48 protein-coding genes and 1 pseudogene (1 of these 49 running past the window's edge) are annotated in these 57,377 nt (G+C 70.2%); 30 read left to right on the top strand and 19 right to left on the bottom strand.

What is annotated here, in order from left to right; all coding sequences use genetic code 11:
* The 4 genes in view from PSH25_RS07095 to PSH25_RS07080 are tightly spaced (each overlapping or abutting the next) and all read left to right on the top strand, a layout consistent with a single transcriptional unit that may run on beyond the window.
* On the top strand, positions 1-522 hold the 3' portion of the coding sequence (locus PSH25_RS07095) for a zinc-dependent alcohol dehydrogenase (protein ID WP_238658228.1). 504 nt of this gene lie to the left of the window's left edge; only the last 522 of its 1,026 coding nucleotides appear in the window; its start codon lies beyond the left edge, outside the window; it ends in the stop codon at positions 520-522.
* Positions 519-1,280 carry a 2-dehydro-3-deoxy-D-gluconate 5-dehydrogenase KduD gene (kduD, locus tag PSH25_RS07090; RefSeq protein WP_238658227.1) on the top strand — a complete coding sequence of 254 codons (762 nt, stop codon included), beginning with the start codon at positions 519-521 and terminating at the stop codon, positions 1,278-1,280. Before PSH25_RS07095 ends, kduD begins: the two co-directional genes overlap by 4 nt.
* Complete coding sequence (locus tag PSH25_RS07085) at positions 1,277-2,155, top strand: amidohydrolase family protein (protein WP_238658226.1); 879 nt, start codon at positions 1,277-1,279, stop codon at positions 2,153-2,155. The genes kduD and PSH25_RS07085 overlap by 4 nt, the downstream gene beginning before the upstream one ends.
* Positions 2,152-3,144: an aldo/keto reductase gene (locus tag PSH25_RS07080; RefSeq protein ID WP_238658225.1), complete on the top strand. Its 993-nt coding sequence runs from the start codon at positions 2,152-2,154 to the stop codon at positions 3,142-3,144. The genes PSH25_RS07085 and PSH25_RS07080 overlap by 4 nt, the downstream gene beginning before the upstream one ends.
* An 89-nt stretch (positions 3,145-3,233) precedes the next feature.
* Here the strand turns inward: PSH25_RS07080 and PSH25_RS07075 are convergent, their stop codons facing one another.
* Positions 3,234-6,776 carry a ThuA domain-containing protein gene (locus PSH25_RS07075; RefSeq protein ID WP_238658224.1) on the bottom strand — a complete coding sequence of 1,181 codons (3,543 nt, stop codon included), beginning with the start codon at positions 6,774-6,776 and terminating at the stop codon, positions 3,234-3,236.
* Between the two features lie 520 nt (positions 6,777-7,296).
* Between PSH25_RS07075 and PSH25_RS07070 the strand changes: the two genes are divergently transcribed.
* The 6 genes from PSH25_RS07070 (at position 7,297) to PSH25_RS07045 (ending at position 15,349) form a co-directional block, all read left to right on the top strand.
* Positions 7,297-8,808, top strand: coding sequence for a sugar ABC transporter ATP-binding protein (locus PSH25_RS07070; protein ID WP_238658223.1), 1,512 nt, complete (start codon positions 7,297-7,299; stop codon positions 8,806-8,808).
* A 55-nt stretch (positions 8,809-8,863) separates the two neighbouring features.
* A complete protein-coding gene (locus tag PSH25_RS07065; protein ID WP_238658222.1) occupies positions 8,864-9,835 on the top strand; it encodes an ABC transporter permease in 972 nt (323 codons plus the stop codon).
* A 2-nt stretch (positions 9,836-9,837) separates the two neighbouring features.
* The gene (locus PSH25_RS07060; protein WP_238658221.1) at positions 9,838-10,821 is read left to right on the top strand and encodes an ABC transporter permease; all 984 of its coding nucleotides are present in this window, start codon (positions 9,838-9,840) and stop codon (positions 10,819-10,821) included.
* 13 nt (positions 10,822-10,834) lie between these two features.
* Positions 10,835-12,016: a substrate-binding domain-containing protein gene (locus PSH25_RS07055; protein WP_238658220.1), complete on the top strand. Its 1,182-nt coding sequence runs from the start codon at positions 10,835-10,837 to the stop codon at positions 12,014-12,016.
* A 6-nt stretch (positions 12,017-12,022) separates the two neighbouring features.
* Complete coding sequence (locus PSH25_RS07050; protein WP_238658219.1) at positions 12,023-12,874, top strand: sugar phosphate isomerase/epimerase family protein; 852 nt, start codon at positions 12,023-12,025, stop codon at positions 12,872-12,874.
* An 81-nt stretch (positions 12,875-12,955) separates the two neighbouring features.
* Positions 12,956-15,349 (top strand): RICIN domain-containing protein, encoded by a 2,394-nt coding sequence (locus PSH25_RS07045; RefSeq protein ID WP_238658218.1) that lies wholly within the window; start codon positions 12,956-12,958, stop codon positions 15,347-15,349.
* Positions 15,350-15,412: 63 nt separating this feature from the next.
* On the opposite strand, the pseudogene PSH25_RS07040 reads toward PSH25_RS07045, so the two are convergent.
* Positions 15,413-16,372: pseudogene (locus PSH25_RS07040) on the bottom strand (family 43 glycosylhydrolase); the annotation flags it as partial.
* 54 nt (positions 16,373-16,426) lie between these two features.
* Positions 16,427-17,452, bottom strand: a complete 1,026-nt coding sequence (locus PSH25_RS07035; RefSeq protein WP_238658216.1) for a LacI family DNA-binding transcriptional regulator — start codon at positions 17,450-17,452, stop codon at positions 16,427-16,429.
* A gap of 373 nt (positions 17,453-17,825) precedes the next feature.
* Between PSH25_RS07035 and PSH25_RS07030 the strand changes: the two genes are divergently transcribed.
* From PSH25_RS07030 to PSH25_RS06995, 8 genes are all read left to right on the top strand, one after another.
* The gene (locus PSH25_RS07030) at positions 17,826-19,181 is read left to right on the top strand and encodes an ABC transporter substrate-binding protein (protein WP_238658215.1); all 1,356 of its coding nucleotides are present in this window, start codon (positions 17,826-17,828) and stop codon (positions 19,179-19,181) included.
* Positions 19,178-20,131, top strand: a complete 954-nt coding sequence (locus tag PSH25_RS07025) for a carbohydrate ABC transporter permease (RefSeq protein WP_238658214.1) — start codon at positions 19,178-19,180, stop codon at positions 20,129-20,131. Before PSH25_RS07030 ends, PSH25_RS07025 begins: the two co-directional genes overlap by 4 nt.
* Positions 20,128-20,952, top strand: coding sequence for a carbohydrate ABC transporter permease (locus PSH25_RS07020; RefSeq protein WP_124860646.1), 825 nt, complete (start codon positions 20,128-20,130; stop codon positions 20,950-20,952). Before PSH25_RS07025 ends, PSH25_RS07020 begins: the two co-directional genes overlap by 4 nt.
* Before the next feature lie 3 nt (positions 20,953-20,955).
* Positions 20,956-22,110 (top strand): serine hydrolase domain-containing protein, encoded by a 1,155-nt coding sequence (locus tag PSH25_RS07015; protein WP_238658213.1) that lies wholly within the window; start codon positions 20,956-20,958, stop codon positions 22,108-22,110.
* Between the two features lie 236 nt (positions 22,111-22,346).
* Complete coding sequence (locus PSH25_RS07010) at positions 22,347-24,857, top strand: glycoside hydrolase family 43 protein (RefSeq protein ID WP_238658277.1); 2,511 nt, start codon at positions 22,347-22,349, stop codon at positions 24,855-24,857.
* Between the two features lie 200 nt (positions 24,858-25,057).
* Positions 25,058-27,478: a family 43 glycosylhydrolase gene (locus PSH25_RS07005; protein WP_238658212.1), complete on the top strand. Its 2,421-nt coding sequence runs from the start codon at positions 25,058-25,060 to the stop codon at positions 27,476-27,478.
* A 27-nt stretch (positions 27,479-27,505) separates the two neighbouring features.
* Positions 27,506-28,138: a hypothetical protein gene (locus PSH25_RS07000; RefSeq protein WP_238658211.1), complete on the top strand. Its 633-nt coding sequence runs from the start codon at positions 27,506-27,508 to the stop codon at positions 28,136-28,138.
* 59 nt (positions 28,139-28,197) lie between these two features.
* Complete coding sequence (locus PSH25_RS06995) at positions 28,198-29,277, top strand: hypothetical protein (RefSeq protein WP_238658210.1); 1,080 nt, start codon at positions 28,198-28,200, stop codon at positions 29,275-29,277.
* Between the two features lie 61 nt (positions 29,278-29,338).
* Here PSH25_RS06995 and PSH25_RS06990 read toward each other — a convergent pair whose 3' ends face one another.
* Positions 29,339-30,652 (bottom strand): hypothetical protein, encoded by a 1,314-nt coding sequence (locus tag PSH25_RS06990; protein ID WP_238658209.1) that lies wholly within the window; start codon positions 30,650-30,652, stop codon positions 29,339-29,341.
* A 488-nt stretch (positions 30,653-31,140) separates the two neighbouring features.
* On the opposite strand from PSH25_RS06990, the gene PSH25_RS06985 reads away from it, so the two are divergent.
* Positions 31,141-32,706 carry a pectate lyase family protein gene (locus PSH25_RS06985; RefSeq protein WP_238658208.1) on the top strand — a complete coding sequence of 522 codons (1,566 nt, stop codon included), beginning with the start codon at positions 31,141-31,143 and terminating at the stop codon, positions 32,704-32,706.
* A gap of 168 nt (positions 32,707-32,874) precedes the next feature.
* On the opposite strand, the gene PSH25_RS06980 is transcribed toward PSH25_RS06985, so the two are convergent.
* The 4 genes from PSH25_RS06980 to PSH25_RS06965 form a co-directional block, all read right to left on the bottom strand.
* Positions 32,875-34,185: a radical SAM protein gene (locus PSH25_RS06980; protein ID WP_238658207.1), complete on the bottom strand. Its 1,311-nt coding sequence runs from the start codon at positions 34,183-34,185 to the stop codon at positions 32,875-32,877.
* A 61-nt stretch (positions 34,186-34,246) separates the two neighbouring features.
* A complete protein-coding gene (sodN, locus tag PSH25_RS06975; protein ID WP_238658276.1) occupies positions 34,247-34,651 on the bottom strand; it encodes a superoxide dismutase, Ni in 405 nt (134 codons plus the stop codon).
* Positions 34,652-34,764: 113 nt separating this feature from the next.
* Positions 34,765-35,562 carry an inositol monophosphatase family protein gene (locus tag PSH25_RS06970; RefSeq protein WP_238658206.1) on the bottom strand — a complete coding sequence of 266 codons (798 nt, stop codon included), beginning with the start codon at positions 35,560-35,562 and terminating at the stop codon, positions 34,765-34,767.
* Positions 35,563-35,633: 71 nt separating this feature from the next.
* Positions 35,634-36,080, bottom strand: coding sequence for an iron chaperone (locus PSH25_RS06965; protein ID WP_238658205.1), 447 nt, complete (start codon positions 36,078-36,080; stop codon positions 35,634-35,636).
* 206 nt (positions 36,081-36,286) lie between these two features.
* On the opposite strand from PSH25_RS06965, the gene PSH25_RS06960 reads away from it, so the two are divergent.
* Positions 36,287-37,048, top strand: a complete 762-nt coding sequence (locus tag PSH25_RS06960; protein ID WP_238658204.1) for a GNAT family N-acetyltransferase — start codon at positions 36,287-36,289, stop codon at positions 37,046-37,048.
* A gap of 53 nt (positions 37,049-37,101) precedes the next feature.
* Positions 37,102-37,824, top strand: a complete 723-nt coding sequence (locus PSH25_RS06955; protein ID WP_238658203.1) for a tetratricopeptide repeat protein — start codon at positions 37,102-37,104, stop codon at positions 37,822-37,824.
* Positions 37,825-37,953: 129 nt separating this feature from the next.
* On the opposite strand, the gene PSH25_RS06950 is transcribed toward PSH25_RS06955, so the two are convergent.
* From PSH25_RS06950 to PSH25_RS06940, 3 genes are read right to left on the bottom strand one after another with little or no spacing between them, the layout of a single operon-like run.
* Positions 37,954-38,655, bottom strand: a complete 702-nt coding sequence (locus tag PSH25_RS06950) for an NADPH-dependent F420 reductase (protein ID WP_238658202.1) — start codon at positions 38,653-38,655, stop codon at positions 37,954-37,956.
* A 27-nt stretch (positions 38,656-38,682) separates the two neighbouring features.
* A complete protein-coding gene (locus PSH25_RS06945) occupies positions 38,683-39,711 on the bottom strand; it encodes an LLM class flavin-dependent oxidoreductase (protein ID WP_238658201.1) in 1,029 nt (342 codons plus the stop codon).
* Positions 39,704-40,753 (bottom strand): LLM class flavin-dependent oxidoreductase, encoded by a 1,050-nt coding sequence (locus tag PSH25_RS06940; RefSeq protein WP_238658200.1) that lies wholly within the window; start codon positions 40,751-40,753, stop codon positions 39,704-39,706. The genes PSH25_RS06945 and PSH25_RS06940 overlap by 8 nt, the downstream gene beginning before the upstream one ends.
* Before the next feature lie 108 nt (positions 40,754-40,861).
* Here PSH25_RS06940 and PSH25_RS06935 point away from each other — a divergent pair, with 108 nt between their 5' ends.
* The 4 genes from PSH25_RS06935 to PSH25_RS06920 all read left to right on the top strand — a co-directional run bounded on the left by PSH25_RS06935 (position 40,862) and on the right by PSH25_RS06920 (position 45,341).
* Positions 40,862-41,353 (top strand): MarR family winged helix-turn-helix transcriptional regulator, encoded by a 492-nt coding sequence (locus PSH25_RS06935; RefSeq protein WP_238658199.1) that lies wholly within the window; start codon positions 40,862-40,864, stop codon positions 41,351-41,353.
* 249 nt (positions 41,354-41,602) lie between these two features.
* Positions 41,603-43,483, top strand: a complete 1,881-nt coding sequence (locus PSH25_RS06930) for an ABC transporter ATP-binding protein (protein ID WP_238658275.1) — start codon at positions 41,603-41,605, stop codon at positions 43,481-43,483.
* Between the two features lie 65 nt (positions 43,484-43,548).
* Positions 43,549-44,682, top strand: a complete 1,134-nt coding sequence (locus PSH25_RS06925) for a sensor histidine kinase (RefSeq protein WP_238658198.1) — start codon at positions 43,549-43,551, stop codon at positions 44,680-44,682.
* Positions 44,679-45,341 carry a response regulator gene (locus tag PSH25_RS06920; protein ID WP_238658197.1) on the top strand — a complete coding sequence of 221 codons (663 nt, stop codon included), beginning with the start codon at positions 44,679-44,681 and terminating at the stop codon, positions 45,339-45,341. Before PSH25_RS06925 ends, PSH25_RS06920 begins: the two co-directional genes overlap by 4 nt.
* A gap of 71 nt (positions 45,342-45,412) precedes the next feature.
* Here the strand turns inward: PSH25_RS06920 and PSH25_RS06915 are convergent, their stop codons facing one another.
* A complete protein-coding gene (locus PSH25_RS06915) occupies positions 45,413-45,847 on the bottom strand; it encodes a DUF6223 family protein (protein WP_238658196.1) in 435 nt (144 codons plus the stop codon).
* 328 nt (positions 45,848-46,175) lie between these two features.
* On the opposite strand from PSH25_RS06915, the gene PSH25_RS06910 reads away from it, so the two are divergent.
* A complete protein-coding gene (locus PSH25_RS06910) occupies positions 46,176-46,601 on the top strand; it encodes a hypothetical protein (protein ID WP_238658195.1) in 426 nt (141 codons plus the stop codon).
* A gap of 57 nt (positions 46,602-46,658) precedes the next feature.
* On the opposite strand, the gene PSH25_RS06905 is transcribed toward PSH25_RS06910, so the two are convergent.
* Both PSH25_RS06905 and PSH25_RS06900 read right to left on the bottom strand, forming a co-directional pair.
* A complete protein-coding gene (locus PSH25_RS06905; protein WP_238658194.1) occupies positions 46,659-47,147 on the bottom strand; it encodes a nitroreductase/quinone reductase family protein in 489 nt (162 codons plus the stop codon).
* A gap of 182 nt (positions 47,148-47,329) precedes the next feature.
* On the bottom strand, positions 47,330-48,085 hold the full coding sequence (locus tag PSH25_RS06900) for a hypothetical protein (protein WP_238658193.1): 756 nt from the start codon (positions 48,083-48,085) through the stop codon (positions 47,330-47,332).
* Between the two features lie 341 nt (positions 48,086-48,426).
* On the opposite strand from PSH25_RS06900, the gene argS reads away from it, so the two are divergent.
* Positions 48,427-50,145, top strand: a complete 1,719-nt coding sequence (argS, locus tag PSH25_RS06895; protein WP_238658192.1) for an arginine--tRNA ligase — start codon at positions 48,427-48,429, stop codon at positions 50,143-50,145.
* Positions 50,146-50,166: 21 nt separating this feature from the next.
* On the opposite strand, the gene PSH25_RS06890 is transcribed toward argS, so the two are convergent.
* The 3 genes from PSH25_RS06890 to PSH25_RS06880 form a co-directional block, all read right to left on the bottom strand.
* Positions 50,167-50,508: an ArsR/SmtB family transcription factor gene (locus PSH25_RS06890; RefSeq protein WP_030333934.1), complete on the bottom strand. Its 342-nt coding sequence runs from the start codon at positions 50,506-50,508 to the stop codon at positions 50,167-50,169.
* A gap of 199 nt (positions 50,509-50,707) precedes the next feature.
* The gene (locus PSH25_RS06885) at positions 50,708-51,901 is read right to left on the bottom strand and encodes an endo-1,4-beta-xylanase (protein ID WP_238658191.1); all 1,194 of its coding nucleotides are present in this window, start codon (positions 51,899-51,901) and stop codon (positions 50,708-50,710) included.
* Positions 51,902-52,457: 556 nt separating this feature from the next.
* Complete coding sequence (locus PSH25_RS06880; protein ID WP_238658190.1) at positions 52,458-53,288, bottom strand: PIG-L family deacetylase; 831 nt, start codon at positions 53,286-53,288, stop codon at positions 52,458-52,460.
* Between the two features lie 189 nt (positions 53,289-53,477).
* On the opposite strand from PSH25_RS06880, the gene PSH25_RS06875 reads away from it, so the two are divergent.
* Positions 53,478-54,383 carry an alpha/beta fold hydrolase gene (locus PSH25_RS06875; protein WP_238658189.1) on the top strand — a complete coding sequence of 302 codons (906 nt, stop codon included), beginning with the start codon at positions 53,478-53,480 and terminating at the stop codon, positions 54,381-54,383.
* A gap of 4 nt (positions 54,384-54,387) precedes the next feature.
* On the opposite strand, the gene prfH is transcribed toward PSH25_RS06875, so the two are convergent.
* Positions 54,388-55,002 carry a peptide chain release factor H gene (prfH, locus tag PSH25_RS06870; protein WP_238658188.1) on the bottom strand — a complete coding sequence of 205 codons (615 nt, stop codon included), beginning with the start codon at positions 55,000-55,002 and terminating at the stop codon, positions 54,388-54,390.
* Complete coding sequence (locus tag PSH25_RS06865) at positions 54,999-56,186, bottom strand: RNA ligase RtcB family protein (RefSeq protein ID WP_238658187.1); 1,188 nt, start codon at positions 56,184-56,186, stop codon at positions 54,999-55,001. The genes prfH and PSH25_RS06865 overlap by 4 nt, the downstream gene beginning before the upstream one ends.
* Positions 56,187-56,357: 171 nt before the next feature.
* Between PSH25_RS06865 and PSH25_RS06860 the strand changes: the two genes are divergently transcribed.
* Both PSH25_RS06860 and PSH25_RS06855 read left to right on the top strand, forming a co-directional pair.
* On the top strand, positions 56,358-56,888 hold the full coding sequence (locus PSH25_RS06860) for a P-loop NTPase family protein (RefSeq protein ID WP_238658186.1): 531 nt from the start codon (positions 56,358-56,360) through the stop codon (positions 56,886-56,888).
* A gap of 289 nt (positions 56,889-57,177) precedes the next feature.
* The coding region (locus tag PSH25_RS06855) for a hypothetical protein (RefSeq protein ID WP_238658185.1) at positions 57,178-57,377 on the top strand (200 nt) is incomplete at its 3' end.

Genomic DNA, 57,377 nt, shown 5'->3' with positions numbered 1-57,377 from the left:
GGTGGTGGGCCGGTCGGCGTCCTCATCGCCACCGTCGCGCGAGGCCGCGGCGCGCGGGTGCTCCTCGTCGAGCCCGACCCGTTCCGACGCGAGGTGGCGGAGGGGATCGGGATCGAGGCCGTCGACCCGCGAGCGACAGATGTCGTGGCGTTGGTCAACGACCGTACCGACGGCGCGGGCGCCGACATCGCCTTCGAGGTGTCCGGCTCCCCGGCCGGCGTCACCACGGCTGTCGACGTGCTCACCACCCGCGGGCGGCTGGTGATGGTGGCGATCCATCCCCAGCCCCGCGAGGTCAACCTGCACCGGTTCTTCTGGCGTGAGCTGGAACTCCTCGGCGCCCGGCTGTACCAGCGTGACGACATGGTGGAGGCGATCCGGTTGGTCGCCTCGGGTGCGATCCCGGCACGGCAGCTCATCTCCCGGATCGAGCCGGTCGAGGCGGCCAGCGCGGCCTTCGCGGCCCTGGAGGGTGGCGGCGTGATGAAGGTGCTGCTCGATGTGCGGGAGGGTAACCAGTGACTGCCTTGTTCGACCTGTCCGGACGGACCGCCGTCGTGACCGGGGCGCGGCGCGGTATCGGCCTCGCCATGGCCGAGGCACTGGCCCTGGCCGGTGCCGACATCGTGGGCGTCTCCGCCCAGCTCGAAGCGGAGGGCAGCGAGGTCGAGCGCCGGGTGCGCGCCACCGGCCGCCGGTTCACCGCGCTGCGGGCGGACCTCGGCGACCGGGCGGCCGTGCACCGGTTGGCCCGCGACATCATCGCTCTCGGGCCGGTCGACATCCTGGTGAACAACGGCGGCACGATCGCCCGCACCCCGGCCGCGGAGCACCCGGACGAGATGTGGGACCACGTGATCGAGGTGAACCTCAGCAGCCAGTTCATCCTGAGCCGGGAGATCGGCCGGACGATGGTCGAGCGTGGCCGAGGGAAGATCATCTTCACCGCGTCGCTGTTGAGTTTCCAGGGCGGCATCACCGTCCCCGGTTACGCCGCGTCGAAGTCGGGCGTTGCCGGTCTCACCAAGGCGCTGGCGAACGAGTGGGCGGCACACGGGGTCAACGTGAACGCCATCGCGCCCGGCTACATCGCCACCGACAACACCCAGGCGCTACGCGACGACCCCGACCGCAACCAGGCGATCCTCGGCCGGATCCCGGCTGGGCGGTGGGGCCGGGCCGACGATCTCGGCGGCGCCACGGTGTTCCTGGCGTCGACCGCGTCGGACTACGTCAACGGCGTCGTCCTGCCCGTCGACGGCGGCTGGTTGGGCCGATGACGGGCGCACCGGAGCCCGGACGCGCCGGGATCGTCGACGCACACCACCACCTCTGGGTCCGCGCCCGGCACCCGCAGCAGTGGATCGACCCGGTGACCATGGCGGCCATCGACGCCGACTTCGAACCCGCCGACCTCGCGCCGCTGGCCCGGGCGGCCGGGGTCACCGCGACCGTGGTGGTGCAGTCCATCGCCTCCGACACCGAGACGGTGGACCTGCTGGGTGTCGCCGCCGAGGACACAGTGGTCCGTGGGGTCGTCGGCTGGGTGGACCTGACCGCCGACGACGTTCCGGAGCGCCTCGACCGCCTGCGGGCCGCACGGGGCGGGGAGCGCCTCGTCGGCATCCGCCACCTCGTGCAGTCCGAGACCGACCCGGCGTACCTGGACCGCCCGGACGTCCGTCGGGGGATCGCGGCGGTGGGCGCCGCGGGCCTCGTCTTCGACCTGTTGGTACGCCAACACCAGCTCCCGATGGCCGCGCGTCTCACGCGCGACCTGCCCGAGGTGAGCTTCGTCCTCGACCACCTGGGCAAGCCCGCACTGGGCAGTCCGGAGCTGGCGCAGTGGAGCCGGGACCTGCGGTCGTTGGCGGCCTCGCCCAACACGACCGCGAAGCTCTCCGGGCTGGTGACCGAGGTGCCGCTGCCGCACTGGGCGCCGGGGGACCTGCGACCCGCCGTCGAGGACGCCCTCGACGCGTTCGGACCGGACCGACTGATGTTCGGCTCGGACTGGCCGGTCTGCCTGCTCGCCAGTTCGTACCAGCGGTGGGTCGACACCCTCGCGGAGTTGCTGGCGGGCCAGGACGGGGCCGACCAGGCGTCGGTCTGGGGCGGGACGGCACGCCGCGTCTACGGGTTGGAGGCGTCATGATGGCGCGTGCGCTGCCGCGCCGCCCGGAGATACGCCTCACCGAGCTGGGTCTCGGCGCGGCCCAGGGCGGCAACCTCTACCGGACGACGACGGACGAGGAGTTCGCCTCGGCGGTCGACGCGGCGTGGGAGGCGGGCGTCCGGTACTTCGACACCGCGCCGCACTACGGCCTCGGGCTCTCCGAACGCCGCCTCGGCGCCGCGCTGCGCCACCGGCCGCGCGACGAGTACGTGGTGTCGACGAAGGTCGGGCGCCTCCTGGTGCCGTCGCCCGGGGACGCGCACCTGCGGGACTCCGACGGGTTCGATGTGCCCGCGACCCACCGGCGGGTGTGGGACTTCAGCCGCGACGGCGTGCTCCGCTCCATCGAGGCCAGCCTGGACCGGACCGGGCTGGACCGGGTCGACATCGCCTACCTGCACGACCCGGACGACCACTGGGAGCAGGCCGCGCACGAGGCCGTACCCGCCCTGATCGACCTGCGGGACCAGGGCGTCGTGGGTGCCATCGGTGCCGGCATGAACCAGTCGGCGATGCTGGCGCGGTTCGTCCGGGAGACCGACGTCGACGTGATGATGTGCGCCGGGCGGTACACCCTGCTCGAACAGGGCGCCGCCGCCGACCTGCTGCCGGCCGCCGAGAACCGGGGGGTGGGCGTGGTCATCGCGGGCGTCTACAACTCGGGGCTGCTGTCACGGGACCGGCCGCCGGCCGACGCCGTCTACAACTACCAGCAGGCACCGGCGGAGCTGATCGAGCGGGCGCGGCGGATCGCCACGGTCTGCGAGACGTACGGGGTGACCCTGCCGCAGGCGGCCCTCGCCTTCGTCCGCCGGCACCCGGCCGTGGTGTCGACGGTGGTCGGCATCCGCAATGAGGCGCAGGCAGTCGAGACGGTGCGACGGTCCGGGGTCGTCGTACCGGAGGAGTTGTGGGACGACCTGGCGGCGGTCGGGCTGCTCGCCGCGCCGCCTGGCCGGCCGGTCTGATCGACGACGACGTCCCGGCCGGGACCGGCTCCGTTCCTCGGATACCGGTCCCGACCGGGACGTCAACTGTTACCGCGACAGCCGCGGGGTCACACGGCGGTGAACCGCCACTGCTGGTTGGTGGCGCTGTGGCAGGTCCACTGCAACAGCCGGGCGCCGTCGGTGGTGGCGGCACCGTTGACGTCCACGCAGAGCCCGCTCAGCACGTTGCGCACCGTGTACACGCCGGAGGTTCCCGTCGCGGTGGCGGTGAACTTCTGCTGGTTGCCGTTGTTGCAGGTGGCCTGCTGGAGGAAGGCCCCCGCCGCGGTGGAGCTGCCGACCACCTCGACGCACTTGCCGCTGTGCACCGCCTTCAGGTAGACCGCACCGCTGCCGGCGTCGACCGCCTGCCACTTCTGGTTGTTGCCCCCGGTGGACGCCCACTGGGTGATCTGGGCGCCGTCGGCGGTGGAGACACCGCTGACGTCCATCAGCTTGTTGCTGTGCTGTGCCGTGACCGTGTAGGTCTTCCCCGCCAGGCCACCGCCGGTGCCGGGTGTCCCGACGCCGTTTCCGCCGAAGGTGTGCGAGTCGAGGTCGAACGAGTTGCTGCTGTTCTTGAACACCATGTATAGCGTCTGTGTCCCGCTGAGCGCGGCGACGCTCACCGGAGTCGTGGACTGGTAGTTGTCCCAGCCGCCCGTACTGGGCACCGTGGTGGTGGCCAGCAGGGTGCCGGTCGGCGAGCCGGCGCGCAGCTCGATCGAACCCCCACCGGAGGGCGACGACACCCGGTAGCTGACCGTCGAGATGCCCGACAGGCTCATCGGGCTGAACGCGATCCAGTCGTTGGTGGAGATGTCACCGACACGCTTGGTGCTCTCCGCCGCTGCCTGGTCGACGACCCGGATGCCGGACTGGCTGCTGAAGTACTCGGCCTGCTTGTGCTTCGGTTGCAGGATCACCTGCGCGGTGCCGGTGAGCGGGGCCGCGCCCCCGGCGCCACCGCTGTCGGTGTAGCGGGCGTTGAGCACGTAGAACAGGTTCGCGCCATCGGGGTGCCCACCGAGCAGGTCGGTGGAGATGGTGCCGGAGCAGCCCGGGTACTCGGTGGTCTCGTGCGCGTGGTCGTCGTGACCCAGCGCCGGGTTGAGGATCACCTTCGAACAGTCGACCGTGCCGCCGTCGGGGTCGGTGACGGTGATCTGGTAGGGCACCTTGTCGCCGAAGGTGAGCATGCCTCCGTTGGGCGGGGTGGTGATGGTGACCACCGGTGCGCTGTTGCCGACGGTGATCTGGACGTTGGCGAAGCCCGTCTTACCGGTGTTGTCGGTGACCTTCAACTGGGCCGTGTAGTTGCCGTTGGCGGTGTAGACCTTCGACGGGTTGGCCGCCGTGGAGGTGGTGCCGTCGCCGAACGTCCACTGGTAGGTCAGCGTGTTGCCGTCCGGGTCGGACGTGCCCGCGCTGCTGAACTGGACGGTCAGTGGTGCGGTGCCGCTGGTGGGCGTGCCGGTGGCCTTGACGATCGGTGACCGGCCGCCCTGGATGTAGTCGATGCGGTAGAGCCCGGAGTCGCTGTTGCCGCCACCAAAGTTGGTGCCCCACTCCAGCAGGTAGAGCGAGCCGTCCTTACCGAACTCCATGTCCATCGGCTTGTTGAAGCCACCACCGGGCAGGAACGGGTTGGTGCGGGTCACCGCCGAGGAGGAGTCGAAGTGCACCTCCTTGACGTAGTTGCGCGACCACTCGTAGAAGAAGTGCACGCCGTCGTAGTAGGGCGGGAACTTCGTCGCGGACGGGTTCGACGCGTCGTAGCGGTAGACCGGGCCGCCCATCGGCGCGGAGCCGCCGGAGCCGAGCTCCGGGAAGGTCGGCGAGGTGCCGTAGCCGTACCAGATGTTGGGTGCGACGACCGGCTTCAAGCTGGTCAGGCCGGTGTTGTTGGGCGAGTTGTTGACCGGTGCCGAGCAGTTGAACTTGGCGCCGACCACGCCGGTGTCGGGGTTGAACGGCGCGTAGGGCTGGTTGTCACCGTGGCAGAACGGCCAGCCGTAGTTGCCGGGCGTCTTGATCACGTTGAGCTCGACCAGGCCCTCGGGGCCCCGGTTGGTGGTCGGCGGGTTGCGGTCCGGCCCGTAGTCGGCCAGGTAGACCCAGCCGGTGGCCGCGTCGATGGAGAAACGGAACGGGTTGCGGAAGCCCATCGCGTAGATTTCCGGCTTGGTCTGCGCCGTGCCCTGCGGGTAGAGGTTGCCGCTCGGGATGGTGTAGCTGCCGCTGGCCCCGGGACGGATACGCAGGAGTTTGCCGCGCAGGTCGTTGGTGTTGCCCGCGGTCCGGGCCGCGTCCAGGTTGGACTTGCCCGAGCGCCAGTCCAACGGGGCGTAGCCCTGCCAGTTGGGGTCGAGGTTCGGGGGCGTGTCGTCACCGGTGCCGATGAAGAGGTTCCCGTCCGGACCGAACTCGATGTAACCGCCGGTGTGCCCGGGCTCCGGGAACGTCCGGTCCCGGTACGCCGGGATGTCGATGATCGTCACACCGCTGGACATGTTCAACGTGTCACCGCTGAGGGTGTAGCGGGAGACGCGGTTGACGTCTGTCGAGCTGCTCGCCGGTGAGTGGTACAGGTACACGTACCCGTTTGTGGCGAAGTTGGGGTCCAGCGCCATGCCGGTGAGACCGTCCTCGCCGCCGGTGTAGACGCTCAGCGTCCCGGCGGTCACGGTGCTGTTGGTGGAGGGCTTGAAGATCTTCAGCTGCCCGCCACGCTGCGCGTAGAACACCCGCCCGTCCGGGGCCACCGCCATCGCCATCGGGTCGACGGTGTTGTCATCCAGGGTGCGCTTCTCGAAGTTGCCCCAGACGGTGCCGCCGCAGTCGCCGGGAGCGTTGCCGGCGGCCCACTTGATGCCACCGAGGACGTGGTTCTGGAAGTTCGTCTCGCTGTAGGAGGCGATTGCGTGGCCCATCGCGGTGGCCCACACGCGCCCGCCGCCGGTGTCCCGACACCAGGAGATCGGGTGGTCCGGGCCCATCGCCCGGGATCCTGGATTGTAGGTGCGCTCGTCGGCGGTCACCAGGACGTGCACCTTGCCACGCGGGTTGGAGTCGAAGTTGTACCACTCCTCGCTGCGGTTCCACCGATCCGGCAGAGAGGCCGTCGACGGGTGCTTCTTGTCGGCGACGATGGCGGTGCCGGGCAGCACGCCGGGGGAGTGCTCCGGCATGTGGGCGCCGCCGTTGATGGTGTTGTCCCACCACGGGTACTCGGACTCGATGCCCATGTCGGTGGCGTTGTGGATGGCCACGATGCCCTTGCCGCTGGCGAGGTAGCCCTCGACCGCCTGGCGTTGGGCTGCCGAGGTCCAGACCATGCCGGAGGTCTGGAGCATCACGATGACGTCGAAGGTCGCCAGGTTGGACGCGGTGAAGACGCTCGAGTCCTCGGTCGCCACCACCTCGAAGTTGTTCGCGGTGGCCTGCTGCTGGAGCATGCTGATCCCGGCGGGGATCGAGTCGTGTCGGTAGCCGGTGGTCTTGCTGAACACGAGGGCGCGGAAGGCCGGGGCCGCCGACGCGGGTGGAGCGAGTCCGAGCGCCAGTAACAGGCCGGCGATCACCGAGATGAGCAATGTGTTACGACGCATGCCGTCTCCTAGGTTGGGCGGGCGTAGGGATTGCGACCACGGGTCCCACGACGCGCCAGGTTGACCTGGACACGCGAGGGACACGGGCGCGGGGGTCTGTCCTCATGCCGTTCGCCGCAACGGCAGTCAGACCTGCGGGACGTCACACAGCGTGATGCTGGCCGTGGTTCTCGTCCCGTGGTCCACGAGGTCAGGATGAGCTAGAGATAGAAGACTGTCAATTCACGGAGTAACGTCCGACGTCCTGCCCGGTGGACGGCGGCCGCGCTCGGCTCCCTCGCTGCGGTGCCACCTGTCGATCGCGGCCCGGGCTGGCAGTCGGGCTTGATCGAGGATTGCGGACCCGCATCCAAACATCTATCTTCATACGTGTGATGTTTCCTCGATGTCAAGGAAATGTTTTCGACGCGCGAACGTAAGCCATGGCTGTTCCTACGAAAGTTTGATGTCCAGCGCTTCAAAGTCGCCGTAGTGTGGCATTGAATCCTGTCGATAACTACTGTCTGTGAGGGCACTCGGGATGTCAGACTCGCGGCCGGTGCCGCTGCTCACCCTCCGGGGCATCGGCAAGTCCTTCCTCGGAGTCCGCGTTCTCGACGGTGTCGACCTCGACGTCGCGCCGGGCGAGGTGCACGCCGTGGTCGGTGAGAACGGCGCCGGGAAGTCGACCCTCATGAAGATCGTCTCGGGCGGGTACGCCCCGGACGGGGGCACTGTCGAGTTCGCCGGTGCGACGCGGACGTTCCGTGGCCCGCGCGACGCGCAGCGGGCCGGCATCGGCATCATCCACCAGGAGTTCAACCTGCTCCCGGAGCGCACCGTCGCGGAGAACGTCTACCTGGGGCACGAGCCGGTCCGCCGCGGGCTCGTCGACCGTCGGGAGATGCTCGACCGCACCACGCGGCTGCTCGCCTCGATCGGTGAGACCACGTTGCCGGCCGACGCCCGGGTGGGGCAGTTGGGCGTCGCGCAGCAGCAGGTCGTCGAGATCGCCAAGGCGCTCGCCCTGGACGCGCGGCTGCTCATCATGGACGAACCGACCGCCGCGCTGGCCGACCACGAGGTCGAGCTGCTCTACGGACTGGTGCGCCGACTCCAGGAGCGGGGCATCGGGCTGCTGTACGTCTCGCACCGGCTCGCCGAGGTCTTCGACCTGTCCGGTCGGATCACCGTGCTCAAGGACGGCCGCCGGGTCACCACCGTGGACACCGCGGACACCACCGCCGACGAGTTGGTGCGGCACATGGTCGGCCGGGAACTGTCCAGCTACTACCCGGACCGGGCCGCCCCGGAGGACCGGGGCCCGGTGCGGCTCAACCTTCGCGACGCGGGTAACCGGAAGCTGCGGGACGTCAACCTCCAGTTGCGCGCCGGTGAGGTGCTCGGCATCGGCGGGTTGCAGGGCTCCGGGCGCTCGGCGCTGGCCCGTGCGATCTTCGGGGTGTCGCCGTTCACGACCGGGGACGTCACGCTCGACGACCGGCCGGTCCGACTGCGCTCACCCCGCACCGCGATGCGGGCCGGCATCGCCTACGTCACCGAGGACCGCAAGGGCGAGGGAATCGTCCCCCGGCAGTCGGTGCTCGACAACGCGCTGCTCGCCAGCCGGGCCGTCTTCGCTGCCCGGTCCGGCCGCGCGGCGAGGACCGTCCGGGTGCGCGAGTTGCTGGCCGCCGTGGAGGTCCGCGGCGCCGGCGACGACCAGGAGATCCGCTTCCTGTCCGGGGGCAACCAGCAGAAGGTCGTGCTGGCCCGCTGGCTCGCGCTCAACCCGCGGATCCTGCTCTTCGACGAGCCGACCCGGGGCATCGACGTGGGCGCGAAGTCAGCCATCCACGACCTCGTCCGCCGCCTCGCCCGTGATGGCGCGGCCGTGCTGATGATCTCGTCCGACCTACCGGAGCTGCTGGGGATGAGTGACCGGATCGTCGTCATGCGGGACGGTCACGTCGCGGGCGAGCTGCCCGCCGGCGCGACCGAGGAGGAGGTCGTCGCGTTGGCGGTCGGCACCGTGCGGGAGCCGGTCCAGTGAGCGCGAGGAGTGAGCCGGGTTTGCGAGCCCCGCAGTCGCGAGCAGAGGTGATCCAGTGAGCGCTCTGTCGCTGCTGCCGGCCCGGCGTCCCGTACCGGGCGTCTTCGTGGCCCTGACCCTCACCCTCACGATCGGCTGGCTGGTCGTCCTGTTCGACGGCGGTCAGCTCTTCAACCAGTCCACGACGGTGAGTCTGCTGCATGTCGCCGCCGGCCTCGGGTTGGTCGCGGTCGGCCAGACCCTGGTGATCCTGGGCGGCTCGCTCGACCTCTCGGTGGCCTACGTGATCAGCCTCAGCACCCTCGTCGCGGCCGAGACGATGAACGGCAGCGACGGCGCGGTGCTGCCGGCGATCGGCCTGGTGCTGGTCGTCAGCGCCGGCGTCGGGCTGCTCAACGGGCTGCTCGTCACCCGGTTCCGGGTCAACGCGTTCATCGCGACCCTCGGCGTCGGGCTGCTGCTCAAGGGTTACCTCGACAACGGCTACGACGGCCCGGCCGGCGCCACCGCGCCCTCGCTCGTGCAGTCGCTCGGCTACCAGCGCGTCGGGCCGGTGCCGGTGTCGTTCCTGCTGCTGATAGTCGTGACCGCGGCGGCCTGGTTCGCGCTGTCGCGGACCCGCTTCGGCCACCATCTGGTCGCCGTCGGTGGGGATCCGGAGGTGGCCCGGCTCTCCGGTGTCCGCAACGACCGGGTCCTCGTCACCGCCCACGTCCTGTGTTCGATGTGCGCGGGGCTCGCCGGCATCTATCTCGCCAGTCGGCTCGGCTCGGGCGCCCCGCGGGTCGGCACCGAGGGGCTCTACGACCTGGAGTCGATCGCCGCGGTGGTGATCGGCGGCACCGCCCTCGCCGGTGGGCGCGGCGGCGTCATCGGCACGGTCGGCGGGGTGCTGCTGCTCGCCAGCATCGACGCCATCTTCAACCAGCTCGAGGTCGACGCCTTCTTCAAGCAGGTGATCCGGGGCGTCATCATCATCGCCGCGGTCGCCGTCTACGCCCGCCGGGCCATGCGAAAGGCGGCCTAGCCATGCAGACCGTCCAGCCCCGTTCCCTGCCGCTGCGTCTGCCGCGGGTGCGTCCCGGTGGTGTCCTGCCGATCCTCGTGATCCTCGCGGTGCTGTTGGTGCTCGTCGGCATCCGGCAGCCCGACTTCCTGGCCCCGCCGTCGCTGATGTCCTTCCTCGGTCGTTCGGCGCCGATCATCCTGCTCGCCGCCGGCCAGTACTTCGTGATCGTGTCCGGCGAGTTCGACCTCTCGGTCGGGTCCCTGGTGACCGCGCAGGTGGTGGTCGCCGCCCGGCTGATCGACAGCGACCCGGCGCGTACCTGGCCGGTGGTGCTGCTCCTGCTCGCCTTCGGAGCGCTGGTCGGGCTGGTCAACGGCCTGATCACGACGCGGCTGCGGGTGCCGTCGTTCATCACCACCCTCGGCATGTTCCTGATCCTCGTGGGCGCGGTCTACCTCTGGTCCGACGGCGCCCCGAAGGGTGGGCTCTCCGAGGAGTTCCGGCGGTTCGGCCGGCGGGCCTTCGAGGACGTGCCTCTGCTGGGCCGCGTGCCGTACGCGCTGCTGGTCCTGGTGGTCCTGGCGGTGGCGGCCGTGCTGCTGATGCGCTCCGACTTCGGTCGGACGCTTGTCGCCGTCGGCGACAACCCGCGCACCGCCGAGTTGAGCGGCGTACGCGTGTGGCGTACCCGGACCTTCGCCTTCATCCTCAGCGGGCTCGCGGCGGCGGTGGCGGCGATCCTCCTGGGCGGCTACAGCGGCGTGTCGTTCCAGGCCGGTGCGGGCCTGGAGTTCGGCGCGATCACCGCGGTCGTCCTCGGTGGGGTGGCGCTCGGCGGGGGTCGCGGCGCGGTCGTCGGGGCGATGCTCGGCGCGCTGACCCTCGAGCTGCTGTTCGCCCTCATGAATTTCTACGGCGTCTCCGGCGCCCTCAGGTCGACCGTCCAGGGCGGGATCATCCTGCTCGCCGTGGCGGTCTCGGCAACGCGTTCTTCGTCGAGATAAAGGGGAAACCATAGTGCGACGTTCCATGGCGGCGCTTGCCGCTGTCACCCTGCTGTCCCTCGCCGCCTGCTCCACCGACGAGCCGGCCGCGGGCCCGTCGGGGAGCGCCTCCGCCGCCGGGTCCGGCACCGGAGAGCAGTCGAAGTTCTTCGTACAGGCCGACTACGACGCCGAGCTGGCGCTGCTCGACGCGGCGCCGACGGGCCCGGCCGACAAGCCGTGGGAGCAGGCGCTCAACCCGACGATGGTCGACACCGCCAAGTTCAAGAAGAGCGGTCCCCACAAGATCTGCTTCTCGAACGCGGCCCTGAACAACCCCTGGCGGCAGGTCGGCTTCAAGACCATGCAGGCCGAGGTCGAGGCGCAGAAGAGCCGCATCAAGGAGTTCGTGCACGTCGACGCCGAGGGCAAGGACCAGAAGCAGATCGCGGACATCAACGATCTGCTCGGCAAGGGCTGCGACGCGCTCATCGTCTCGCCGAACACCACCGCCACGCTCACCCCGGCCGTCGAGGCGGCCTGCCAGGCCGGGCTGCCGGTCGTCGTCTTCGACCGTGGTGTCAACACGAAGTGCCCGGTGACGTTCATCAACCCCATCGGCGGTTACGGCTTCGGCCACGTCGGGGCCGAGTTCGTCAGCCAGAAGATGAAGCCCGGCGGCAAGGTCCTCGCGCTGCGGATCCTGCCCGGCGTCGACGTCCTGGAGACCCGCTGGTCGGCGGCGAAGGTGGCGTTCGACAAGGCGAAGGTCGACGTCGTCGGCGTCGAGTTCACCGACGGTGACCCGGCCAAGACCAAGAAGATCGTCGACGACTACATCCAGCGGTACGGCACGATCGACGGGGTCTGGATGGACGCCGGAGCGGTGGCCGTCGCGGCGGTCGAGGCGTTCCAGGACGCGGGCAAGCCCGTTCCGCCGATGAACGGCGAGGACCAGCTCGACTTCCTGAAGATCTGGAAGGACAAGAAGCTCACGGCGATCGCGCCGACCTACCCGACCTACCAGTGGCGTACGCCGATCATCGCGGCGCTGCGGATCCTCGACGGCCAGCAGGTGTCCAGCCCGTGGAAGCTGCCGCAGCCGACCGTCACCCAGGACAACCTGGACCAGTACCTCGACGCGGGCATGCCGCCGCTGCACTACGCGATGTGCGGCTGCACCGACCTGCCCGGTTACCCGCAGCGCTGGAAGTAGGGTCCGATGTACGCCATCGGCGTCAACCCCTGGGTCTGGGCCTCGCCGGTCGACGACAAGGCCCTGGCCGAGCTGATCCCGCGGATCGCCGCGTTCGGCTTCGACGCGGTCGAGTTGCCGATCGAGCAGCCCGGCGACTGGGACCCGATCCGTACCCGGGACCTGTTGGCGGCGCACGGCCTCGTCGCCGCCGGCGTCTGCGCGGTCACCCCGCCGGGGCGGGAGCTTGTCGACGCCGCGCCGGCGGTCGTCGAGTCGACGGTGGCGTACCTCAAGGGCTGCGTGGCGAGCGCGGCGGCCGTCGGCGCACCGTGCGTCGGCGGTCCCGCGTACGCCTCGGTGGGCCGCACCTGGCGGATGTCACCGGCGGCCCGCGCGGCCTGCTACGCGGATTTCCGGCGGGCCCTGGCGCCGGTGGCCGAGCAGGCCGGCGAGTTGGGCGTGAGCATCGGTGTCGAGGCGTTGAACCGCTACGAGACGAGCGTCGTCAACACGATCCAGCAGACGATCGAGTTGATCGACGGGCTACCGCCGAACGTCGGCATCATGATCGACACCTATCACATGAACATCGAGGAGGCCGACCCCTACGCGGCCCTCGCCGCCGCCGGCCGGCACATCAAGCACGTCCAGGTCAGCGGCACCAACCGGGGCGCTCCCGGTGCCGACCACTTCGACTGGCCCCGCTTCTTCGCCGTCCTGCGGGACACCGGCTACCAGGGCGCGATCTGCATCGAGTCGTTCACGGCGGAGAACGAGGCCATCGCCACCGCCGCGGCGATCTGGCGTCCGTTGGCCCCCTCGCAGGACCGTCTCGCCACGGACGGCCTGCGCTATCTCCGGGAGATCCTCGGATGACCGCCCCGGCCCGCCACCCCCGCGCTGGTTGAGGCCGTTCCGCCACCCCCATCCCCGTTCTCATGTCAGGAGCACCGTCCCGTGTCCTCGTCCCTCTCGTCGCTGCGCCGACTGCTGGCCGGCGCCGCCGCGACAGCGGTGACCGCCCTGGTCGCGGTAACCGCCTCGGCGTCCCCGGCCCTCGCGGCCACCACCACCCTCTACGCGTCGCCCTCCGGCACCGGCACCGCGTGTTCCGCCAGCCAACCGTGTTCGCTGACCGCCGCCCAGACCGCGGTGCGGGGGATCAACAGCGCGATGTCCGGTGACATCGTCGTGGAGCTGGCCAACGGCGCGTACCGGCTCTCGTCGCCGCTGCGGTTCACCGCCGCCGACTCGGGCAACAACGGCTATCAGGTGATCTGGCGGGCGGCCGCCGGCGCCCGTCCGACGATCACCGGCGCCCGGGCCGTCACCGGTTGGTCGCTCGTCGACTCCGGGAAGAACATCTGGCGGGCCAACGTGCCCGCCGGGCTCGACTCCCGTCAGCTCTACGTCAACGGGGCCGTCGCCACCCGGGCGCGTACCGCCGTGAACCGCGCCGACTTCACCTTCACCACGTCCGGCATGCGGTTCACCAAGAGCGCGCTCAACTACCTCAACAACCTCGGCAACCAGAACCGGGTCGAGGTGGAGAGCGTCGGCTCGTTCACCGACCGGTACTCGCCGGTGCAGAGCATCAGCGGCAACTTCCTGACGATGCAGCAGCCCGCGTGGAACAACAACACCTTCGGGTTCGACACCCTCTCCAGCCCGCACCGCGCCGGGCCCTTCTACCTGACCAACGCGTACGAGTTCCTGGACTCGGCGGGGGAGTGGTATCTCAACCCGAGCAACGGTCAGCTCAACTACATCCCGCTCGCCGGGCAGAACATGAGCTCCGTCAGCGTCGAGTTGCCACAGTTGCAGTCCCTGGTCAACGTCGGCGGCACCCTCGACGCGCCCGCGCACCACATCTCGTTCAGCGGCATCACCTTCACTGGCACGAGCTGGCTCGGCCCGAGCAGCAGCAACGGCTTCGCCGACCAGCAGACCGGCGCCCACATCACCGGCACCTGGTCCCGTCCGTCCGACGCGCTGACCTCCTGCCAGGCCGGCTGCCCCCAGTTCGAGGCCACCCGGCCCAACTGGAACCAGATGCCCGCCGCCGTGCAGGTCTCCGCGGCCAACACCGTCACCTTCAGCGACTCCCAGTTCGTCAACCTCGGGCAGACGGCGATCGGCATCGGCAACGACGCCAACGCCCACGCCAGCGGTGTCGGCCTGGCCGCCAACAACATCACCGTCACCCGCTCCGAGATCGCCCGCAACTCGGCCGGTGGCATCGTGGTCGGTGGCGTACGCGCCGACGCCCACCACCCCGGTGACCAGCGGATGGTCAACCGCAACATCACCATCAGCAACAACCGGGTGCACGATCTCGGCCTGGAGTACCGGGGTGTCGTCTCGATCCTGACGACCTACGTGAACACGGCGACGGTCTCGTACAACGAGGTTTACAACATGCCGTACACCGGTCTGTCGGTCGGCTACGGCTGGGGCGCCAACGACGCCGGCGGCAGCCAGCACTACGCGAACCGGGGCCTGTACAACTACCAGCCGCGGTACACCACGGCGACCACCGCGGCCAACAACCAGGTCATCGGCAACTACGTGCACGACGTGATGCAGCAGATGACCGACGGCGGGTGCATCTACACGCTGTCGGCGAACCCGGGCGGAACCATCAACCAGAACTACTGCCTGCGGACCAACGGCTGGTTCGGGCTCTACTTCGACGAGGGCTCCCGCTACTACACCGCCCGTAACAACGTGTTCTCCTCCACCGGCACCTGGGCCACCGCCAACTACTGGTACGCGGAGAACATGGGCAACTTCACCGTCACCAACAACTGGTCGACCAACGGCAGCACGAACGTGACGAACGGCGACCGGGGCAACGTCGTCAACGGCAACGTCACGGTCAGCAACGGTAGTTGGCCGTCGGGCGCGCAGACGGTGATCAACACGGCTGGCGTGCAGAGCGGCGGCAGCACCAACCCGACGAACGTGCAGATCGTGGGCGTCCAGTCGGGTCGGTGCGCCGAGATCGGCAGCTCCAGCACCACCAACGGCACGCAGGCCCAGATCTGGGACTGCATCAGCGCGGCCACCAACCAGCGGTGGACCCACACCGCCAGCCGGCAGCTCATGGTCTACGGCACCAAGTGCCTGGACGCCTCTGGCCAGGGCACCAGCAACGGCACCACGGTGGTGATCTGGGACTGCAACGGTCAGCCCAACCAGCAGTGGAACGTCAACGCCAACGGCACGATCACCGGAGTGCAGTCGGGTCTCTGCCTGGACGCCAACGGCGCCGCGACGGCGAACGGCACGAAGTTGATCCTCTGGTCCTGCACCGGCGGCACCAACCAGCAGTGGCAGCTGCGTAGCTGATCTAGGAGCTGGGCACTGACAGGTCCGGGCCGAGGCGACGCGCCTCGGCCCGGACCTGTCCGGTTACGGCTCTTCGACCACGGTCAGCCCGGTCGCGGCTGCGTAGCGGACCGGGATGGGATCGGTGAGTTCCCCGACGAACGTCTCGTCGACGTGGTCGAGGAAGCCGACGAGGGACCAGTCGTCGGCGGGTCCGGGAACCAGCCGGGGCGCGTACAGGTGCGGGTGGGCGAACGGTTGGGCGGCCGCGATGTCCCACGGCCCGAGGGTGGTCTCGCCGGTCGCCACCCAGATCCGGTGGTCGTCGCGCCGGGCGCTGCCGGTGGCGTCGGTGGAGAACAGCAGCAGCGGCTGCCCGTCGAGGACGGCGACCTGGGGCACCTCGAGGTGACCGAAGCCGGCCGGTGTCGACAGCGGCGGCGCGACGGTCCAGGTGACGAGGTCGGTGGAGGTGGCGTGGCCGACGACGCCACGGGTGTTCGCCGGCCCGGTGTTGGCGCGGGCGGTGATGAGCATGTGCCAACCCTTGCCGTCGGGGTCGGGGAACACCCACGGGTCGCGCCACGCCTGCTCGTACCACAGCTCCTTGTCCAGCAGCTCGTACCAGGTGGGGTCGGCCTGGACGACCGGCTCGGTGCCGTGCCGGTGCCAGGTCATGAGGTCGTCGGAGACGGCCAGTCCGATGCGTTGGACCAGCCCGTCCTCGGCCCGACCGACCCCGGTGTAGAACAGGTACCACCGTCCGTCCGGCCCGCGGACCGTGCAGCCCGTCCAGGTCGCCAGGTCGTCCCAGCTCGGCGCGTCGGCGGGGACCACGGCGTCGGCGACCAGGCGCCAGGAGCGCAGGTCCGCCGAGACGGCGTGGCCGATCGTGGCACGGCGGTGGCGGCGGTGCGGGTCGTGCAGGGCGCGGGACGCGCGCAGGAAGAACACGTGCCAGAGGCCGTTGTCGTCCCGCGCGTACCAGCTGTCCCACACCCAGTGGTCGGGTAGACGAAGCATGGTCGAAAACCTAGCACTAAACCGTTTTAGCGTCGGCCAAGGCCAATCCGACGGTACGGGCCGGAGGGCCGTTGGTCAGCCGGCCGGAGGCGCGAGGGACCGGCGTCGGCGCAGGGGCATCGGAACCAGGGAGGGCTCGGTGGCGCCCCCGTCCAGGAGCAGTTCGACCGCGCGCCGCCCCATCTGCTCGTGCGGCAGTGCCGTGGTGGCCAGGCTGGGACGCAACCAGGCGGCGATCGGGTCGTCGTCGAAGGAGATGACCGAGATATCCTCCGGGACGGTCAGCCCCGCCTCCCCGAGCGCCTGGTAGGCACCGAAGGCGAGCCGGTCGTTCATGCAGATGATCGCGCTGGGTCGCTTCGGCTTGCTCAGCAGGCCGCGCATGGCGGCGTACCCGTGCTCGGGCAACCACTCGGTGCAGAAACACTCGGCCAGGAGGCTGACCTCCGCCTCGTCCAGCGTCTGCCGGATGCCCTGCAGACGGGCGCGGGCGGCGAGCGAGACCTCCGGGTCGTCCTCCTTGAGCCGGTTGCGACCGATGAGCGCGATCGCGTCGCGGTGGCCGAGCTCCAGCAGGGCGGTGGCCACCGAGCGGCCGGCCCCCTCGTCGTCGGGGACCACGCTGGGCAGGCCGTCGGGGCTGGTGGCGTTGAGAAGCACCACCGGGCCGCCGAGGATGGCCGCGGGCACCGTCAGCCGTCGGGTCGCCATCGCCGCGTAGATCACGCCGTCGACCTGCCGGTCCAGGACGGCCTCGATGGCGTACTGCTCGAAGGTGGCGTCGCCCTGCGTCTCGGTGATGAGCAGGACGTGGTCGCGTTCACGGGCCGCGTCGAGGGCGCCGCGGATGAGGTCACCGGCGAACCGCGTGGTGGCCACGATGTCGGAGACGAACGCGATGGTGGCCGTCTTGCGGGTGCGGAGACTGCGCGCGGCGAGGTTGGGCCGGTAGCCGAGTTCCTCGGCGGCGGCGAACACCCGCTGGTGCGCCTCGGCCGAAAGCCGGGTGCCCTCTCTGCCGTTGAGCACCATCGACGCGGCGGTCTTGGACAGCCCGGCTCGCTGCGCGACGTCGGCGAGTGTTGCTCTGTTGCGGCCCATCAGTCCTCCGAATCAGGGCGCGGCGCCACAGGCGCCGCTCCTGCCCATCATGATGCGTCGCCGTCCCGGATCGAGCGGCGGTCACGTCGGCGCGGTGTGAACCCGACGTTTCCGCACCGTTGCCAAGTTGTCCTTGACAGCTTCCCGTGCCGCGCGCATGCTCTGCTAAATCAGTTTAGCGACCACTTCTGGTGCATCCAGAGGTGCCTTCGGTGGCCGTGCCGGGTTCTTTTCTGCTGACGGTACGGGTGCTGCGCCCGGGCGGCAGGTCACGGCGTACGTGTCGTGGCCGCCACCCGGTCGCGGTGGTCCCGGTGGAGCCGTCGCGCGGCCGTGGGTCGCGGGACGCGTGGAGATGTCAAGGAGTCATGAAATGGCAGAATTGCTGACAAAGTTTCCGCGACGGAGAACGGTGCTCCTCGCGTCGCTGCTGGCGGTCGGGATGACCGCGACAGCCTGTAGCGCCCCGGGGGAGGACCGGTCGTCGACCCAGAAGTCGGATGCCGCCGTCAAGACGGAGCTGGGGACCGACCCGATCACCCTGGAGATGTACGCGGAGACCGGCTTCCCGCTGGCCAAGGCGCTGGCCGACGAGTTCTCCAAGCAGCACTCGAACGTCAAGTTCAACATCCGCGAGGACCAGTTCACGGTCATCGTGGAGAACGCGCCCCGGGTGATGGCCTCGGACAACTCGCCCGACATCATCCGGCTCCCGACCATGGTCGACCTGGTCAAGGACGACCTGCTCAAGAACCTCGACCCGTACTTCACCGCGTACGGCTGGGACAAGTTCCCCGCCTCGCAGCTCATGCAGCTGCGCGTCGGCGACAACACGCGGGGCACCGGTTCGCTGTACGGGATGGGGCTCGGCTACAGCGTCACCGGCGTCTTCTACAACAAGAAGCTGGCCACTCAGATCGGCATGACCCAGCCGCCGGCCACGGTCGCCGAGTTCGAGGAGCTGCTGGCCAAGGCGAAGACCGGCGGCGTCCAGCCGATCATGCAGTTCAACAAGAACACCGCGGGCATCAACTTCCCGCACCAGGCCCTGCAGAACCAGTTCGGCGACCCGACCCAGGTCGCTGACTGGATCTTCCAGAAGCCGGGGGCCACGTTCGACACCCCGGCCGCCCTGAAGGCCACCCAGACCATCCAGAAGTGGGCGCAGGCCGGCTACTTCACGAAGGACGCCAACGCCCTGGACTACGCGGGCATGGTGGGGGAGTTCCAGAAGGGCAACGGCCTGTTCATGTTCAACGGTGACTGGGAGTCGGCCAACCTCGACAAGTCGATGCCCGGCAACGTGGGCTTCTTCCTCTTCCCCACCGAGTCTCCCGGTGGCAAGCACGTGGCGATGTCCGCCCCCAACACCTTCGGCGTCTCCGCCAAAGCCAAGAACCCGGACGCCGCCGCGTACTTCCTGAACTGGGTGCACACCAACGCCAAGGCCCGCGAGATCTCGGTGACGGTCGGCGGCTCCAGCCCCGGCGGCCCGAGTGACCTGCCGGTGCCCAGCGCCGCCCCGAACACCGTGCTGGCCGAGACCCTGAAGGCGTCACAGCAGCTCGGCGCGGAGAACGGCGCGGTGGACTTCACCGCGAACGCGACCGGCGGCATCTTCGCCGCCGCGATCACCCCGGAGATGCAGAAGCTGATCGCCGGCCAGCAGACACCCGAGGGGTACGTGAAGGCGGTCCAGGCCGAGTACCAGAAGGAACTGTCCCGATGACGTCTGCCCTCGGCAGCGCACCAACCGGGCGCGACGACCGTCGCGCCCGTCCCACCCCCACGCGGGCCCACCGATCCCGGTGGGCCCGCGCGGCCGGGACCGGCTGGTTGTACGTCCTGCCCGCCCTGGTGATGTACGCGGTGTTCGTCCTGCGCCCGCTCGTCCTGACGCTCCAGTACTCGCTCTACGACTGGAACGGGATCGGGGTGGCCCGCTGGGTGGGCCTGGACAACTACCTCACCGTCTTCACCGACAGCGACCTGCTGAAAATCATCGGCAACGCGATCGTCCTGATCGTCTTCTTCAGCTTCATCCCCGTCGCGCTCGGACTGTTGGTGGCGAGCATGGTTCGCCGGATCACCACCGGCGCGTTCGGCACCGTCGTCCGGACCATCCTGTTCCTGCCGCAGGTCATCCCCCTGGTGGCGGCGGGCATCGCGTGGAGCTGGCTGCTCTCGTCGAACGGACTTGTCAACCAGGCGCTGCGGGCGGTCGGGCTGGGTGGCGTCGCCCGCGCCTGGCTCGGCGACTTCGACACGGCGCTGCCTGCCGTGGGCGTCATCGGGGCCTGGGTCCTGCTGGGCCTCTGCACGATCCTGTTGGTCACCGGCATGAGCAAGATCGACCCAGCGCTGTACGAGGCCGCCCGCCTGGACGGTGCCGGTCCGGTCCGTGAGTTCCTCGCCGTGACCCTGCCCAGCCTGCGCCAGGAGATCGGCGTCTGCCTCACCGTCACGATCATCGCGGCGCTGGCGAGCTTCGACATCGTCTACATCTCGACCAGTGGCGGCCCCGGCCTGCAAACCACCGTGCCGGGCCTGGAGATCTACCGGCTGGCCTTCTCGCAGCGGCAGGTGGGGCTCGCCTCGGCGCTCGCCGTCGTGCTCATGCTGCTGGTGCTGGCGTGTGTGCTGCCGATCCAGCGCCTGAGCCGAGGGGAGAAGCCATGAACCTGAGCCGACGCGAACAGTTGACCGGGCGGGTCTTCCTGATCGCCCTGATCGTCGTCACCCTGCTGCCGTTCGTGAGCATGCTCTCGGCGGCGTTGCAGCCCCGTGGCACCGTGCCCAGCGGGCTCGAGTGGCCGTCCGACCCGCAGTGGGGGAACTTCGCCGACGCCTTCACCGCCGCGAACATGGGTGCCCTGCTCCGCTCCAGCCTGCTCATCGTGGCCGGCGTCGTACCGGTGTCGGTGCTCATCGCGACCATGGCCGGCTTCGGGCTCGGTCAGTTGCGGGTGCCCGGCGGCCGACTCGTCTTCGGCCTCTTCCTGCTGGGGCTGACCCTGCCGTTCGAGGCCGTGGTCACGCCGCTCTACTACCAGATGCAGGATCTCGGCCTGCTCAACACGCGCTGGGCCATCATCCTGCCGCTGATCGGGCTGTACATGCCGTTCGCGGTGTTCTGGATGCGGGCGCACTTCACCAACGTGCCGGTCGAGTTGTCCGAGGCGGCCCGGGTGGACGGCAGCAGCACGTGGCAGTTGTTCTGGCGGGTCCAGGTGCCGCTCGCCCGGCCGGCGATCGCCTCGCTGACGATCCTGATGTTCCTCTGGACGTGGAACCAGTTCCTGCTCGCCATCGTCCTGGTCGACGACGCCACCAAACGCACCATGGCCGGCGCGCTCGGCGCGTTCCAGGGCCAGTGGGGCACCGACCTGGTGCTGCTGTGTGCCGGGTCGTTGCTGATCCTCACCCCGACCCTCATCGTGTTCCTGATCTTCCAGCGACAGTTCATCAAGGCCCTGATCCAAGGGTCAGTGAAGGGGTAGCCAGTGGCCACGCAGCCGCAGATCCACGGCGACGTCGACAATCGCTACGGGCGCGTCGCCGACGTCTTCCGCGACAACTTCACCACCGGGGGAGAGGTCGGCGCCGCGGTCACCGTCTACGTGCGGGGTCGCAAGGTCGTCGACCTGTACGGCGGGGTCGCCGACCCCCGGACCGGGCGACCCTGGGACGCGCACACGCCGGCCGTCGTCTTCTCCTGCACCAAGGGAATCCTGGCGGTCTGCGCCTACCTGCTGGCCCAACAGGGCCGGCTCGACCTCGACGCCCCCGTGACCCGTTACTGGCCGGAGTTCGGGCAGCGCGGCAAGGCGTACATCCCGGTGCGCTGGCTGCTCACGCACCAGGCCGGTCTGCCCGCGGTGGACCGACCCCTGACCCTCGACGAGGTCCTGGCGTGGGATCCGGTCATCGAGGCGATCGAGGCGCAGGCACCGTTGTGGGAGCCGGGCACGGCGCACGGCTACCACTCGATGACCTACGGCTGGCTGGTCGGAGAGGTGATCCACCGCATCACCGGCCAACTGCCCGGCGCGTTCTTCGCCGACACCGTCGCGGGCCCGCTCGGCCTGCGCACCTGGCTCGGGCTTCCGGCCGCCGAGAGCCACACCGTCGCCTGGGACCTGGCACCGCCACCGGACCCCGACCCGTTCGAGGACCCGGTCGCCGAACGGGGCATCACCATGGGGGGCGCCTTCGCCTTCCCCGCCGACGCCGACGGCCTGGTCAGCTTCAACGACGAAGCCATCCGGGCCGCCGGTGTTCCCGGCGCGGGCGCGGTGAGCACCGCCGACGGCCTCGCGCGCCTCTACGCCGCCTGCGTCTCCGACCTCGCGGGTGGACCTCTGCTCACGGCCGCGTCGGTGGACGACGCGGTCGTCGTCCGGTCGCGTGGTCAGCAGCGGCACGGCCCGCCGGACACCGGGCAGCGCTGGGGTACGGGCTTCCTGCTGCACTCACCACCGGCCCGGCCCCTGCTGGGTGAGCGCAGCTTCGGCCACGACGGCGCGGGCGGGAACCTGGCCTTCGCCGACGCCGAGCACCAGGTGGGATTCGGCTACGTGGTCAACCAGATGCGCGGAATGGGCGACGAGCGCGCCAACCGCCTCACCGCCGCCCTCCGCGCCTGCCTCCAAGGCTGAGGATTCCGGTCCGGTGCGCCTCCGGTGATCATGAAGTTATTGCCCTCGATGACGGCGTGTCGGCGCAATAACTTCATGATCAACGGCGTTCCGCCCGGGGTGCCACCGTCCATTGTGGTGGGCGAGCGGTGTTACGGGGATACTTCGGGCACGTTTCATCGATAGTCTTGACAGGCTTTGTTAGCGATAACACGATGGCCTTCACGCCGCTCTCGCGTTTGGAGCTCGCCTTGGTCGTGTCGGTCCGCTCGCGTGTCCTGAACATCGCCCGCACCTCCGCTGTGAACAGCCTGAACGCCGCCGCTCACCACGCCACCAACACCTTGACCCGACTGGCGTCCACAGTGCGCCCGGATCGCCTTCGTTCACTGTGCGCGTTCGCATCGGCGGCCGTTTTGGTCGGCGCGGGCCTGGTAGCCACGCCGGCCGCCGCGCACGGCGCCGACGGCTGGTCGCCCCGATCGTCGTACACCTCGACCGACACCGGCGCCGGCACCTACTCGGTGCCGCTGCTCAACGCCGACGTGCCGGACATCAGCGTCGAGCGGGTGCCAGCCGCCGAGAACGACGAGGGCCGCGACCTCTACTACATGATCAGCACGACCATGCACCTGAGCCCGGGCGCGCCGATCATGAAGTCGTACGACCTCGTCAACTGGGAGATCGTCAACTACGTCTTCGACCGGGCGAGCATCGGCGACTCCTTCTCCCTGCGCAACGGCCAGAACTCGTACGGCCAGGGCCAGTGGGCGTCGTCGCTGCGTTACCACGACGGCACGTTCTACGCCGTCTTCAACACCAACAACCTCAGCGGTGCGTACCTGTACCGCACCGACGACATCGAGAACGGCGCGTGGCAGCGCACCGCCCTCGGCCGTGGCCTGCACGACCCGTCGCTCTTCTTCGACGTCGACGGCACCCCGTACATCTTCTACGGCTCCGGGGGCACCAGCGCCGTACGCCTCAACGCCGACCTGACGGCCATCGCGCAGGACTACCCGAACATCTTCACGGCGAGCAACTACGCCGGGCAGCCGTTCATCGGCGGCCTGTTCGAGGGCGCGCAGGTCTACCACATCGACGGCTGGTACTACGCCGTCATCATCACCTGGCCGTCCGGGCAGGGGCGTCAGGTGGTGATGTTCCGGTCGAAGGACCTGCTCGGGCGCTACACCTCGGTCGGCGGGGTCAACACCTACGAGGCGCGCGGAGTGCTCAACTCCAACGGCTTCGCGCAGGGCAGCCTGGTGCCGATCAGCCGCGCGGGCGGCGGGACCGACTGGCACGGCATGTTCTTCCGGGACACGTTCCCGATCGGCCGGATCCCGGCGCTCATCCCCGCCACCTGGCAGGACGGGTGGCCGACCTTCGGCACCAACGGCGTCGTGCCGGTCAACGGCCTGTTCGACAAGCCGATCAAGCTCAGCCCGGCCGAGGAGCTGTTCGAGCGGCAGAAGAGCATCGTCGCCTCGGACGACTTCGCCAACGACGCGCCGCACAAGGCGTACCAGGACGAGCAGTGGACGGTCCCCGCGCCGCTCGACCCGGTGGAGATCGCCCCCAACGGCTCGCGGCTGGACCTGGCGTGGGAGTGGAACCACGCCCCGGACAACCGGTACTGGTCGCTCACCGACCGCGACGGCTGGCTGCGGTTGACGGCCGGCAAGGTGGTCACCGGCCAGTACGTCTACACGAAGCTGTCCAACCGGGCTGAGCTGGCGTGGTTCGAGGAGGCACGCAACACGCTCTCGCAGCGCACGTTCGGGCCGCGGCAGTCGGCGCAGACCCGGATGGACATCACCGGGATGAGGAACGGCGACGTCGCGGGCCTGGCCGCCTACAACCGCGGATTCTCGTACGTGGCGGTCAAGCGGGTCGGTGACGTCAACACCCTCGGCGTCGTGAACCGGTCGCAGCCGTTCGCTGTCGACCTCGACCAGTCGACCCTGGAGAACTTCGTCTCCGGCACGACGGTGTCGCTGGGCGACGCGACCGAGGTGCACGTGAAGGCGGACCTGGACTTCTCCTCGCCGGTCGGCCAACTGTGGACGGCGTTCTACTACAGCCTGGACGGGGTCCAGTGGACCCGGCTCGGCAACCGCGTGGGCCCGCAGGCGCTCGACGGCAGCCTCGCGCACTTCATGGGTCACCGGGTGGGCCTGTTCAACTACGCGACCCAGCAGACCGGCGGCCACGTCGACTTCGACGACTACCTGCTCAGCGACGTGCTGACCGCGCAGGCCCGGCCACTGGACACCACCGCCCTCGACGCGGCCATCGCCCACGCGCAGACGCTCGACGCGCGCCACTACCCGGCCGACGCCTGGGCCGCGACACAGTCCGCGCTGGCGGCGGCGACGTCGGCACGGGCCGGCCAGTTCGGCACCCAGAACCAGATCGACGCACCGGAGCGGGCGCTCAGCTACCAACTGGCCCGACTCGGCGTGCTGGCGGCGCTGCCCGTGACGACCACCGCTCAGGTGCGCTGCCTGAGTGGCAGGGCGTACGTGGCGGTGCAGGCGCGCAACGACTCGGCCGAGCCGGTCGACATCACGGTGGAGACCCCGTACGGGAACCGGTCGTTCGCGGCCGTCGCGCCGGGAGCGAACGTCTACCAGTCGTTCAACACCCGCGCCGCGTCGGTGGCGGCCGGCTCGGCGACGGTCCGGGTCACCGGCACGGTCGCCGGCCGGGACGTGACCACCGTCCACTCCGCGCCGCACCCCGCCAACGCCTGCGGCGGATAACCCCACCACGAGACCTCGGCTCACCGGCCAGCACCACCGGCGACCGGCCGGGCGGCGCGGAACAGCGGATCCCGCCCGCGCCGGCCACCGTCGGACCGGTGGCGGCAGTCCACCTCGGATGTCCGGACCACCCACGGAAGCACACCCACCGATCCCCCGTACACCGATGACCGCACGTCAGAGATGAAGGAGGATGTCTCGTGGAACAACGAATGCGACGGGCGACCCGAGGACGGGTCGCAGCGCTCGCGACAGTAGGCCTGCTGCTGGCCACCGGGTTCGTCGCCCCGGCGGCGCCGGTCCAGGCCGCCGACACGAACCTCGTCGTCAACGGCGGGTTCGAGGACGGCCTGGCCAACTGGTTCGTCAACAACGGAAACGCCACCGACGGCGCCCAGTTGTCGGCCACGTCGGACGCCTACTCCGGCGCGAACGCCGCGCTCGTCACCAGCCGGACGACAACCGGGTCCGGGCCGATGCAGGACCTCAGCGGCAAGGTGCAGGCCGGCCAGGCGTACACCCTCACGGCCCGCATCAAGTACGAGAACGAGAGCGGACCGGCCACGAAGCAGTTCTTCGCCACCATGCACTACGGCGGAGGCACCTACACGAACCTCGTCAGCGTGACGGCGACGAAGGGTCAGTGGGCGCAGTTCAACGGAACGTTCACGATCCCGGCGACGCAGACCGTGTCGACGGCGCGCCTGTTCTTCGAGACCCCCTGGACGAGCACGCCGTCCACGGACCCGGCCCTGCACCTCATGGACTTCAAGCTCGACGACGTGTCGGTGATCGGCGCCGCGCCGCCCGCGCCGGCCTCGAAGACCATCGAGGTCGTCGGCAAGCTGCCCGGGGAGCACAACCCGTTGATCGGGCACAAGTTCGGGGCTGACGGCTTCGGCCTCGTGCACGACGGTCGGGTCTACATGTACATGACAAACGACACCCAGGGCTACGCCCCCAACCCGACCACGGGCGTCTCGCCGGGGATCAACTACGGCGACATCAACCAGATCACGGTGATCTCCTCGGAGGACCTCGTGAACTGGACGGACCACGGTGAGATCCAGGTCGCCGGCCCGAACGGGGTGGCCCCGTTCACCGCCAACTCGTGGGCTCCGGGCATCACCAAGAAGGTGGTGAACGGGGTGGAGAAGTTCTTCCTCTACTACGCCAACGGTGGTGGCTCCAGCAACGTGATCACGGGCGCGTCGCCGCTCGGCCCGTGGACCAGCGAGCGCACGAGCACGCTCATCGACGGTCGTACCCCCGGTGCCGAGACCGTCGCGTGGAAGTTCGACCCGGCCCCGTTCGTCGACGACGACGGCCAGCCGTACCTCTACTTCGGTGGTGGTCCCGCGTCGACGAGCATGCCGCCGGCCGAGCGCTTCAACAACCCGAAGAACATCCGGGCGATCGCACTCGGCGACGACATGGTCTCGACCGAGGGGACGGCCGCGGTGGTCGACGCCCCGGTCGCCTTCGAGGCGGGTCACGTCTTCAAGCGCCAGGGCAGGTACTACTTCTCGTACTCGTCGCACTTCGGCGGAAACGACTTCGGTGGCAACCAGCAGCCGCTGCCCGGTTACCCCGGGGGTGGCCAGATCGGCTACATGATCTCCGACGGCCCGATGTCGTGGCCGAAGGAGACCTACGCCGGGGTGCTCTTCCCGAACCAGTCGCAGTTCTTCGGGGCCGGCACCGGTGGTAACAACCACCAGTCGGTGTTCGAGTTCGGGGGCAAGTACTACTTCACCTACCACGCCCCGACGCTGAACAAGCGCATCAACGGCAACACCACCCAGGGGTACCGCAGCCCGCACATCCAGGAACTGACCTTCAACCCGGACGGCACGATCCAGCAGGTCGTCGGCACGTACGAGGGCGTGGACCAGGTCCGGGACTTCGACCCGTACCGCGTCTTCGAGGCCGAGACCTTCGGCTGGAGCAAGGGCGTCGCGACCACGAAGGTCGACGGCAGCTCCGCCCAGTTCGGTGGCGCGGCGCCGAACCTGGTGGTCCGCGACATCGACAACGGCGACTGGACGGCGTTGTCCTCGGTGAGCTTCGGGGACAACGGCGCACAGAACCTGACGGCTCGGGTGCGTGCGCTCGCCGCCGGCGGGCAGGTCCAGGTCCGGCTGGACGACGTCAACGGTCCCGTCGTCGGCACGGTCGCGGTGGACACGCCGGTCGGACAGTGGGCCGAGGTGACCGCCGAACTCGACGGCGTCAGCGGCGTGCACGACGTCTACTTCACCTACACCGGCCCGGCCGGCGTCGACCTCTTCGAGATCGACAACTGGGCCTTCGCGGCGGCCACCCTCGACCTGCCCGTCACGGCCAGCGCGTCGACGCGCTGCGTGGGAGGCAAGGCGTACGTGACGGTGCAGGCGCGCAACGACCATGACGCGCCGGTGGGCATCACCCTGGAGACGCCGTACGGCGAGCGGTCGTTCGCGGCCGTCGCGCCGGGCGCGAACGCCTACCAGTCGTTCAACACCCGTGCCGTGTCGGTGTCGGCGGGGTCGGCGACGGTCCGGGTGACCGGGGCGATCGGCGGACAGGACGTGACGACCGTCCACACCGTGCAACACCCCGCCGGCACCTGCGGCGGATAACCCCTGATGGCGGAGAACGGAGATCACATGAACACATACAAACGGCGGCGGCTGTTCGCGGTCAGCGCGGTCGGCGCCGTGCTGACCGGGGCGGCGGTGCTGCCGTCGCCCGCACTGGCCGAGCCCGGTGACGACGCCAGCGTGCGGGTCACTGTCGACATCGACGAGATCAGGGAACCGGGCGTGCTCGCCCTGTCGATCGCCGGCGACGCCGTCGCGCTGTCCGAGGACGGCTCGACCCTTCTGGTTCGCCAGTTCGTCGGTACGCTGCCGACGGTGACGGTCACCGACACCCGTGTCGCCGACGAGGTGCCCGACGGCGCCAGCTGGGCGGTGCTCGGCAGCGCGACCGACTTCGCGGGCACCGCCGGCCAGGCGCCGATCACCGCCGACCACTTCGGCTGGAAGCCGCGCCTGCTCGACGGCGGCGACACCGGCCTGGTCACCGAGGGCGAGGAGGTGGTGACCAGCCTGGACGAGCCGACCCAGCCGGGCAACAATGTCGGCCTCGTCGACCAGGAGTTGCTGGTCTCGGCCTTCGACTCCGAGGCCGTCGCCGGCGACTCGTACTCGGTCAATGCCGACCTTTACCTGCGGACCCCCGCGGAGGTCGCCGCCGGCGAGTACAGCTCCACGCTCACGCTCTCACTGTTCGAGTAGTGGCCTGGGCGGGGGTCCGGATCGGGCCCCCGCCCAGCCCCGTGCCGAAGGGCCGCCTCATGACCGTCACCCCGCTGCGCCGGGCGCTCGTCGTCCTCGCCGTCGCGTCCCTCGCGGTTGCGGCCGCGCCGACCGCGGCGGCGGCGGAACCGGACCCGAAGGCCCTGACCTGGACGGTCCAGCCGGCCACCGCGAGTGGGCCGGACCAACGCCGGTGGATCAACGCGAGCCTCGACCCGGGGCAGGTCGTGACCGAGCACCTGGCGGTACGCAACCTCAGCCGTACCGCTGTGGCCTTCTCGCTGAAGGCCGCCGACGGCTACCTCACCGACAAGGGTCGCTTCAACATGCTGTCGTCCGACCGGCCCTCGGTCGACGGCGGCACCTGGATCGACGTGCAGGAGAAGGTCACCGTCGGCCCGAACGAGACGCGGGTCGTGCCATTCACGATCAGGGTGCCCAAGGGCGCCACCCCGGGCGACCACCCGGCCGGCATCGCCGCGACGGTCACCAGCACCGGAGGAACGGTCAACGTGGAGAGCCGCGTCGGGTTCCGGGTCATGCTGCGGGTCAACGGCTCCGCGCGGGCAGCCCTGGCCGTCCGCGGCCTCGGCGCGACGTACTCCCCGTCGTGGAACCCCTTCGCCGGTGGCACGGTGCGGGTCCGCTACACCGTGGAGAACGACGGCAACGTCTGGGTCAGCGGCACGAGTCGGGTGGCGATGTCCGACCTCCTCGGCCGGAGCAGCCACGACGCCAGCAACGCCGTCGAGGAGTTGCTTCCCGGCGGCAGTCGGGAGGTGCAGACCCGGGCCGACGGCGTGTGGGCCCTGGTGCGCCTCCGCACGACCGTCAGCACGTCGCCGACGCTGCTCGGCGACGGCCAGGCCGGGGCGGACCTTCGACCGGCCTCGGCCACCGTCACCACCTGGGTCGTACCGTGGGCGCAGCTCGCGCTGCTGGGTCTGCTCGCCGGCCTGCTCCTGGGGCTGCGGGCGGCGGTCCGGCACCGGCGGCGTCGGCTGGCCGGGCTGCTGGCCCGCGCGAGGCAGGAGGGCCGGCAGGAGGGTCAGGAGTCCGTGCTCGTCGGGGGCGGGCCCGCCCCCGACGAGCACGACGCGGGCGACGCCCGTCGGTAACCCGCCGGCGCGAGGGAATCGCGCTGCCGGATCGCGGTGAGGCGTCGCCCGGTCCGCGGCCTCAGGGCTTGGACTGGTCGAGCAGCCAGCGCAGGATGCCGGCGTCCTCGTAGGTCGGCCCGAACGCGGCGTGGTAGTCCGGCACCGAGAACGCGGCGTCGGCGTACTCGGTGTAGCGCACCAGGTCGGCGGTCTGCTCCGGCGTCTTGCCCCGGGCGGCGTACGCCTGCCGCAGCACGGCGGTGGAGTTGCGCGCGCCCGTGACGTTGAGCAGGTGGTCGTGCTCGCCGTGGGTGATCCACACCGGCACCTCGGCCGCCGCGATGGCGGTCGCCTGGGTGGCGTTGACCGGGAAACCACCGGTCACCAACCCGCCGGCGAACAGGTCCGGACGCTTGGCGAACGCCTCCCAGAGCAGCTGGGATCCGTACGACACGGTGGTCGCGTACACCCGACGGGTGTCCACCGCGAACTGGTCGACGAACTGGTCGAGCAGCTTGACCAGCAGGTCCGCCTCGGCGACCCCACCGACCCGCTGGTGCTGAGGCGCCAGGACGATGACGTCCTCGGCGGTGCCGGTCCACTGCGGTTGGAGCCACGCGGTCGCCGGGATGTCGGCGGCGAGTTGGACGCCGAGGTTGTCGCCGTCCCAGCCCATTCCGTGACCGGGCAGGACGACCATCAGTGGGTACGTGCGGCCCGGCTGGTAGTTCTTCGGCAGGTGGTAGTGGTACGGCAGCACCATTCCGCCACTCAGGAACGAGCCGTAGGTGAACTCGTCGACCAGTTGGTTGACCGGCTTCTCGGTGACCGGTCGGGATTCGCGCGGAGTGGCCCGGGCGAGCACCGGCCCCTTGCCGGCCCCGCGGCCGGGCTGGCCATGCACGTCCTTGCGCTGCACGACCCGGGTCGGCAGCTCGGGATTGACCTTCACGGTGCAGAGGAAGGTCGGGCACTTGGAGACGATGACCGTCGAGCCGCCGGTGTCGGCGGGGTCGAGCTCGACGATGACGTACCTGCCCGGCGCCGATCGGTGGTCGGCACGGGTGCCCGGTGTCCCGTTGGTGTAGGTGTGGGTGACGGTCCGGTCGGCGAGCTTCGGCAGGTCCTCGATGGGGTTGAAGCGGAAGTTGTAGATGGTGTCGGTCACCGAGAACGTGGCGGTGTCGAGGGTGCGGGGGTTGACCGTGGCCCCGTACTCGATCGCCACCGCCGAGACCTTCTGGCCGTACGTGTAGACGGTGGTGATCGGGGTGATGCTGCGGATTCCGTCCGTGGCGCCCCGGCTGTCGCTGGCGCTGCCGTACGCGGTGCCGGAGGCGCCGGCAAGGACGAGGGTGGCGGCGAGCGGGATCAGTCCTTTTCGCAGTCTCATGCGGGTCCTTTCTCGGGGGTGGTGCGTTCAGTCAGCGGTCCCGCCCGGGACCGGGGAGTGGGACGGGTCGGAGCGAGCCGGCCGCTAAACTGATTTAGCAGAGCATCGATGGCAGGCCCGGCGGTGTCAATACCGAGCGCGCAACGAGCCGGAACTGCGCCGCCGACGACCAGGCTCGCCCCGACCCGCGCGGCCGACCCCTCTCGTGAGCACTGCAACAAACCTGCAAGCGCCAGCTATTGCCTTCAGGGAAACCGCTTTCCTACGATTGCGTTGCATCGATGTTTCATTTGGCAGTCGGGCGAGCGATGTCACCGGGCGCACCTCGCTTGCACGGCACATCCCTGCTTCTACCAGGGCACGAGACATCTCGATGAAATCGCCGCGATTGACTGTCGCCAATTCCTGAATGACGTCCGTCGGCAGGTGCGGTCGCGGTGTGCGTCGAGTCGAAGCCTGGAACGAGACGAATGCGAAGGTGAGGCGACATGAGACGACCAGTCGCGCTGCGATGTCAGGCAGTGCTGGCTTCAGCGGCCGTGGTGATCGCGGTCGGGGTGGCCCTACCGACCCCGCAGGCCGCGGCGGCGGTCGGCAGCGCCACCGGCTACGCCACCCAGAACGGCGGGACCACCGGCGGCGCGGGCGGGCAGACGGTACGGGCCACCACGGGCACGGCGATCCACGCGGCGCTGTGCGGTCGGACCAGCAGCAGCACCCCGATCACCATCGAGGTCACCGGGACCATCAACCACGGCAACACCAGCAAGGTGTCCGGGGCGAGCTGCAACACCGCGGCGGGCGTGATCGAGCTCAAGCAGATCAGCAACGTCACCATCATCGGGGTCGGCAGCGCCGTCTTCGACCAGCTCGGCATCCACATCCGCGACTCCAGCAACATCATCATCCAGAACGTGACCATCCGGAACGTCAAGAAGTCGGGCTCGCCCACCTCCAACGGTGGGGACGCCATCGGCATGGAGAGCACGGTCCGCAACGTCTGGGTCGACCACGTCACCCTGGAGGCGTCGGGCGGGGAGTCCGAGGGGTACGACGGCCTCTTCGACATGAAGGACAACACCCAGTACGTGACGCTGTCCTACAGCATCCTGCGCAACTCCGGTCGCGGCGGCCTTGTCGGGTCCAGCGAGAGCGACCTGTCCAACGGCTTCATCACGTACCACCACAACCTCTACGAGAACATCGACTCCCGCACGCCGCTGCTGCGCGGCGGGATCGCCCACATCTACAACAACCACTACGTGAGCCTGCACGAGTCCGGGATCAACTCCCGGGCCGGAGCCAGGGCCAAGGTGGAGAACAACTACTTCCGCGACTCCAAGGACGTCCTGGGCACCTTCTACACCAACGAGCGTGGCTACTGGCAGGTCGCCGGCAACGTCTTCGACAACGTGACCTGGTCCAGCGCCGGCAGCGAGAACTACCCCGCCGGCCCCAACCCGACCTCCAACACCACGGTCAGCATCCCGTATTCGTACAGCCTCGACGGGGCGAGCTGCGTGCCGGACATCGTCCGCCAGACGGTCGGCGCCAACACGGGCCTGAGGGTGTCGAACGGCAGTTGCTCGCCGCAGACCCCGCCGCCCACCACCCCTCCGCCGACCACCCCTCCGCCCACGACGCCGCCGCCGACCACCCCGCCGCCCACGACGCCGCCGCCCACCGGCGGGACCAACCTCAGCCTCGGCGCCGGCGCCGACGGCTCCAGCAAGGCCAGCGGGACCAGCTACGGCAACGTGCGCGACGGCAACCTGAGCACCTACTGGTCGCCGGCCGGGTCGACCGGCACGATCTCGATCAAGTGGGGCTCCGCGACCCAGGTGTCCCGGGTGGTGATCCGCGAGCCGTCCGGCACCCAGGGTTCCATCGGGTCCTGGCAGCTGGTCAACAACGACAACGGGGCCGTCCTGGCCACCGGCAGCGGGGCCGGTTCGATCACCTTCCCGGCCACCGCGACGAGCAAGCTCAACTTCAAGATCAACAGCTCCGGCGGTACGCCCCGGGTCGGTGAGTTCGAGACGTACGCCAGCTAGACGAGTACGTCCTGTCGGACCGGCGGGGTGTGGCTCGGCCGATCGTTGTCGGTCACCTTCGTCGGGACGGACGCGGTGTTGAGCGGTATACCTCAGAGGTATGAACATGCCTCTGAGGTATACCGCTGCTCGGTGGACCGACCGGGGCGGGTCAGCCGAGCGCGTCCGTCACGAATCGGTCGACGGCAGGGTGTCCATGAAGGAGCTGACCGAGAAGACCGCTCGCCCGGGCCCGGCCGGGCCGTATCCGGGCGGGCTGGACAGGCCGTGGGCGTCCATGGTCGCCCGGTATGCCTCCAGCAGGCGGACGTGGTATTCGAGCGGCGCACCCTGCGGGTTCGTCCGGCCCAGCGGCGTGGTGGGCTCCGGGCACCAGGTGGTGAACCGGGGCGTGATCCCCCGGGACATGAAGTAGTCGAGCCCCTCGGTGGTGGAGTCGATCGCCTCGTCGACGCTGGTGAAGCCGTGCGGGGCGGCCATCTCCACGCCCGCCACGAAGTTCGGGATCACGTTGCGCGGGCCGAACACCTCGGCGGAGTCGAGGATGCGCCGGTGCCACTCCTCCCGACCGACGTACCGTTCCTTGCCCGGGCAGTACAACTCGAACAACCGCTTGTCCCACACCTCGTAGTTGGGGTGGTAGATGCGGATCCCGTAGTCGTGGAACCGCTGCACATCGGCTCGGGGCAGCGCCTGGGCCACGACCTTGCCGATCCACCGTCCGGGAAACCGCTCCTCGATCGCCTGCGCGTACTGGCCGTAGAAGTCGGCCTCGGCCAGCCCGTTGACCTGCGAGGTGATGCTGCCACCGGTCAGCGTGTACGCCTGCGACGCGCGGTCGACGTCGTGCCGGTCGATGATCTCCAGGGCCTCGAGGACCTCGTCGACCGGCTTGACCCCGGTGTAGGGCCGACCGGCCTGCTTGTGCTGCCGCCAGTTGTGGTTGATGTCGCAGTACTGGCACTCCTCCTTGGCGCCGAAGTACTGGCAGACCCGGAACGCGGTGAGGTAGATGAGATAGCCCCACTGGATCGTCGGGGCGACCTCCATCACCGACTTGCCGTTGGCGAGCGCGTGGCGGTAGTACGCCGGCATCGGGGGCAGCCCGACATCGGCGATCGGCCGCCCGTCCAGGAACAGCCGCAGTCGACCGTCGCTGTCGGTGCCGACGCGGTACGGCGAGCTCGGGTTGGTGCGGACCGAGACGACGGTGCGGAATAGCTCGTATGGACCCCCGGTGAGCACGATCTCCTCCGGTGGCCGGCGCAGCGCGGCGGTCCCCAACTCGGGCAGCGTCCGGTGGTCGAAGGAGAAGATGAAGTACGACTTCGGCTTGACGTCGCCATGCTCGTTGTCGGTCAGTGCCGCGTCGTCGAAGGCGAGCCCGCCCCGCAGCAGGTCCTCCTTGAGGACTGCCTCCCGCGGCACGTGTGGGAAACGGCTCATAAACTCTTCGACGAGGTCGGTGCGCGACGTCATGCGGTTCCTCCCGAACGAGGTACGCCGAACCGGGTGGCCGGTGCCACCCGGTGCCGGCCGGTCAGCTCTGCTTGGTCTCCCAGAAGATTTTCGAGATCTCCTCGATCTTCCCGAGGAGCTGCTCGGCGACCGCCGGGTCCGCGGCGCCCTTCGCGCCGCCGGCACCCGCCAGCTTGGTCGCCTCGTTGAACAGGCCGTGCAGCTGGGGGTACCTCTCGAAGTGCGGCTGCTTGAAGTAGTCGGTCCACAGGACCCAGAGGTGGTGCTTGACCAGCTCGGCCCGCTGCTCCTTGATGAGCAGCGCGCGGGTGCGAAACTCCGGGTCGTCGCTGGCCTGGTACTTCTCGGAGATCGCCTTGATCGACTCGGCCTCGATGCGGGCCTGTGCCGGGTCGTAGACGCCGCAGGGGAGGTCGCAGTGCGCGCTCGCGACGGTACGCGGGCGGAGAAGGCGTGACAGGTGCATCGGAATCCCTTCGACGGTGGTGCTCGGCTGACGACCGTCCGGACGCCACGGCCCGAACGTGATCATCTAGGGACGGTAGAACCTCAACCGTGCTTCATGTCAAGACGAGTCGATCACGAGCGCTGTTTCCGGATGAGCGTCAGCAGGGCGGCGTGCGTCCGCTCGTCGGCGGCCACGACGAGGCCGTCCCCACCGGTGTGCAGCGGTTGACCGTCCAGCCCGGTGACCACGCAGCCGGCCATCTCGCAGAGCGCGATTCCGGCCGCGAAGTGGACGCTGTTCCGCAGGTCGTGGCGGTCCGTCACGTACGCGGCGCGGCGACCGGCGGCGACCCAGGCCACGGCCAGGCTGGTGGAGACCACCCGGGGCCGGAACTCTTCGAGGAAGCCCTCGTCGGCGAGCATGCGGGCGGCCAGGAAGACGTCCCGGTTCGGAAACGGCGGGTCGAGGTTCAGGTCGACAAGAGTCGACTCGGCCGACGGAACGAGTCGCTGGTCAGTCCCCCCACCCCGGACGTACGCGGCGGTGCCGTCGGTCCAGAACACCTCGGCGGCGAACGGGTCCACCGAGGCCGCCACGGCGACGTCCGACCCGACGCGCAGAGCGACGTTGACCGAGGCCAGCATGGTCCGCGCGGCGAAGTTCAACGTGCCGCACAGCGGATCGACCAGCCACGTGCGTCCGTTGTCGCCGGCACCCGTACGTCCGCTCTCCTCGGCCAGCACGGCGTCGTCGGGACGTGCCGCACGCAGGACGTCGAGGATGGCCCGCTCGGCCTCGACGTCCGCGGCGGTGGCGAAGTCACCGGCGGTCTTCATGACCCGGGTCAGTGCTGAGCCGTGCCGGGAGCGGACGACCGCGGCTCCAGCTTCCGCCGCCTCGATGGCCAGCGCATGGTCTGTGATCGACATGCCCGAACCATAGGAGCCGTGGGCAACGTCGGTGACGGCCGGACAGGGCCGTAGGAGGGGACGGGCGTCGGTCAGGAGACCGCTGCCCGCACCAGCTCGGTGATCTTCTTCTCCACGGCCGGGCTCCACTGCTGCAACGCGTACGCCACCGGCCAGATGTCCCCGTCGTCGAGGTTGGCCGGGTCCTGGAAGCCCAGGGTCGAGTACCGGTAGTTGAACTTGCCCGAGTCCTGGAAGAAGACAATGATCTTGCCGTCCTCGTTCGCGTAGGCGGGCATCCCGTACCACGTCTTCGGCGCCAGGCCCGGGGCGGCTGCGGTCACCGTCACGTGCACACGCTCGGCGAGCGCGCGGTCCTCCGGCTCCATCTGCGCGATCCGGTCCAGGACCGCCTGCAGCCCGTCCGCCTTCTTGGCGCCCTTCTTGCCCTCGGCGCGCAGCTCGTCGGCGCGCTCCTTCATCGCGGCCCGCTCCTCGGGGCTGAAGCCGTCGGACTTGGTCGTGGTCTTCGCGGACATTCTCGGGCTCCCTCTCGTCGTCCAGGTCGGCGTACTGCCGTTCACCTGGGGAAAGGCTAGGTCGCTCGGCCCTGTCGGGCTTCTCGATTCCTGATCGGTTCGAAAGCCGGACCGCAGGGGGCCGCCCTCGCCCCCGTGATTTGCTGGTCAGCGTGATCGGTGGCTAGGTTGTCGGCCGGGCAGAACGACCGTTCTAGGGGGCCGTCATGAGAATCACCGCCGATCGGATGGCAGCGGCATACTCCGACGCCATTGAGACCCTGTGCAGGACGACCCCGAAGGGCTGGTACGCCGAGCGGGCTACCGCGCGCGCGGCGGTGACCCAGGCCGCCGTCGCGTCGCTCAACGCGGCCTACGACACGACGACCGAGCCGGATCTCGGGTCGCTCGACGAGATGGCGACCGAGGTCGGCAGGCAGGCCGCGCAATGGTCGATCATGGTTCGGGGCGAGGCGGGCGACGAGGTCGCTGACCTCGCTGCCCGGCACGGGCTGCTCGCACGTAGTGATCTGCCCTTTCTGGCCTGCGCCACGGATGACATCGTGTTCAGTGGCGGCTCGACGCAGCGCACGTCGGTGCGCCAGGTCGGCGCCGCCGAGAGCGACCTCTACACCGAGATCCTCACGCGGAGCTTCGAGGCCCCCGACGGCCTCTTCGGGTCGCTGATGGGCGGTGCGGTGCTCGACGCCGACTCCATCACCGGCTACCTGGCCGAGGAGTCCGGCCAGCCCGTCGGCACCGGGCTCGGGATGCGAAACTCCGGCGTGGTCGGCGTGTTCAACATCGCAGTCCTTCCGTCCGCCCGGGGTCGTGGCCTGGGCCGGCTGCTCACCGAGACGGTTCTGCGGGACGGCATCGCGGCGGGCGCGGACGCCGCGTACCTGCAGAGCAGCGCGATGGGTAGGCCGCTCTACGAGTCGATGGGCTTCGCGCTCGTGGAGACCTGGACCATGTTCCACGCGCGGTGACCGACGAGTTCGACCGGGTCTGTCGTGCGGTGCCAGTGATGGGGGAGAGGGCCATGACCTTCAGCGAGAACGTGCGCTCGGCTTTTCGCCGAGGCGAGACCGACGCCGTGGTGCGGATGAGCGAGGCCGAGATCGAGCGGGCCCGGGCGGCCGGCGACCCGGCGGGCGAGGTGGAGGCCCGGTACAGCCTCGCCCGGGTCGCCATTCGCGGCGGTGACCTGCCGGGCGGAGAGGCCCGGGCCCGGGAGGCTCTCGCGGTGGCGCTGCGCGCCGGCGACCGGACCCTGGAGGAACGGCCGAGGCACGTGCTCGCCGCCGTGGCGCGAATGTCCGGCGACCTGCTCCGCGCCCGGGACCTGTACCGGGAGAGCATCGCGCTCAACGAGGCGCTCGGCCAACCCAGGACGGTCAACTCCGAACTACACAACCTCGCGTTCTGCGAGCTGGGGCTGGGCAACCTCGACGTGGCGCGAACGCTGTTCGCCGAGAACCGCGAGCGGGTCTTCCGCAACGGCTGGGCCGACTTCGTGCCGTACGTCTGCGTTGCGGGTGCCGCGCTCGCGTCCGCCGAGGGGGACCACCCGCGCGCGGCGCGGATGATCGGTGTCGCGGATGCCGCGTTCGCGGCGCTCGGCCAGGTGCCGGACCCGGACGACGCGGCGGACCTCGCCAGGATGCGCGCCGCCGCGACCGAGGCGCTCGGCCCGACCGACTTCGACGAGGAGTACGCCGTCGGCCAGCTCCTCGAACCGCAGGCGGCGTTCGGCACCGACTGACCCGCCGAGCGGTCCAGCTACCGTGGCGTAACGACAACTAGTTCCGGGAGAGGATGATCGGGTCGGAGGGCCCGTTACCGGATCCTTCCGACCCGATCATCGCTGACCCTGCGCGGCCTCGGGCGACCGCTACGTCGCCGATCGGGCCGCGGTGATGGTCCGCCCCCGCTCCGACTCCGGGAAGCGGTCGAGCATGGCGCGTACCTCCTCGGCGCTGACGTTGGCGCCGAACAACTCGCTGCCCGGTTCGAGCCGTACCCCATCGGCCAGCCGGCCGGCGACGACCGGATCGAAGCCGAGCGCGTTCACCAGGGCCGCGACCTCGGTGAGATCGGCGGTGTCGTCCCCGGCGATCGCGATGGCCTTGCGGCCGGTCGCCCCCGCCGGCCGGGCCTCGTCCTCCAGGTCGTGATAGCCCATATGGTTGAACGCCTTCACGACCCGCGAATCGGACAGGAACGCCTGGACGGTCTCGCTCGACGAGGTACGCGGGTTGGTGAGGTCGTCGCGGATGCCGTCGATCTCCCACCAGTAGTTCATGGCATCGACGACCAGCTTGCCGCGCAGCGCCTCGGCGGGAACGCTGCGGTACTTGCCGAGGGGCAGGGCGAGGATGACGACGTCGGCGTTGGCCGCGGCGTCGACAGCCGTGGTGGCCTCGGCGCCCGGGGCGAGGACCTCGACGGTGAGGGCGATCTTCGCCGGGTCGCCGGAGCCGGCCACCCGTACCCGGTAGCCGGCGGCGACGGCGAGCCGGGCGAGCACCGTGCCCACCTTGCCGGCCCCGAGGATGCCGAGGGTCGCAGGCCGGCTCCGGTCGTTGTCGTTCATGTCGTCCTCTCGCTTGGGAAGTGCTGATCAGGCCAGCAGTTCGCGGACCATGGGGATCACCTTCGAGCCGTAGAGTTCGACGGCGCGCATCCGGGCGCTGGCCGGTTGCGCTCCGGCCGAGTAGATGAGGTCGAACCGGCCGACGCCGAGGCTGCGGATCGCACGGGCCATCCTGCGGGCCACCGTCTCCGGTGAACCGATGTAGAGGGAGCCGTTCTCCACCTCGGAGTCGAACTCCTGACGGCGGATCGGGGGCCACCCCCGCAGTTTGCCGATCCGGTCCCGCATGACCCGGTAGTGCGGCCAGTAGATCTCCTTGGCCTGCTCGTCGGTGTCGGCGATGAAGCCCGGCGAGTGCATGCCGACCGGGTGCGCGGTCGTACCGAGTTGATCGGCCGCCCGGCGGTACAGGTCGATGTAGGGCGCGAAGCGCTCGGGAGCGCCGCCGATGATGGCGAGCATGAGTGGCAGCCCGTACTTGGCGGTGCGGACGACGGACTGCGGCGAGCCACCCACGCCGACCCAGGTGTCCAGGTGACCCGACTCGGTCTTCGGGAACACGTCGGCGTTCTCCAGCGGGGCGCGCAGGGTGCCGCTCCAGGTGACCGGCTTCTCGTCCAGCAACTTCACGAACAGTTCGATCTTCTCCTCGAACAGCGTGTCGTAGTCGCGTAGGTCGTAGCCGAAGAGCGGGAACGACTCGGTGAACGAGCCGCGACCGAGGATGACCTCGGCTCGGCCGTTCGACAGCGCGTCCACGGTGGCGAAGCGCTGGAACACCCGCACCGGGTCGTCCGAACTCAGCACGGTCACGCCGGAGGCCAACCGGATCCGCGACGTGCGGGTGGCGATTCCGGCCAGCACCGTCTCCGGTGTGGAGACCGAGTACTCCGGCCGGTGGTGCTCGCCGAGGGCGATGACGTCGACCCCGAGTTGGTCGGCGAGCACGGCCTCGTCGACGACCTGCCGGATCGCCGCCGCGTGGGAGACGAGCTTGCCGGCGTCGTCCTGCGGTACGTCGCCGAACGTGTCCAGGCCGAACAGCAGATCAGACATGGTTGGGCTCCTTCGCCAACAGCTCCCGGACCCGCGGCGCGACCTCACTGCCCAGCAGTTGGATGGTGCGCGCGCGTGCCTCGCGGGGCAGGTGCATGATGTCGTACTTCAGGTCGAAGCGGCTCAGTCGCAGGTCGCGAGCGACCTTGGCGATCTTCTGCGCCACCGTCTCGGGCGAACCGACGAAGAGCGCCCCGTGGTCGATTTCGGCCTCGTAGCGCGCGCGGTCCGGTTTGTAGAAGCCGCGTTCGGCGGCCAGGGCCGCCACGACCGGCTGCCAGTACCGCCACCACGTCTCCACCGCCTCCTCGTCGGTGTCTGCGACAAGGCCGAGTGAGTGCTGCCCGATTGGCTGCAGGGTATGCCCGAATTGTTCGAGCGCCCTGGTGTAGAGGTCGACGTGGCCGGCGAAGCGCTGGGGACGCCCGCCGATGATCGCGAGCATGAGCGGTAGTCCGTGCCGGGCGGCGCGGATCACCGAGTTCGGGCTTCCCCCGACGCCGATCCAGGTCGGGATTCCTCCCGGCTGCATCCGTGGGTGCAGGCGCTGTGCGGTCAGGGGGCTTCGTACCGTGCCGGACCAGGTGACCGGTTCGTCCTGCTGCAGCCGCAGGAAGAGGTCCAGCTTCTCCTCGAACAACCGCTCGTAGTCGGCCAGGTCGTAACCGAACAGCGGAAACGACTCGGTCGCCGATGCGCGCCCGAGGACCAACTGGGCGCGGCCGTTGGAGACGGCATCGAGGGTGGAGAACTCGTGGTAGAGCCGTACCGGGTCGTTGGTGCTGAGCACGGTGACCGAGGTGCCGAGGCGAATCCGTTCGGTCGCCGTCGCGGCTGCCGCCAGCAACACGGGTGTCGCGGAGTCGTTGTGACCCTCGCGGTAGTGCTCACCGACGCTGAACACGTCGATGCCGACCGACTCGGCGAGCCGTGCCTCGTCTACCAGTAGCCGTACGGTCTCGGCGTCGCTCAGGACCCGGTCGCCGTCGGTGGCCACCTCCCCGAACGAGTTGAGCCCCAGCTCGAAGTCTGCAGCTGCCATCGTCTCCTCCTCGTGCAATCCGCCGGCGGCCCGCGAGAGCGGACCTACCGGTTGACGTGTCAATGATGCTAACTTGGCGATTGACACGTCAATTCCCGGGAGAGTGAGATGACGGAGGCCACACCCGGCCGGCGGGGCGGACGCCAGCTCCCGACCGCCGACGAGCTGCGGATCTGGCGGGACTTCATCGAGACGACGGCGGCGCTCGGCTCCCGGCTCGAGTCCCGCCTGCAGAGCGACTCCTCGCTCTCGACCGGGGACTACGCCGTGCTCCTCGCCCTCAGCGAGGCGGAGGGTCAGGCGATGCGGTCGTCCGAACTCGCCGCGCACATCGGGTGGGAGCGGAGCCGGCTCTCGCACCATCTGGGCCGGATGGAGCGGCGCGGCCTGATCCGCCGCCAGGAGTGCGCGACGGTTCCCCGTGGGGCGGAGGTGCTGCTCACGACGGCCGGCGCCGAGGCGTTCGCCGGGGCCACCTTTCCGCACCTGCGCGCGATTCGGGAGCTGTTCGTCGACGCCCTCACGCCGGAGCAGATCGTCGCGGCGGGCGAGATCGCCGCAGCGCTGAGGACGCGCCTCGACGTCCTGCGCGGGCAGTGACGCACCAGGGCGCCTCCCCGGCGACAGGTCATCCATAACCGCGAGTGTTCGGGAGATTGCCGAGAGCAACGTCCGGGTGGTCCAATCCTCCAGAAAGCCGCCGCCCCGCCTGACCGGCGGGGCTGGCGACGGCTGCGCCGCCCGGGAGGTATGCCCATGAGCGAGACCGTCACCGCAGAGGCCCACCGCGTCACGCCCGGCACGTCGCACCCTGGGCGCACGGAGTCGGTGCTGCCGGAACTGCGGGAGATGTGGTGGGAGACGGGGGTGCGGGCGCGCGCGGAGGCCGGCGTCTTCGCCGTGTTCGCGGAACTGCCCAGGCTCGTCTGGACAGCCCTCGGTATCAGTTGGCGTGCGGACCGACTCCGTACCGGTGTGGTGGGCGCGGCGACGGTCGGCGCGGGGGTGATGGCCGCCTTCGGCCTGTTGGCCACCCAGCGGGTGCTGGTGGAACTGTTCGCCGGCGGGCCGACCGCGGACAAGGTGCGGGCCGCGCTGCCCGCGCTGGCCGTGCTGGCGGCGACGGTCGCGCTCCGCGCGGGGATGGGCATCGCCACCGGGTACGCGCAGAACGGGTTGACGCCCCGGGTGAGCCGTGAGGTGGAGCGGGGCCTGTTCGAGGTGTCGACCGCGGTCCGGTTGGAGGCGTTCGACGCCGACGCGTTCGCCGACGACATGGAACGCGCCTCCCGGGGCACCGAGTCGACGATCGGGCTGGTGCAGGCGTCGATGAACCTGCTCGCCGGGCTGGCCGGGCTGCTCGCCGTGGCGGCTGCCGTCATCGTCATCCATCCGCTGTTGCTGCTGGCGCTGCTGGTCGCCACGGTGCCCAACGCGTGGGCGTCGTTGCGGGCCGGGCATCTGCGCTACCAGACGTACACCACCGGGTCGGTGCGCCGACGTCGCCTGTGGCTGCTGCACAAGTTGATGGCCGAACGTGCCTCGGCCCCGGAGTTGCGCTCCTACGGGCTACGCCGGTTCCTGCTCGACCAGTACGACCGGGTGATGCAGGTGGAGACCGACATCCAGCTCGCCCTCGCTCGACGCGTCACCACGACCACGACGGTCGGGGCGATCGTCGGTGGCCTCGCCACCGGCACCGTCTACGCCCTGCTCGGGTTGCTGCTCCTGGACGGGCAGATCCCGCTCGCCGCCGCGGCGACCTGCGTCATCGCGGTGCAGTCCGCGCAACGATCCCTGGCCATCGCCACCTTCCAGGTCGACCACGTCTACACCGAGGGGCAGCACTTCGGCGACTACACCGGCTTCATGACCCGCGCCGACGCCTACCTACCGGACAACACCGGGCCGGTAGCCGCGGCCGACCCGGACCGGCTACGGGAGTTGACCGTCAACGAGGTGAGCCTGCGCTACCCCGATCGGGACACCCCCGCCGTCGACGGGGTCACGTTGACGATCACCGCCGGGCAGACTGTCGCGTTCGTGGGGGAGAACGGCTCGGGCAAGACGACCCTCGCCGCGATGATCGCCAGCCTGCGGGCCCCCACCGAGGGCAGCATCGAGTGGAACGGCCGCCCGTTGTCGGAATGGGACGTCGACGGGCTGCGGGCCCGGATCGCGGTGGTGACGCAGGAATACCACAAGTGGCCGTTCACCGCGGCCACGAACATCGCCATCGGCGACGTCGACAGCGAGGCCCGGCAGGACCGCATCGAGGCCGCCGCCGGCCGCGCGGTCGCCCACGACATGATCAATGAGCTTCCGCACGGGTACGAGACGCTGCTCGACCGGACCTTCGCGCGTGGCCAGGACCTCTCCGGTGGGCAGTGGCAGCGCATCACCGCGGCCCGCGGGTTCCTGCGTGACGCCGAACTGCTGATCATGGATGAGCCGTCCTCCGCGCTCGACCCTCGCGCCGAGGACGCCCTGTTCCAGACCATCCGGGACCGCAGGGGTCGCCTCACCACCATCCTCATCACGCACCGGCTCGCCAACGTCCGGCACGCCGACCGGATCTTCGTCCTGCACCACGGCCGACTGGCCGAGGCCGGCACGCACGCCGACCTGGTCGCCGCCGGCGGCCGGTACGCCGAACTGTTCGCCCTCCAGGCTGCCGGTTACGACGCAGACCTGGCCGAGGGCCACCAGCGCACCCGGACCGCCCAGTGAGGACCGGCGTCCCCAACCTCGGCCGTCATTCTCCCGCTCACCCGCGGGAGGCTAGGCTTCGGCGCATGTCAGGGTGGCGGGGCCGGACGGCGGACGTGGCCCTGGTGCTCGCCGTCGCTCTGGTCGCCGTCGTGGGCCTGGTGGTGCAGTCGCGCGGCATCGACACCGCCGCCGAATGGGCGGCGCTGCTGGCGGTGCTGCTCTCCTCCGGTGCGCTGTACGTCCGCCGGCGCCACCCGGTGCCGGTGGGCGTCGTGGCGCTGGCCGCCGTTGGCGCGTACGGGGCGTTGCTGCACCGGCCCGGTCCGATCATGTTGGTGTTCGTCGTGGCGCTCTACACCGTCGTCGACGAGGGACATCTCGCGGTCGCCATCGGGCTCGGTCTCGCCTCGGTGATCGCCTTCGCCGTGGCGGACAGCTACGACCGGTCCCCGAACACCATGAACGGTGCGACGCTGCTGCACGCCGGTTGGCTGGTCGCGGTCATCGTCGGCGTGACCCGCAACCGCCGCGCCTACCTCGCCGAGGCGCGGGCCCGAGCGGTCGTCGCCGAGCAGCGGATGGAGGAGGAGGCTCGGCGACGGGCCACCGAGGAGCGGCTGCGCATCGCCCGGGAACTGCACGACGTGCTCGGCCACCACCTTTCGTTGATCAATGTGCAGGCCAGCGCCGCGTTGCACCGACCGGATCCGGTCCGGTCCGAGCAGGCCCTCACCGCGATCAAACAGACCAGCAAGGAGACGTTGAGCGAGTTGCGCGCGACGCTTGGCGCACTGCGGCAGGACCCGGCGGTCGGGCCCGTACCCGGTCTGAACCGCCTCGGCGAGTTGGTCAGGACGGCCGCCCGGCCGGAGTTGGAGATCCGCACCGAGGTGGCCGAGACCCGGTCGCTGCCGCCGGAGGTCGATCTGGCGGTGTATCGGATCGTCCAGGAGGCGCTCACCAACGTGGCACGGCACGCGCGCGCCACCGCCGCGGTGGTCCGGGTCCGGCCCGATCACGACGACGTGCTCGTCGAGGTCGAGGACGACGGCACCGGTCAGCCGGGTGCGCCGGGCAGCGGGATCCTCGGGATGCGCGAGCGGGCGCGGGCGCTCGGCGGTTCGTTGACCACGGGCTCGCAGCCGGACGGCGGCTTCCGGGTCCGCGCCCGTCTGCCGATGCGGCCCGGCCCGGCACCGGTGGGGGAGCAGAGGTGATCCGGCTGCTGATCGTCGACGACCAGACCCTGGTCCGCGCCGGCTTCCGGTCCATCCTCGACGGTGAGGACGGCCTTGAGGTGGTCGGCGAGGCTGCCGACGGGGCCGAGGCGGTGCGGCTGGCCCGGCAACTGCGACCGGATGTCGTCCTGATGGACATCCGGATGCCCGGTCTCGACGGCCTGGCCGCCACCGGTGAGATCGTCGCGAACTCCGATGCCCGCGTCATCATTCTGACCACGTTCGACCTGGACGACTACGTCTACGGCGCGCTGCGGGCCGGTGCCAGCGGCTTCCTGGTCAAGGACACCGAGCCAGCGGAGTTGATCCACGGCGTGCGGGTGGTGGCCCGGGGTGACGCGCTGATCGCGCCGTCGATCACCCGACGGTTGATCGCCGAGTTCGCGGCCCGGGCCAAGCATCCCGACCCGGGGCCGCGACTGAGCGTGCTTACCGAGCGGGAGCGTGAGGTGCTGACGCTTGTTGCCGCCGGCCTCTCCAACGACGAGATCGCCGCGCGGTTGGTGCTGAGCCCGGCGACCGCCAAGACACATGTCAGCCGGATCATGACCAAGGCCCATGCCCGGGACCGAGCCCAGTTGGTGATCCTCGCCTACGAGTCCGGCCTGACCGTGCCCGGTTGGCTCGCCCGTTCCTGATCACGGCCTCCGGCTGGCCGCCGGAGGCCCCACGGGCGCGGTACCACCGCACGCCAGGACCGGTCACCCGGTCAGCCCGTCAGGCGGCCGGTGTCGCGGGCGCGAACCAGGGCCAGCCCGCCGAGCACCACGCCGGCCAGTCCAACCGCCAGGGCCACGTAGGCCCCGCCTCGCCCGTTACCCGTGCCGATGCCACTGTCGGACGTGGCTACCACCAGCCCGCCGAGCGCGATGCCGATCAGCCCTGTCGCCAGGGCCAGGACGGCTCCGAGGCTTCCGGAGCCGGTACCGAGCCGACTGGCGGGACGGGCCAGAGCCAGCCCGCCGATGACGGCGCCGACCAGCCCCAGCAGGACGGCCACACTGGCGCCGAGACGTCCGACGCTCATGGAGACAGCAGCGGCGGCGGTCGGTTGGGCCGAGACGTGCGCGGCTGCCGGCGCGGCCAGCGCGAGCCCTCCGAGCGGGGCGGCTACGGCGGTGGCGAGCAGGTGACGGACGGACATCGTGGATCCCCTCGGTCGCGTGACGGGTACGGGTGGCAGCCTAGGAAGCAGACCACTGGTACGTCGTCATGCCGGAGTTGCCGAAGGGCCTACCACCCGGGATGTACGCGCTCGGGGCGACGTACCACAGCGGTTGTCTCCGGCCAGGAATGCGCCTCTGACCTGCGGTTTTGTCAGATCCGAGCAGTGGCGTTCCGGGCCTGGGAGTGGTACGACTGATACCTCGGACCGGGTGGCGCGGGGTCAGTAGGAGGTGGCGGATGCGTCTCACGAGCACCACGCCCCGACGGCGGCCCTTCCACCGGACGACTGCGGCGGTCCCGCCCGAGTGCGGGACAGGGGCCGTGTCCTCGTGGCTGACGGACCCACGATGACAAGCCCGGAGAACGCGGAGAGGATGGCGGCCGCCTACGCCCGCGGTCTGGACGCGGGCCGGATCGAGCAGCGTCTACAGGGGCACGATGAGCACCTGCAGAGGATCAACGGCTCGATCGACGCGATGACGGAGGCGCTCCGGTCTCTCACCGAGGAACTCCGCGGCAACGTCACTCTGTTCAGTGCCAACGTGACCGCGGACCGCCGTGACGCCAGTGAGCGGGACAGGATCGCGGCGGTTCGAGTTGAGGAGGCCGGCATCGTCGAGTCCCAGAGGACCGTCCGGTGGACGGCATGGCAGCGCGGGTTCGCGGTCGTCGGCGCGATCATCCTGGTCGTGAACTTCGGCCTTGGTCTCTACCTCGCGTTCGGCCGTTGAGCCGCGCGGCAGCCGGGTAGCCCGGCGGAGTCGAGGGCGCGGAGGCCACGAGGTGCATCATTGCACCGAGGCATCGCCATCCGCTCTGGGCTCCAGCACCACCACCGTGGTTTCGGACGATCGCCGCGCAGCGTGGGCGTCGAAGTTCTTGTCGGCCTCGCGCCAGCGTGGCCACAGTCGTGACCGCTCGTCGTCGGTGGCGGCGCGACCGCGAATCAGCCGCCGCCCGTCGGCCAGATCGACGGACGCGTCCGGGTGCGCCTGGAGGTTGAGCCACCAGGCGGGGGCACCCTCACCCCAGCCGTTCATCGCCACCCCGACCAGGTTCGGGCCATCCTCGAAGTACGCGATGATGACGCTGCGCTGCTGACCGGTGCGACGACCGACCGTGGTCAGCCGCAACGTGCCCCAGCGGGTCTCGCGCGGTCGCCACAACCCGACCCGGCTGCCGGTGACCCGGTACAGGCCCCGGTGCACGGACCAGGCCAGCCGGATGAACCACCGCGGTGGAAGCCACGGTGCCTTCGTTCCCTGACCATCCGACATGACGACCTCCTCCACCGACCAACGCTGACGGCCCGGCAGGCTGCCGCACACGGTCGGTGGCCGCACAGTGGACCGGGATCCCCCAGTCTCCCGGCACGAGCGCGGCTCGCGTCCTGTTGTCCATGATTCGACCGAGGATCGAACCGATCGGTGGAAGCTCGCGTCGACGGCGGTCGGGTGAGCTACCGCTGCCAGGCGTCGATGGTGCGTACGCCGTCGCGCACGACCCGGTCGAGGATGGCGGGGTTGCCGCTGGTGCCCTCCCACCCCTGGTCGTCGAAGACCGTCACCGCGCTGTCGACCCGGGCCACGGCGATCTGGCTGGACGCGGTGCCGCCGGTGCGTTCGCCGTTCAGGCTCGTCTCCGGCCAGGTCCGGGTCAGCAGCATCGTCTCGTCGCCCACGCCGGGCAGCGCCTTACTCGTGACGGTGACGCGGTATCCGGACTGGTCGTACGAGGGGCACGCCTGCACGGCGGTGCGGAGACGGCCCAGGTAACCCGAGGCGCCCTCGCCGTCGAAGGTGAAGATGGTCTGGTGGATCATCCCCTGCGGCACGTTGCTGGAGGGCTCGCCGGCCTTCTGGTAGGTGACGGTCATCGCGGCGCTCGCGGTGACCTGGCGGCCGCCGGTGCCGAACTCGTTGCCACACAGCTTCGGCAGGGCCTGCTCGACGGGCGTCGTCCGTCGGGGAGACTTCCGCAGCTCGGCGGGGAGCTCGACGAAGGCCGAGGTCGGGATGGTCACCCGGGTGCTCGCACTCGGGGACGGTGGGTCTGTCGGGGGCGCTGACGCCGACGCGGTGGCCGGTGCGGTGGTCGCCGGGGCTGAGCCGGGCGGATCCTCCGTGGTGGTGCAGGCGGCGGTCAGGGCGATGGTGCCGAGCAGCGCGAGCGCGCGTCGCGTACGGGTCACCGGCAGTGGTGTGTATCGGCTCATCGTCACCCCTCGTCTGTTCCGGGGCAGTTCCCTGCCCGGTGTCCAACGAAACGACCACGCCTCGGGCATCGACCGGACCACCGGAATCGAGGTGTCGTCGCGTCGGCCCGGCCGCTACGCTGTCCCGCATGACCAGCGTGATCGCTCTGTGCACCGGACTGTCGTGTGACGTCCAGGTCGGTGCGGGGCGACGCCGGCGATCCGTCTCCCGCCCACGCTGACCTGTTTCCTGCGACCGGCGGATCGAGCCGCCGGTCGTTCGCTGTCGTCCTCGGTCCGCCCGTATCTCCCCCTTCAACGGCTCGCGTGACAGCGCGGGTCCGAGCGAGATCGGCGTACTCATGGATCTTGAAAAGTTGTTGTCCGACCGGCTGGCGCCGGCGTTCGCGGCGGTGGCCGGCGGCCCGGTCGACCCGCTCGTGCGGCGGTCCCCGCGTGCGGACTTCCAGTCCGACGCGGCGCTGGCCCTGGCCCGGCGGCTCGGCCGCCCGCCGCGCGACATCGCCGCCGCGGTGCTGGCGCACGCGGTGCTCGACGACGTCGGCGTGTCGGCGGAGTTGTCCGGGCCGGGTTTCCTCAACCTGACGGTTGCCGACCGGACCCTGGCCGATCTGGTCGCCGCGCTGGCGGTCGACGCCCGGCTCGGCGTGCCGTCGACGGCGACGCCGCAGACCGTGGTGGTCGACTATTCGGCACCCAACGTGGCGAAGGAGATGCACGTCGGGCATCTCCGCTCCACGGTGATCGGCGACGCGGCGGTGCGGCTGCTGGACTGGCTCGGGCACCGGGTGGTGCGGGTCAACCACCTGGGTGACTGGGGGACACCGTTCGGCATGCTCATCGAGCATCTCGTCGACCTCGGTGAGGCCGAAGCCGCGCAGAACCTGTCGATGGGGGACCTGGACACCTTCTACCGGGCGGCCCGGGTGAAGTTCGACGCCGACGAGGAGTTCCGGGAACGGTCACGGCTGCGGGTTGTCGCGTTGCAGGGCGGCGACGAGCGGACCCGGCGGCTGTGGCGGCTGCTGGTGACGCAGTCCGAGCGGTACTTCCTGACCGTGTACGACCTGCTCGACGTGACGTTGTCCGGAGCCGACTTTCGGGGTGAGAGCGCTTACAACGACCTGCTCGCGGGTGTCGTCGATGACCTGGACCGGCTGGGGCTGCTGCTGCCCAGCGGCGGGGCCGAGTGCGTCTTTCCGCCCGACTTCACCGGCCGGGACGGCGAGCCGTTGCCGCTGATCGTGCGCAAGAGTGACGGTGGGTACGGCTACCCGGCCACCGACCTGGCCGCGCTGCGGCAGCGCGTCGGCGAGCTGGGCGCCACCCGGCTGCTGTACGTCGTGGGCCTACCGCAGCGGCAGCACTTCGCGATGGTGTTCGCCGTCGCCCAGGCGGCCGGTTGGCTCCGCCCGCCGGCCCAGGCGGAGCATCTGGGCTTCGGGTCCATCCTCGGTGCCGACGGGCGGATGTTGCGCAGTCGGGCCGGTGGTTCGGTGAAGCTGGTCGGGCTCCTGGAGGAGGCGGTCGCCCGCGCCACCGACCTGGCCCGGAGCAGGAACCCGGAACTGGACGCCGGGACCGCCGACGAGATCGGCCGCGCGGTGGGCATCGGCGCGATCAAGTACGCCGACCTGTCCGTCGACCGGACCAGGGACTACGTCCTGGACTGGGAGCGGATGCTGGCGCTGGACGGCAACACCGCGCCCTACCTCCAGTACGCGTACGCCCGGATCCGGTCGGTGCTGCGGCGGGCCCGGACCGCCGCGCGGCCGGACGCGCCCATCGTGGTGGCGCAGCCGGCGGAGCGGGCGCTCGCGGTCGAGCTGCTCGGATTCGCCGCGGTGGTCGGCGAGGTGGAGCGGAGTCTCGAGTTTCACCAGCTCGCCGGTTACCTGCACCGGCTCGCGACCGCGTTCAACGCGTTCTACGAGCGCTGCCCGGTCCTGCGCGCTCCGGACGAGCTGCGGGAGAGCCGGCTGCTGCTGGCCGAGCTGACCGCCCGGACCCTGCGGCAGGGGCTGCACCTGCTCGGCATCCGCACGCTGGAGCGGATGTGACGAGCCGGCCTCGCGGCCCGGTCAGCGGGCCCTCTTCGTCGCCCGCTTCCGGGGCGGCGTCAACAGGTCGGCGATCTGCGCGATCGCGGCGGGCACCAGGCGGTAGTACGCCCAGACCCCGCGCTTGTCGCGTTCGAGGAGGCCGGCCTCGGTGAGGATCCGAAGGTGATGACTCACGGTCGGCTGGGAGAGATTGAGCGCCGAGGTGAGGTCACTGACGGACGCCTCACCTTCCGGCGCGGACTGGATCAGGCTGAGCAACCGGAGTCGCGCCGGATCGGCGAAGGCCTTCAGCACCCCCGCTAGCCGTTCGGCATCGGCCCGCTTGATGGGATCGCCGGTGAGCGGCGAGATCGCAGGCATGGCAGTTTTCGCAGTTCCCACGCCTGCCATAGTGACACCAACACCATCAATAAACCGGCAGATCCGGCACCAGCCCTCCGATGGCGTCCGGATGGCGCGATGGAACCACCGAACGTGAGTCGAACGCCGACGTCCGTGGTGGCACACGGGCCGTGTGGAGCTTCCCGAAGCTCCACACGGCCCTAGGTCGAGATGGGTGTCAGCGGCGGGGTCTGGGTGCGATGCGGGGCAGCACGTACGGCGGCCCAGCGAAGATCAGGTCGGACTTCAACTCCTGGTACGCCCGCTTGGGCTGGTAGTTCTCGTCGTAGATGGTGGCCAGGCCCTCCGGCGGGTCGTCGAACCAGCCCGGCACCCACGAATGGTTGTCACTGAAACCCCAGACGGTGTACGACAGGCAGCTCCGCACGGCGAGGCACGCCTTCATCAGCACGCTGAAGTTGGCGGCCGACGCCTGTAGCCGAGGGTTGATCTCCTCCGCGTTGCCCGCCTGGACGCCCTCCGTCAGCTGGCTGCGGACGTCGACCTCGGTGAACGCGGTCGCGACGCCGAGCCCGGCGAACTTCTTCAGCGCGGCGGTCACCTGGAGGGTGTCGAAGTTGCCGTACTGGGTGCCCAGGTGGCCCTGGGAGCCGACGCCGTCGATCGGGACACCCTGGGCGCGCAGGCTCTTGGTCATGTCGTACACGAACTGGGTCTTGTCGTCCGCCGGGTTGCCCGAGCCGAACGCCTCGATGTTGTAGTCGTTGTAGAACAGCAGGGCCTTGGGGTCGGCGGCGCGCGCCCAGCGGAACGCGTCGGCGATGTAGCCGGGCCCGAGGTTCTGCGCCCAGAAGCCCTTGTAGTGCAGGGTCGACGGGGTGTCCCACGGGTCGCTGACCGCCTCGTTGACCACGTCCCACTGCCAGATCTTGCCCTTGTAGCGGTTGACCACGGTGGTGATGTGCTTGCGCAGCAGCTCGCGCAGCTCCTGCTTGCTGATGGAGCCGTCGGCGACGCCGCTGGTCAGCCAGGCGGGTAGCTGGTTGTGCCAGACCAGCACGTGGCCGCGCACGCTCTGCCGGTTGCGCTTGGCGAACTCGACGAACTGGTCGGCGGGAGCCCAGTTGTAGGTGCCGCGGGTCGGCTCCAGGCTCTCCCACTTCATCACGTTCTCGGCGGTGACCGAGGCGAACTCGGAGGAGGCCAGCCTGCGGTACTGCGGGTCGCTGGCGTCGTTGAGGGCGTCCATGTTCACGGCGGTGCCGACGTGCAGGCCGTGGCGCAGGCCGAGGGTGGCGAGGCTCTGCGTCGTCGGGTCGTACGGCCGACTCGCGGTGGCCGGCACCGTGTTCAGCGTCGCGACGGTCGCGACGGCGACCAGGCCGACGGTCGACCACTGTCTCAACTTCATGTGCCTTCCCTTCCAGACGAGCAATAGACAAATGTCGATCTAGGAGGTGAGGGTCCGGTGTTGACGGGGCGGAGGCGCGGGTTGGTCGGGTGATGCCGGTAGTTCCGGCCGGAAACCGGAAACCCGCTCGAAACGTTAAGCCGATCTATGTCTGGGCGTCAACGCTGAAAACTTCCGGAAATTCATCACATGACCTGCTCGGCGCCGCGCTGCTCGGGGCCGAAACTTTCGATCAGCCGGGCAGATCGGCGGGCAGGTCGGCGGGCAGATCGGCGGGCAGGGCAGGGCAGGGTGGGGCAGGGCAGGGGCGGCGGGGGCCGGTCGGCAGGGGTTGCGTTGACGCATCGCAGCCTTTGCTCTGCTTCAACCCACGCAACACCGCGCGTCCGATACCCGGACACCGGGTGTTGCCTCCGTTGAAGCAGAGCAAAGGTGAACCTCACACCCCTGCCGGCCAGGCGCACCGGGGCCGACCCGCGCTCTCACGCGACGCCTTGCGGCACGGTCGCTCACGCGCTCGGCGCCTGCCAGCGCTGCGGCGACTGACCCGGTTAGGTCAGCGCAGACCGGCGAAGAGGTCGTCCTCGGGGGTCGGCGCACCGGTCCGGTCCCGGACCCGCAGGAAGGTCTCCACGCCCATCAGCTCGGTGAACCGCTCCTGGCCCAGTTGCAGGAAGAAGATGTTCTCGGTCTGACTGGCGTGGGTGGCCAGCGCCTCGAACTTCTGCGCGCCGTACTTGCTCGTGTCGACCCAGGTGGTGATCTCGTCGTCGGGGAGGCCGAGCTGCGGCCCCGGCTCCGTCGCCGCGTCCGGCTCGGCCCACTCGACGCCGAGCTCCTTCATGATCCGACCGAACTCGGCGAACGCCGTACGCGGCACCGTGGTCCAGTAGACCTTCGCCGGGACGTCCGTCTGCTCGACGGCGGCCATGGTGATCCGATGGGCCTGGATGTGGTCCGGGTGGCCGTAGAAACCGTTCTCGTCGTACGTGACGATCACGTCCGGCTGGTACTGCCGGATCAGCTCCGCGAGCCGGGCCGCCGCCTCCGCCACCGGCGTCGTCCAGAACGCGCCGGGCAGGTCGTTGGTCGGCCAGCCCATCATCCCGGAGTCGGCGTAGCCGAGGGTCTCCAGGTGGGTGACGTTCAGCGTCGCGCAGCTGGCCTCCAACTCGGCCTGGCGCATCGCCACCACGGCGGCGGGGTCGTGCCCCTCCTCGCCCGGCTTGACCCCACCCGGGCCGTCCCCACATCGCCCGTCGGTGCAGGTCACCAGCACGGTGGTGACCCCCTCGGCGGCATAGCGGGCAAGGACGCCGCCGGTGCTCGTCGCCTCGTCGTCGGGGTGGGCGTGCACCGCCATCAGGGTCAGAGGTCGCTCAGCCATGCCAACACCCTACGGTCATCCGACCACGACCCCGCCACCTCTACCGGGAACATCGGCGGGAGCGGGGATCCTACCCAGTTCGACAGCCGCCGAGTGGTCCTTGTCGGAACGGTGATCAGGCCCCCGACAGGTCGCTAGATTCGGGCCTGATCAGCACATCCGAGCAGGTCCGGACGCAGGGAGAAGTCGATGGCGAGGGCTGCTGGCGGGTTCACCGACCTGCGACAGGTCGAGGCCGGAGTCCTGAACGTCGGATACGTGGACGCCGGGCCGCCCGACGGAGACGCGGTGATCCTCCTGCACGGGTGGCCCTACGACATCCACAGCTTCGTCGACGTCGTACCGCTGCTCACCGCTGCCGGTCACCGGGTCGTCGTCCCGTACCTGCGCGGCTACGGCACGACCCGGTTCCTCTCCGACGACACCATGCGCAACGGTGAACCGGCGGCCATGGGGCTCGACCTCATCGCCCTGATGGACGCCCTGGACATCGACACCGCGAAGCTCGCCGGGTTCGACTGGGGCGCGCGGACCGCCGACGTCGTCGCCGCGCTGTGGCCCGAGCGCTGCCGGGGGCTGGTCTCGGTCAGCGGCTACCTGATCGACGGTCAGAAGTCGGGCACGGTGCCGTTGCCGCCCAAGGCCGAGTTCGCGTGGTGGTACCAGTACTACTTCGCCACCGAGCGCGGTCGGGAAGGGTACGACAAGAACCGGCGCGACTTCGCCAAGCTGATCTGGCACACCGCGTCCCCGCAGTGGACGTTCGACGACGCGACGTTCGACCGCAGCGCGGCGGCGTTCGACAACCCCGACCACGTCGACATCGTCATCCACAACTACCGCTGGCGGTTGGCCCTCGCCGACGGCGAGCCGCAGTACGACGAGATCGAGAAGCGCCTCGCCGCGAAGCCGAAGATCACGGTGCCCAGCATCTCGCTGGAGGGGGACGCCAACGGTGCGCCGCACCTGGAGCCCACCGTCTACGGCAAGCAGTTCGCCGGCCCGTACGAGCACCGGACCGTCGGAGGCGGCGTCGGGCACAACCTGCCGCAGGAGGCGCCGCAGGCCTTCGCGGACGCGGTGCTGCAGGTCTGAGTCCCTAGGGCGTCGGACGTTCCACCCGCACCGGATCGCCGCGGACCAGCGCGTCGTGGATGCGCCACCGGGCGGTGCCGACGGCACGCCGCGCCGCCTCGTCGCCCTGCTCGATGCGGTGGCGCAGCAGGTCCAGGGCGATCCGGCGGTTGAGACTGAACTGCCGTTCCTCGTCCACCACGACCACCAGGCCCGACGGGCGGTGGGTCGCGCGTACCGCCGTGCTGGCCTTGTTCCGGTGCTGACCACCCGGCCCGCCGGTACGGCAGGCGACGATGTGGACGTCCGCCTCGCGGAACGTCGTCGGCCGAGCGTCGTGTTCGGGCGGCTGGGCGGTGACGTACCAGTTCTTCCGGCCGGTGCCCGACCGGTACGGGCTGGGGGCCTGCCAGCACAGCGTCCCGGTCCACGAGGCCGCGAACGCCTCGGCGTCGGCGCCGGAGATCCGGATCAGCACCGACCGGTAGGTGCCGGTGCGATCACCGGGCACCGCCTGAACCTGCTGGACCGTCAGACCCCGGCGGGAACCCTCGCCCCGCAGGCGGTGCAGCAGCTGACCCACTGCCCAGGCGCACTCCTGCGGCCCCCGCCCGGCCGACAGCAGCAGGAACGCGGTCACGACCGGCCTCGCCGGCCGCGGTGACCCCGCCGGTCCGGCCGTGCGGCGGACCCGAGGTCGGGCGTCTTGTAGGTGACCAGGGGCGTCGTGCTGACCACCGGCGTGGCCAGCTGGTGCGCGACCAGATCGGCGATCACCTGCTCGATGCGCTTGTACGCCGTGGGCGCCTCCTCGAAGAGCAACTGCCGGTCACCGCACACCACCAGCGACCCCACCGGGGTACGGCGTAGCTCCTCGACCGTGTGCTTGGCTCGACCCCGCCGCAGGGCGTCGGCGCGCGACATCTTGCGGCCGGCGCCATGGGCCACCGAGTGGTTGGCGTCCGGCCCGGCGTGCGCGGCCACCAGATAGGAGGCCGTTCCCCGGGTACCGGCGATCAGGACGTCGCGCCCGTCACCCGGCGCCGCACCCTTGCGGTGCAGGTAGACCCCGTCCCGGACCTCGACCAGATTGTGGCACTGGTCGACGATCGGCGCGGTGGGCTCGGCCCCCAACGCGTACGCCACCCGGGCGGCCAGCACCCGGCGGTTGAGCGAGCCCCAGCGCACGGCGTCGTCGTGCATGCTCAGGTAGGCGGCGGGATCGGGAGCCGCCCCGGCGCCGTGGACCTCGGTATGCGCCCGCAGGATCCGCTCGCCCAGACCACGGGAACCGGTGTGCACGATGAGCACGAGATCGCCCGCGTCGAGCCCGATCCGGTTTGCGTGCCGCACGTCGAGGATGGTGTCGACGCGGGCCAGCTCCACGAAGTGGTTGCCCCGGCCGACCGTCCCGAGACCGTCCAGGTGACCGGCCGGAACGTCACCCTCGACGGCCGTCCAGGCCGGGTCGTCGGCGTCCCGTTCCGGGTCGAGCGCCTGGTCGAGGTCGGGGAACCGGGCGGCGAGCCGTTCCGGTACGGCACGCCTGAGCTTGATCGGAAACACGGCGATGCCGCAGCCGATGTCGGAGCCCACCAGGAACGGGTACAGCACGGTCGACGCCATGGCCGCGCCGATCGGCGCGCCCTTGCCGGGGTGCAGGTCCGGCATCGCGGCGACGTGCCGCATGCCGTCCAGGGCGGCGACCTGTTGGCACTGCGCGAGCGCATCGGACTCGATCCAGCTCGCGGGAGAGGCGAACACCGTGACGGTGGCCGGAGCGGACGGGGACAGGGGCTCCCGAGGGAGGTGGTGCTGGGACAAGGAGGCTCACTCTTCGCTGCGAACGTGGGAACGGACGGCGTCACGGCCCCGGGAGGCATCACCGGTGGCGCGGAGCAGGGGGTGGTGTCCGTCAGTACGTCATGGACGTCACTCTGGCCCAGGCGCGGCAGGCACGACAACCGATTTTCCTTCACGACGTACGCTGCCGCGATGAGCGCACCGCGTCGCATCCTGGTCTACGGGGTGTACGGCTCCGGCAAGTCCACTCTCGCCGCGCGGTTGGCCGACCACCTGAGGCTGCCCTGGTATCCGGTGGACGATCTGCTCTGGCAGCCGGGCTGGGTCGAGGTGCCGGTCACCCAGCAGCGCAGCCGGATCGAGGAGATCTGCCGACGCGACCGCTGGATCATCGACGGGGCGTACCACGGCTGGCGGGACGTCCCGATGGCCCGCGCCGACCTGGTCGTCGGCCTGGACTATCCACGGTGGCGCTCGTTCGGACGGTTGCTCCGCCGCACCGTCGGCCGGGTGGTCACGGGCGAGGTGATCTGCAACGGCAACCGCGAGTCGTTGAGCAGCGTGCTGTCCCCGGACTCGATCCTGGTGTGGCACGTCACCGCGTTCGGCCGGGCCCGACGGCGGATGCGGGCCTGGCAGGCCGACCCGTCCACGCCGCCCGTGGTGTTGCTGCGCTCCCCGGCGGAGCTGGACGTCTGGCTGGCCGGGCTGCCCCGCCGGTGAGACCACGCGGCCCCTCGCCGACGCGATTCGAACGCACCCACCCGTCGTCGGCCCACCCCCGGGCGGGGAGTGGACCGACGACGGTCAGGATGCCGTGCTTCTGGAGCGGCCCGGCCGGCAGGTCACCGGCCGGGCCACGATCAGGACTCCAGGCGTCGACGCCGCGCGAGGAAGAACGCGACCGCGCCCAGCACGACCATCACACTTCCGACGCCGGTCATGGCCGGGACCACACCACCGCCGGTCACCGGCAGGATGGGCTGCTTGCCGCCACCACCAGGTCGACCGGGTGCGCCAGGGCTGCCGGGTGCACCGGGGCTGCCGGGCGCACCGGGCGCTCCAGGCGCTCCGGGGGGTCCGGACGGACCAGGTGCTCCGGGGCTACCGGGTGCGCCGGGGGCTCCCGGACTACCGGGTGCGCCAGGGGCTCCCGGGCTGCCAGGCGCTCCCGGGCTACCGGGTGCGCCGGGACTGCCGGGTGCGCCGGGG

Source organism: Micromonospora foliorum, from assembly GCF_022229015.1.
GTDB lineage: Bacteria > Actinomycetota > Actinomycetes > Mycobacteriales > Micromonosporaceae > Micromonospora > Micromonospora foliorum.
This window is presented reverse-complemented; position numbering and strand designations above follow the sequence as displayed.

Excerpts from the sequence above, each read along its gene's own strand:
- PSH25_RS06995 (WP_238658210.1), top strand. The coding sequence starts at position 28,198 with ATGACCGTCACCCCGCTGCGCCGGGCGCTCGTCGTCCTCGCCGTCGCG.
- PSH25_RS07070 (WP_238658223.1), top strand. The coding sequence starts at position 7,297 with ATGTCAGACTCGCGGCCGGTGCCGCTGCTCACCCTCCGGGGCATCGGC.
- PSH25_RS06935 (WP_238658199.1), top strand. The coding sequence starts at position 40,862 with ATGACGGAGGCCACACCCGGCCGGCGGGGCGGACGCCAGCTCCCGACC.
- PSH25_RS07060 (WP_238658221.1), top strand. The coding sequence starts at position 9,838 with ATGCAGACCGTCCAGCCCCGTTCCCTGCCGCTGCGTCTGCCGCGGGTG.
- PSH25_RS06880 (WP_238658190.1), bottom strand. The coding sequence starts at position 53,288 with ATGGCTGAGCGACCTCTGACCCTGATGGCGGTGCACGCCCACCCCGAC.
- PSH25_RS07030 (WP_238658215.1), top strand. The coding sequence starts at position 17,826 with ATGGCAGAATTGCTGACAAAGTTTCCGCGACGGAGAACGGTGCTCCTC.
- PSH25_RS06875 (WP_238658189.1), top strand. The coding sequence starts at position 53,478 with ATGGCGAGGGCTGCTGGCGGGTTCACCGACCTGCGACAGGTCGAGGCC.
- argS (WP_238658192.1), top strand. The coding sequence starts at position 48,427 with ATGGATCTTGAAAAGTTGTTGTCCGACCGGCTGGCGCCGGCGTTCGCG.
- PSH25_RS06970 (WP_238658206.1), bottom strand. The coding sequence starts at position 35,562 with ATGTCGATCACAGACCATGCGCTGGCCATCGAGGCGGCGGAAGCTGGA.
- PSH25_RS06885 (WP_238658191.1), bottom strand. The coding sequence starts at position 51,901 with ATGAAGTTGAGACAGTGGTCGACCGTCGGCCTGGTCGCCGTCGCGACC.
- PSH25_RS07080 (WP_238658225.1), top strand. The coding sequence starts at position 2,152 with ATGATGGCGCGTGCGCTGCCGCGCCGCCCGGAGATACGCCTCACCGAG.
- PSH25_RS06950 (WP_238658202.1), bottom strand. The coding sequence starts at position 38,655 with ATGAACGACAACGACCGGAGCCGGCCTGCGACCCTCGGCATCCTCGGG.
- PSH25_RS06925 (WP_238658198.1), top strand. The coding sequence starts at position 43,549 with ATGTCAGGGTGGCGGGGCCGGACGGCGGACGTGGCCCTGGTGCTCGCC.
- PSH25_RS06930 (WP_238658275.1), top strand. The coding sequence starts at position 41,603 with ATGTGGTGGGAGACGGGGGTGCGGGCGCGCGCGGAGGCCGGCGTCTTC.
- PSH25_RS06980 (WP_238658207.1), bottom strand. The coding sequence starts at position 34,185 with ATGACGTCGCGCACCGACCTCGTCGAAGAGTTTATGAGCCGTTTCCCA.
- PSH25_RS06965 (WP_238658205.1), bottom strand. The coding sequence starts at position 36,080 with ATGTCCGCGAAGACCACGACCAAGTCCGACGGCTTCAGCCCCGAGGAG.
- PSH25_RS07000 (WP_238658211.1), top strand. The coding sequence starts at position 27,506 with ATGAACACATACAAACGGCGGCGGCTGTTCGCGGTCAGCGCGGTCGGC.
- PSH25_RS06890 (WP_030333934.1), bottom strand. The coding sequence starts at position 50,508 with ATGCCTGCGATCTCGCCGCTCACCGGCGATCCCATCAAGCGGGCCGAT.
- PSH25_RS07050 (WP_238658219.1), top strand. The coding sequence starts at position 12,023 with ATGTACGCCATCGGCGTCAACCCCTGGGTCTGGGCCTCGCCGGTCGAC.
- PSH25_RS06945 (WP_238658201.1), bottom strand. The coding sequence starts at position 39,711 with ATGTCTGATCTGCTGTTCGGCCTGGACACGTTCGGCGACGTACCGCAG.
- PSH25_RS07035 (WP_238658216.1), bottom strand. The coding sequence starts at position 17,452 with ATGGGCCGCAACAGAGCAACACTCGCCGACGTCGCGCAGCGAGCCGGG.
- PSH25_RS06985 (WP_238658208.1), top strand. The coding sequence starts at position 31,141 with ATGAGACGACCAGTCGCGCTGCGATGTCAGGCAGTGCTGGCTTCAGCG.
- PSH25_RS07025 (WP_238658214.1), top strand. The coding sequence starts at position 19,178 with ATGACGTCTGCCCTCGGCAGCGCACCAACCGGGCGCGACGACCGTCGC.
- PSH25_RS07020 (WP_124860646.1), top strand. The coding sequence starts at position 20,128 with ATGAACCTGAGCCGACGCGAACAGTTGACCGGGCGGGTCTTCCTGATC.
- PSH25_RS06990 (WP_238658209.1), bottom strand. The coding sequence starts at position 30,652 with ATGAGACTGCGAAAAGGACTGATCCCGCTCGCCGCCACCCTCGTCCTT.
- PSH25_RS07075 (WP_238658224.1), bottom strand. The coding sequence starts at position 6,776 with ATGCGTCGTAACACATTGCTCATCTCGGTGATCGCCGGCCTGTTACTG.
- PSH25_RS06915 (WP_238658196.1), bottom strand. The coding sequence starts at position 45,847 with ATGTCCGTCCGTCACCTGCTCGCCACCGCCGTAGCCGCCCCGCTCGGA.
- PSH25_RS07085 (WP_238658226.1), top strand. The coding sequence starts at position 1,277 with ATGACGGGCGCACCGGAGCCCGGACGCGCCGGGATCGTCGACGCACAC.
- PSH25_RS06955 (WP_238658203.1), top strand. The coding sequence starts at position 37,102 with ATGACCTTCAGCGAGAACGTGCGCTCGGCTTTTCGCCGAGGCGAGACC.
- PSH25_RS06900 (WP_238658193.1), bottom strand. The coding sequence starts at position 48,085 with ATGAGCCGATACACACCACTGCCGGTGACCCGTACGCGACGCGCGCTC.
- PSH25_RS06940 (WP_238658200.1), bottom strand. The coding sequence starts at position 40,753 with ATGGCAGCTGCAGACTTCGAGCTGGGGCTCAACTCGTTCGGGGAGGTG.
- PSH25_RS06860 (WP_238658186.1), top strand. The coding sequence starts at position 56,358 with ATGAGCGCACCGCGTCGCATCCTGGTCTACGGGGTGTACGGCTCCGGC.
- PSH25_RS06905 (WP_238658194.1), bottom strand. The coding sequence starts at position 47,147 with ATGTCGGATGGTCAGGGAACGAAGGCACCGTGGCTTCCACCGCGGTGG.
- sodN (WP_238658276.1), bottom strand. The coding sequence starts at position 34,651 with ATGCACCTGTCACGCCTTCTCCGCCCGCGTACCGTCGCGAGCGCGCAC.
- PSH25_RS06960 (WP_238658204.1), top strand. The coding sequence starts at position 36,287 with ATGAGAATCACCGCCGATCGGATGGCAGCGGCATACTCCGACGCCATT.